The 54,521-nt window shown below is 68.1% G+C and carries 52 protein-coding genes (2 of these 52 running past the window's edge); 24 read left to right on the top strand and 28 right to left on the bottom strand.

The features are described from left to right. Window positions 1–1,163: the 5' portion of a gephyrin-like molybdotransferase Glp gene (gene glp, locus F0U60_RS52645; RefSeq protein WP_395812095.1), read on the bottom strand. It extends 79 nt beyond the left edge of the window; only the first 1,163 of its 1,242 coding nucleotides appear in the window; its start codon is at window positions 1,161–1,163; its stop codon lies off the left edge, out of view. Window positions 1,164–1,280: 117 nt separating this feature from the next. On the opposite strand from glp, the gene F0U60_RS52640 reads away from it, so the two are divergent. Together F0U60_RS52640 and F0U60_RS52635 are read left to right on the top strand one after the other, a co-directional pair. Next, window positions 1,281–1,925: a molybdenum cofactor guanylyltransferase gene (locus tag F0U60_RS52640; RefSeq protein ID WP_395812094.1), complete on the top strand. Its 645-nt coding sequence runs from the start codon at window positions 1,281–1,283 to the stop codon at window positions 1,923–1,925. Window positions 1,926–2,051: 126 nt separating this feature from the next. After that, window positions 2,052–2,834: an SDR family NAD(P)-dependent oxidoreductase gene (locus tag F0U60_RS52635; protein WP_395812093.1), complete on the top strand. Its 783-nt coding sequence runs from the start codon at window positions 2,052–2,054 to the stop codon at window positions 2,832–2,834. On the opposite strand, the gene F0U60_RS52630 is transcribed toward F0U60_RS52635, so the two are convergent. The 3 genes from F0U60_RS52630 to F0U60_RS52620 form a co-directional block, all read right to left on the bottom strand. Beyond that, window positions 2,831–3,889 (bottom strand): hypothetical protein, encoded by a 1,059-nt coding sequence (locus tag F0U60_RS52630; protein WP_395812092.1) that lies wholly within the window; start codon window positions 3,887–3,889, stop codon window positions 2,831–2,833. The two genes, F0U60_RS52635 and F0U60_RS52630, sit on opposite strands and share 4 nt — an antisense overlap. 39 nt (window positions 3,890–3,928) lie before the next feature. Next, on the bottom strand, window positions 3,929–5,035 hold the full coding sequence (locus F0U60_RS52625) for an esterase/lipase family protein (RefSeq protein ID WP_395812091.1): 1,107 nt from the start codon (window positions 5,033–5,035) through the stop codon (window positions 3,929–3,931). Window positions 5,036–5,511: 476 nt separating this feature from the next. Further along, window positions 5,512–6,414: a peptidoglycan-binding protein gene (locus tag F0U60_RS52620; protein ID WP_395812090.1), complete on the bottom strand. Its 903-nt coding sequence runs from the start codon at window positions 6,412–6,414 to the stop codon at window positions 5,512–5,514. Window positions 6,415–6,565: 151 nt separating this feature from the next. Here F0U60_RS52620 and F0U60_RS52615 point away from each other — a divergent pair, with 151 nt between their 5' ends. Together F0U60_RS52615 and F0U60_RS52610 are read left to right on the top strand one after the other, a co-directional pair. Next, window positions 6,566–7,084, top strand: coding sequence for a hypothetical protein (locus F0U60_RS52615; protein ID WP_395812089.1), 519 nt, complete (start codon window positions 6,566–6,568; stop codon window positions 7,082–7,084). Window positions 7,085–7,251: 167 nt separating this feature from the next. Next, on the top strand, window positions 7,252–8,574 hold the full coding sequence (locus F0U60_RS52610) for a hypothetical protein (RefSeq protein ID WP_395812088.1): 1,323 nt from the start codon (window positions 7,252–7,254) through the stop codon (window positions 8,572–8,574). Between the two features lie 6 nt (window positions 8,575–8,580). Here F0U60_RS52610 and F0U60_RS52605 read toward each other — a convergent pair whose 3' ends face one another. The 3 genes from F0U60_RS52605 to F0U60_RS52595 all read right to left on the bottom strand — a co-directional run bounded on the left by F0U60_RS52605 (window position 8,581) and on the right by F0U60_RS52595 (window position 12,269). Beyond that, on the bottom strand, window positions 8,581–9,429 hold the full coding sequence (locus F0U60_RS52605; RefSeq protein WP_395812087.1) for an ankyrin repeat domain-containing protein: 849 nt from the start codon (window positions 9,427–9,429) through the stop codon (window positions 8,581–8,583). 217 nt (window positions 9,430–9,646) lie between these two features. Continuing rightward, window positions 9,647–10,309 carry a hypothetical protein gene (locus F0U60_RS52600; RefSeq protein WP_395812086.1) on the bottom strand — a complete coding sequence of 221 codons (663 nt, stop codon included), beginning with the start codon at window positions 10,307–10,309 and terminating at the stop codon, window positions 9,647–9,649. A 115-nt stretch (window positions 10,310–10,424) separates the two neighbouring features. Next, window positions 10,425–12,269, bottom strand: coding sequence for a serine/threonine-protein kinase (locus F0U60_RS52595; protein ID WP_395812085.1), 1,845 nt, complete (start codon window positions 12,267–12,269; stop codon window positions 10,425–10,427). 221 nt (window positions 12,270–12,490) lie between these two features. Here F0U60_RS52595 and F0U60_RS52590 point away from each other — a divergent pair, with 221 nt between their 5' ends. Both F0U60_RS52590 and F0U60_RS52585 read left to right on the top strand, forming a co-directional pair. After that, window positions 12,491–13,276 (top strand): SDR family NAD(P)-dependent oxidoreductase, encoded by a 786-nt coding sequence (locus tag F0U60_RS52590; RefSeq protein WP_395812084.1) that lies wholly within the window; start codon window positions 12,491–12,493, stop codon window positions 13,274–13,276. 376 nt (window positions 13,277–13,652) lie between these two features. After that, window positions 13,653–14,375 (top strand): hypothetical protein, encoded by a 723-nt coding sequence (locus tag F0U60_RS52585; RefSeq protein WP_395812083.1) that lies wholly within the window; start codon window positions 13,653–13,655, stop codon window positions 14,373–14,375. A gap of 63 nt (window positions 14,376–14,438) precedes the next feature. Here F0U60_RS52585 and F0U60_RS52580 read toward each other — a convergent pair whose 3' ends face one another. The 3 genes from F0U60_RS52580 to F0U60_RS52570 form a co-directional block, all read right to left on the bottom strand. Next, a complete protein-coding gene (locus F0U60_RS52580; protein ID WP_395812082.1) occupies window positions 14,439–14,963 on the bottom strand; it encodes a cupin domain-containing protein in 525 nt (174 codons plus the stop codon). Window positions 14,964–15,099: 136 nt separating this feature from the next. Further along, window positions 15,100–15,639: a hypothetical protein gene (locus F0U60_RS52575; RefSeq protein WP_395812081.1), complete on the bottom strand. Its 540-nt coding sequence runs from the start codon at window positions 15,637–15,639 to the stop codon at window positions 15,100–15,102. Window positions 15,640–15,741: 102 nt separating this feature from the next. Continuing rightward, window positions 15,742–17,349, bottom strand: coding sequence for an FAD-binding oxidoreductase (locus F0U60_RS52570; RefSeq protein ID WP_395812080.1), 1,608 nt, complete (start codon window positions 17,347–17,349; stop codon window positions 15,742–15,744). Window positions 17,350–17,736: 387 nt separating this feature from the next. Here F0U60_RS52570 and F0U60_RS52565 point away from each other — a divergent pair, with 387 nt between their 5' ends. The 3 genes from F0U60_RS52565 to F0U60_RS52555 are packed head-to-tail and all read left to right on the top strand — an operon-like array spanning window position 17,737 to window position 20,566. After that, a complete protein-coding gene (locus F0U60_RS52565) occupies window positions 17,737–19,560 on the top strand; it encodes a Tox-REase-5 domain-containing protein (protein ID WP_395812079.1) in 1,824 nt (607 codons plus the stop codon). Window positions 19,561–19,572: 12 nt separating this feature from the next. Further along, complete coding sequence (locus F0U60_RS52560; RefSeq protein ID WP_395812078.1) at window positions 19,573–20,307, top strand: immunity 52 family protein; 735 nt, start codon at window positions 19,573–19,575, stop codon at window positions 20,305–20,307. A 52-nt stretch (window positions 20,308–20,359) separates the two neighbouring features. Beyond that, window positions 20,360–20,566, top strand: coding sequence for a ribonuclease E inhibitor RraB (locus F0U60_RS52555; RefSeq protein WP_395812077.1), 207 nt, complete (start codon window positions 20,360–20,362; stop codon window positions 20,564–20,566). A gap of 25 nt (window positions 20,567–20,591) precedes the next feature. On the opposite strand, the gene nrfD is transcribed toward F0U60_RS52555, so the two are convergent. From nrfD to F0U60_RS52535, 4 genes are all read right to left on the bottom strand, one after another. Continuing rightward, window positions 20,592–21,797, bottom strand: coding sequence for an NrfD/PsrC family molybdoenzyme membrane anchor subunit (nrfD, locus tag F0U60_RS52550; RefSeq protein ID WP_395812076.1), 1,206 nt, complete (start codon window positions 21,795–21,797; stop codon window positions 20,592–20,594). Continuing rightward, window positions 21,790–22,590, bottom strand: coding sequence for a 4Fe-4S dicluster domain-containing protein (locus F0U60_RS52545; protein WP_395812075.1), 801 nt, complete (start codon window positions 22,588–22,590; stop codon window positions 21,790–21,792). The genes nrfD and F0U60_RS52545 overlap by 8 nt, the downstream gene beginning before the upstream one ends. Window positions 22,591–22,596: 6 nt before the next feature. Continuing rightward, window positions 22,597–25,863: a formate dehydrogenase gene (gene fdh, locus F0U60_RS52540; RefSeq protein WP_395812074.1), complete on the bottom strand. Its 3,267-nt coding sequence runs from the start codon at window positions 25,861–25,863 to the stop codon at window positions 22,597–22,599. A gap of 454 nt (window positions 25,864–26,317) precedes the next feature. After that, the gene (locus F0U60_RS52535) at window positions 26,318–26,698 is read right to left on the bottom strand and encodes a hypothetical protein (RefSeq protein WP_395812073.1); all 381 of its coding nucleotides are present in this window, start codon (window positions 26,696–26,698) and stop codon (window positions 26,318–26,320) included. A 355-nt stretch (window positions 26,699–27,053) separates the two neighbouring features. On the opposite strand from F0U60_RS52535, the gene F0U60_RS52530 reads away from it, so the two are divergent. After that, a complete protein-coding gene (locus tag F0U60_RS52530; protein ID WP_395812072.1) occupies window positions 27,054–27,995 on the top strand; it encodes a type VI immunity family protein in 942 nt (313 codons plus the stop codon). A 147-nt stretch (window positions 27,996–28,142) separates the two neighbouring features. On the opposite strand, the gene F0U60_RS52525 is transcribed toward F0U60_RS52530, so the two are convergent. Further along, a complete protein-coding gene (locus F0U60_RS52525) occupies window positions 28,143–28,337 on the bottom strand; it encodes a hypothetical protein (protein ID WP_395812071.1) in 195 nt (64 codons plus the stop codon). A gap of 170 nt (window positions 28,338–28,507) precedes the next feature. Here F0U60_RS52525 and F0U60_RS52520 point away from each other — a divergent pair, with 170 nt between their 5' ends. Next, a complete protein-coding gene (locus F0U60_RS52520) occupies window positions 28,508–28,735 on the top strand; it encodes an AbrB/MazE/SpoVT family DNA-binding domain-containing protein (protein WP_395812070.1) in 228 nt (75 codons plus the stop codon). Beyond that, a complete protein-coding gene (locus tag F0U60_RS52515; protein ID WP_395812069.1) occupies window positions 28,732–29,145 on the top strand; it encodes a type II toxin-antitoxin system death-on-curing family toxin in 414 nt (137 codons plus the stop codon). Before F0U60_RS52520 ends, F0U60_RS52515 begins: the two co-directional genes overlap by 4 nt. A gap of 84 nt (window positions 29,146–29,229) precedes the next feature. On the opposite strand, the gene F0U60_RS52510 is transcribed toward F0U60_RS52515, so the two are convergent. From F0U60_RS52510 to F0U60_RS52495, 4 genes are all read right to left on the bottom strand, one after another. Next, window positions 29,230–29,757 carry a hypothetical protein gene (locus F0U60_RS52510; RefSeq protein ID WP_395812068.1) on the bottom strand — a complete coding sequence of 176 codons (528 nt, stop codon included), beginning with the start codon at window positions 29,755–29,757 and terminating at the stop codon, window positions 29,230–29,232. 50 nt (window positions 29,758–29,807) lie between these two features. Beyond that, the gene (locus tag F0U60_RS52505; protein ID WP_395812067.1) at window positions 29,808–30,794 is read right to left on the bottom strand and encodes a HEAT repeat domain-containing protein; all 987 of its coding nucleotides are present in this window, start codon (window positions 30,792–30,794) and stop codon (window positions 29,808–29,810) included. A gap of 14 nt (window positions 30,795–30,808) precedes the next feature. Next, the gene (locus F0U60_RS52500) at window positions 30,809–31,939 is read right to left on the bottom strand and encodes a hypothetical protein (protein WP_395812066.1); all 1,131 of its coding nucleotides are present in this window, start codon (window positions 31,937–31,939) and stop codon (window positions 30,809–30,811) included. A 246-nt stretch (window positions 31,940–32,185) separates the two neighbouring features. Beyond that, complete coding sequence (locus F0U60_RS52495; RefSeq protein WP_395812065.1) at window positions 32,186–33,619, bottom strand: phytoene desaturase family protein; 1,434 nt, start codon at window positions 33,617–33,619, stop codon at window positions 32,186–32,188. A gap of 245 nt (window positions 33,620–33,864) precedes the next feature. Here F0U60_RS52495 and F0U60_RS52490 point away from each other — a divergent pair, with 245 nt between their 5' ends. Continuing rightward, window positions 33,865–34,848: an SDR family NAD(P)-dependent oxidoreductase gene (locus tag F0U60_RS52490; protein WP_395812064.1), complete on the top strand. Its 984-nt coding sequence runs from the start codon at window positions 33,865–33,867 to the stop codon at window positions 34,846–34,848. An 83-nt stretch (window positions 34,849–34,931) separates the two neighbouring features. Further along, window positions 34,932–35,519, top strand: a complete 588-nt coding sequence (locus F0U60_RS52485) for a Uma2 family endonuclease (RefSeq protein ID WP_395812063.1) — start codon at window positions 34,932–34,934, stop codon at window positions 35,517–35,519. 16 nt (window positions 35,520–35,535) lie between these two features. On the opposite strand, the gene F0U60_RS52480 is transcribed toward F0U60_RS52485, so the two are convergent. From F0U60_RS52480 to F0U60_RS52470, 3 genes are all read right to left on the bottom strand, one after another. Then, on the bottom strand, window positions 35,536–35,904 hold the full coding sequence (locus tag F0U60_RS52480; protein WP_395812062.1) for a hypothetical protein: 369 nt from the start codon (window positions 35,902–35,904) through the stop codon (window positions 35,536–35,538). Between the two features lie 385 nt (window positions 35,905–36,289). Continuing rightward, on the bottom strand, window positions 36,290–37,141 hold the full coding sequence (fghA, locus tag F0U60_RS52475; RefSeq protein WP_395812061.1) for an S-formylglutathione hydrolase: 852 nt from the start codon (window positions 37,139–37,141) through the stop codon (window positions 36,290–36,292). A 13-nt stretch (window positions 37,142–37,154) separates the two neighbouring features. Then, the gene (locus tag F0U60_RS52470; protein ID WP_395812060.1) at window positions 37,155–38,273 is read right to left on the bottom strand and encodes an S-(hydroxymethyl)glutathione dehydrogenase/class III alcohol dehydrogenase; all 1,119 of its coding nucleotides are present in this window, start codon (window positions 38,271–38,273) and stop codon (window positions 37,155–37,157) included. A gap of 126 nt (window positions 38,274–38,399) precedes the next feature. Here F0U60_RS52470 and F0U60_RS52465 point away from each other — a divergent pair, with 126 nt between their 5' ends. Together F0U60_RS52465 and F0U60_RS52460 are read left to right on the top strand one after the other, a co-directional pair. Then, window positions 38,400–39,293, top strand: coding sequence for a LysR substrate-binding domain-containing protein (locus F0U60_RS52465; RefSeq protein WP_203409920.1), 894 nt, complete (start codon window positions 38,400–38,402; stop codon window positions 39,291–39,293). A gap of 129 nt (window positions 39,294–39,422) precedes the next feature. Then, complete coding sequence (locus F0U60_RS52460) at window positions 39,423–40,244, top strand: SDR family NAD(P)-dependent oxidoreductase (protein WP_395812059.1); 822 nt, start codon at window positions 39,423–39,425, stop codon at window positions 40,242–40,244. A 47-nt stretch (window positions 40,245–40,291) separates the two neighbouring features. Here the strand turns inward: F0U60_RS52460 and F0U60_RS52455 are convergent, their stop codons facing one another. The 3 genes from F0U60_RS52455 to F0U60_RS52445 all read right to left on the bottom strand — a co-directional run bounded on the left by F0U60_RS52455 (window position 40,292) and on the right by F0U60_RS52445 (window position 41,528). After that, on the bottom strand, window positions 40,292–40,771 hold the full coding sequence (locus F0U60_RS52455) for a hypothetical protein (RefSeq protein WP_395812058.1): 480 nt from the start codon (window positions 40,769–40,771) through the stop codon (window positions 40,292–40,294). A 73-nt stretch (window positions 40,772–40,844) separates the two neighbouring features. Continuing rightward, window positions 40,845–41,180 carry an SPW repeat protein gene (locus F0U60_RS52450; RefSeq protein WP_395812057.1) on the bottom strand — a complete coding sequence of 112 codons (336 nt, stop codon included), beginning with the start codon at window positions 41,178–41,180 and terminating at the stop codon, window positions 40,845–40,847. A 36-nt stretch (window positions 41,181–41,216) separates the two neighbouring features. Beyond that, a complete protein-coding gene (locus tag F0U60_RS52445) occupies window positions 41,217–41,528 on the bottom strand; it encodes a hypothetical protein (RefSeq protein ID WP_395812056.1) in 312 nt (103 codons plus the stop codon). Between the two features lie 416 nt (window positions 41,529–41,944). Here F0U60_RS52445 and F0U60_RS52440 point away from each other — a divergent pair, with 416 nt between their 5' ends. The 8 genes from F0U60_RS52440 (at window position 41,945) to F0U60_RS52405 (ending at window position 52,045) form a co-directional block, all read left to right on the top strand. After that, on the top strand, window positions 41,945–42,346 hold the full coding sequence (locus F0U60_RS52440) for a hypothetical protein (RefSeq protein WP_395812055.1): 402 nt from the start codon (window positions 41,945–41,947) through the stop codon (window positions 42,344–42,346). A 132-nt stretch (window positions 42,347–42,478) separates the two neighbouring features. Next, window positions 42,479–43,795: a TolC family protein gene (locus F0U60_RS52435; RefSeq protein WP_395812054.1), complete on the top strand. Its 1,317-nt coding sequence runs from the start codon at window positions 42,479–42,481 to the stop codon at window positions 43,793–43,795. Next, entirely contained in the window at window positions 43,792–45,618 is a 1,827-nt protein-coding gene (locus F0U60_RS52430) for an efflux RND transporter periplasmic adaptor subunit (protein WP_395812053.1), read from the top strand. Before F0U60_RS52435 ends, F0U60_RS52430 begins: the two co-directional genes overlap by 4 nt. 58 nt (window positions 45,619–45,676) lie before the next feature. Then, the gene (locus F0U60_RS52425) at window positions 45,677–48,850 is read left to right on the top strand and encodes an efflux RND transporter permease subunit (protein ID WP_395825852.1); all 3,174 of its coding nucleotides are present in this window, start codon (window positions 45,677–45,679) and stop codon (window positions 48,848–48,850) included. Window positions 48,851–49,113: 263 nt separating this feature from the next. After that, complete coding sequence (gene gor / locus F0U60_RS52420; protein ID WP_395812052.1) at window positions 49,114–50,520, top strand: glutathione-disulfide reductase; 1,407 nt, start codon at window positions 49,114–49,116, stop codon at window positions 50,518–50,520. A gap of 486 nt (window positions 50,521–51,006) precedes the next feature. Then, window positions 51,007–51,204, top strand: coding sequence for a hypothetical protein (locus F0U60_RS52415; RefSeq protein WP_395812051.1), 198 nt, complete (start codon window positions 51,007–51,009; stop codon window positions 51,202–51,204). Window positions 51,205–51,275: 71 nt separating this feature from the next. Beyond that, window positions 51,276–51,587, top strand: coding sequence for a PadR family transcriptional regulator (locus F0U60_RS52410; protein WP_395812050.1), 312 nt, complete (start codon window positions 51,276–51,278; stop codon window positions 51,585–51,587). Beyond that, window positions 51,587–52,045, top strand: coding sequence for a hypothetical protein (locus tag F0U60_RS52405; RefSeq protein WP_395812049.1), 459 nt, complete (start codon window positions 51,587–51,589; stop codon window positions 52,043–52,045). The genes F0U60_RS52410 and F0U60_RS52405 overlap by 1 nt, the downstream gene beginning before the upstream one ends. Here the strand turns inward: F0U60_RS52405 and F0U60_RS52400 are convergent. The 3 genes in view from F0U60_RS52400 to F0U60_RS52390 are tightly spaced (at most 9 nt apart) and all read right to left on the bottom strand, a layout consistent with a single transcriptional unit that may run on beyond the window. Next, complete coding sequence (locus F0U60_RS52400; protein ID WP_395812048.1) at window positions 52,042–52,977, bottom strand: proline dehydrogenase family protein; 936 nt, start codon at window positions 52,975–52,977, stop codon at window positions 52,042–52,044. The genes F0U60_RS52405 and F0U60_RS52400 overlap by 4 nt on opposite strands. Window positions 52,978–52,986: 9 nt before the next feature. After that, window positions 52,987–53,847 carry an alpha/beta fold hydrolase gene (locus F0U60_RS52395; protein WP_395812047.1) on the bottom strand — a complete coding sequence of 287 codons (861 nt, stop codon included), beginning with the start codon at window positions 53,845–53,847 and terminating at the stop codon, window positions 52,987–52,989. After that, a protein-coding gene (locus F0U60_RS52390) for a lysophospholipid acyltransferase family protein (protein WP_395812046.1) crosses the window boundary here: on the bottom strand, window positions 53,840–54,521 show its 3' portion. Its footprint extends 17 nt past the window's final position; the window shows 682 of its 699 coding nt (coding positions 18–699); its start codon lies off the right edge, out of view — the gene reads right to left on this strand; its stop codon occupies window positions 53,840–53,842. The genes F0U60_RS52395 and F0U60_RS52390 overlap by 8 nt, the downstream gene beginning before the upstream one ends.

Raw genomic sequence — 54,521 nt, 5'->3', positions numbered from 1 at the left:
CCCGGGGGCAGGACGGCATAGCCCTCAGCATCGACGTTCTGCAGGTGCTGCCCGAAGTCCTGGGTGCGGATGCGAGCCCACACCTGGCCGTCCTCGCGCGTCTCCAGCGTGCCGCTGACGAGGTAGGTGAAGCCGGCCTGCTTGTGGCGCCCGTCATCGAGGCGAACGCGGACGCGCTGGCGCTCCTCGGCGACACCCTGGTGGCGCAAGAGGAGCGGGCGGGCGAACTGGTCAAAGGCCACCGTGGCGGCGCCGGGGGTGCCAGGGAGCACGACGACTGCGGTGGTACCGAGCCTCGCCACGGCCACGGGCTTGCCGGGCTTGAGGGCCACGCCATCCACGAGGAACGAGGCCCCCAGCTCGGAGAGCATGCGCTTCACGAAGTCCTTCTCTCCCACGGAGGCGCCGCCGGTAGTGATGAGCATGTCGGCCTCGCCCGTCAGGCGCTGCAGGGTGGAGCGCAGCGCCTCGGCATCATCCCGGGAGCGCTCCAGTGCCACGACGTGGGCTCCGGCCTCGCGAGCCAGGGCGGCGACGAGGACGAGGTTGCTCTCGTACACCTGATGGGGGAGGGCGGGAGTGCCGGGGGAGACGAGCTCGTCACCCGTGGCGAGCACGGCGACGCGTGGTGGCGGGCGCACGAGGACGTGGGTATCGCCCATGGAGGCGAGCACGCCGAGCACGGAGGCCTCGAGCCGCTGTCCGGCGCGGAGCAGGGGCGTGCCAGCGAGCAGATCCTCCCCGGTGGGGCGGATGTCCTTGCCCGGCGGGACGCTGATGCAGATGTCGACGAGCCCTGCCTCCGGAACGACGGTGGCCTCCTGGCGCACGATGGCGTTGGCGCCCTCGGGGAGCGGCGCGCCGGTGAAGATGCGCGAGGCCTCGCCGGGCTGGAGGACGCGCGAGGGCAGGTGACCGGCGTAGATGGTGTCCACGACGCGAAGGCGGGCAGGGCGGTCGCGGTTGACGTCGGAGGTGTCCTCGGCGCGGACGGCATACCCATCCATGGCGGAGACAGGGCAGCCAGGGAGGGAACGAGCGGCAGTGACATCCTGGGCGAGGAAGTGGCCGAGGGCCTCCAGGAGGGGCATGCGCACGGGAGGCGCGGGGCGGAGCGCGTCGAGGGCTGTCTTCCGAGCGGTGGCGAGCGGTGCGAGGGACATGGTGGAGGCGTCGTCCACCGGGCTTTAGCGCAAGAGCGCGCCGGGAGGTGGGCGGAGAGAAGGTAGCCTTCTCTAGCGGACGGAGCACGGGAGTGCCGAGGAGCAAGGAGGCACGGCGTGAGCGATAAGGAACGAAAGGGGCCGGAGTTCCCGGAGGTGACGCTGGCGGTCATCGCGGGAGGGAAGGGCGAGCGGCTGGGCGGGGTGACGAAGGGCCTGCTGGAGGTGGAGGGCCGGTCGGTGCTGGAGCGGGTGCTGCAACTGGCGGGACTGTTCGGAGACGTGCTGCTGGTGGTGAACGACGGGGCGCCCTACGCGCGCTTCTCCCTGCGGACGGTGGAGGACGTGGTGCGGGGCAGGGGAGCACCGGGAGGAGTCCACGCGGCGTTGGTGGGGGCGAGGACGGAGTGGGTGTTGGCGGTGGCGTGCGACATGCCATTCATCGCGGAGAGCGCGGTGCGGGTGCTGCTGAGCGCGCGAGGGCCCGAGGTGGACGCGGTGTGCTTCACGGTGGGAGGCCGAGTGGAGCCGCTGCTGGCCCTCTATCGGAGAACCTTGGCGGACCCCTGGGGCGAGGCGCTGAGAGTGGAGGAACCCTCTCTGCGTGTCTTGCTGTCACGCTGCCGGGCGAAGCTGCTCCCAGAGGAGGCACTGAGAGCGGTGGACGAGAACCTCCATTCGGTGGTCAGCGTCAACACGCCTGAGGACCTGTCACGCCACGGTGCCACCCTCCCCTCTCCCTCTGGGAGAGGGACGGGGTGAGGGTAATTCCATACATGTGATTTGTGACGCACCGCCCCATGAAACCCCGGCGCCCCCTCTTTCACGTGGTCATATATTTCCAGGCCAGGAAGGCCAGAAAGTCGGGTAACGTACGTTTCAGCCGCTATGAGTCGACTGAAGGACAAGGTGGCCCTCGTGACGGGGGCTGCATCGGGTATCGGCCGTGCCACGGCGCTGCTGTTCGGCCGTGAGGGCGCGCGCGTCGTGGTGACGGACATTGCTCCTTCGGGCGAGCAGGTGGCGCAGGAGATTCGCGCCGCGGGTGGGCAGGCCTTTTCCTGCGTGCACGACGTGACGGACGAGGTGACCTGGCAGAAGGTCATGACGCGCACGCTCGACTTGTATGGCCGGCTGGACGTGCTGGTGAACAACGCGGGCATCGCGATTTCGCGCTCGGTGGCGGAGATGTCGATGGCCGAGTGGCGCGAGCAGATGGCGGTGAACCTGGACGCCACCTTCCTGGGCACGAAGTACGCGGTGCGCACCATGCGGCTGGGCAAGCGCGGGGGCTCCATCATCAACGTGGCCTCGGTGTCGGGGCTCGTGGGCAGTCCCGGCACGGCGGCGTACTCGGCCAGCAAAGGCGGGGTGCGCATGCTGAGCAAGGCGGTGGCGGTGGAGTGCGCGCCGGACGGCATCCGCGTCAACTCGGTGTTCCCCGGTGGGGTGCGCACGCCCATCTGGCAGAACGCGGACTGGTGGGACGGCTTCGTCTCGCAGGTAGGCAACGAGGAGGAGGCCTGGAAGAAGCTGGAGGCCGCCTCGCCGCTGGGCCGCATGGGCGAGCCCGAGGACATCGCCGAGTCCATTCTCTACCTGGCCTCGGACGCCTCGCGCTACGTGACGGGCGCGGAGCTCGTCGTGGACGGGGGCTACACCGCGCGCTAGTTGCGGCCCCACTGCCGGGGGCGGGTGAAGCGGAAGAAGCCGCTCTGCTCCTCCTGGGCGATGGTCTCCGCCTCGTCGGCGAAGTAGCGCGAGCGCAGCTCCGTCAGCCGTGCCTCCAGCTCAGGCCCCGAGTGCTGCTGGGCGAGCAGCTCGCGCTCGGACATGTACTGCGAGCCCACCTCCCAGCGCACATCGCGTCGCCGGTCGAGGTCCTCCCAGCGCCGCAGGGCCTCCTCGTCCAGGCCCATCTCCTTGCGGATGGAGCGCAGGCTCGCGGCGCGCTGGTCGGGCGTCATGGCCCTGAGGTCCTGCTGCACGGAGCCCAGGTCCAGGAAGCGGTTCATCAGCTCCTGCTGGTGCGTCTGCACGTGGGCTTGGGCGCCCTCGCCGTACGTCTTGTCGAGGCTCTGCTTGTACTGCGCCAGGCGCTCTTGGACGTTCGCGTTGGGGAGCGCGTCGATGGCCTTGAGCGAGTCCGCCACGGCCTGGTTGCGCAGCTCGGCGATCCAGATCTTCTCCGCCACGTCCTTGCCGAAGAGCTGGTTGCGCTCCTGCCAGATGGCGGCCCGGCGCTCGTCGTTCGTCTTGTCGCGCAGCTCGGCGTGGTGCTCCTTCATCCACTTCTCGTAGCCCACGCGCTGGCGCAGGCGCAGGGCCAGCTCGTCATACAGCTCGGGGAAGGCCTGCTGGAGCAGGGCGAGCAGGTCCGCCTCCCAGCCGGTGGGGTTGAGCTGCTGGAAGTGACGCATGAGCTGCTCGAGCATCCGCATCTGCGTATGTGGGTCGCGGATGCGGGCCCCGTAGCGCGAGCGCAGGTAGGAGACCAGGTCTCCCGTGGGAGGTTGTTCCACGCCGTCCGCGCCGGGTTGCGAGGGGTGGAGCGCCGCGGCGGGCCCCCGGCTCCTGGCTGTCGGGGCCAGGGAGCCGGGGGCCGCCGCGCGCGGGGCCCCTTCCGGAGACGCTCCTTGGGGGAGGCGCGTCTTGAAGACGAGCAGGGCCGATCCGGCCAGGACGAGCACGAATGCCAGCAGCAGGGGCGCCTTGCTTCGTTTCATGGGTGACTTCATCTCCGGAAGGGGGCGGGAGAGCGTGCGTCAGTCGTGAGAGGCGATGTAGTGGATGATGGAGGCGTAGAACTCCGGTTCGTCGAAGGTGTCAGGGCCCAGGCCCACCACGTCCATGTGGTCCTGGTTGATGACGCTCGAGGTGGAGGTCATCTGCGCGGAGGTGCTGGGCGTGTTGATGTCGCCCATATAGGGGACGGTGGTGTCGGTGGTGACGGAGTCGAAGCCGAAGGTGGACTCGGAGTACTTCAGCCGGTAGCCCATCTGCTGCGAGTTGATGCCCACCAGGCCATCGTCATCCCCCTCGTTGGCGTAGCCGTCGCCCTTGCCCGCGGCGCCGTCGTTGTCACAGTCATCCACGCAGTAGCCGTCGCCGTCAATGTCGTAGAAGAGCTCGCTCACCAGATAGAGCGCGGGGTTCACATTTATGCCGTTCTGCGCGGTGATGAGCGACACGTAGCGGGAGGCGTAGCGCGCGTCGATGGGGTTGTTGATGTTGAAGTTCTTGGCGCCCGTCGTCACGCCATCGGTGCTGCTGTAGTCGTTGTAGACGAGCTGCTTGGCGCCGGCGTAGCCGTCATTGCCCGGCCCGTAGACGACGTCGCCGTAGAACTCGGCCAGGGCGGCGATGACGCTGGTGACGCCGGGCTTCAGGTCGAGGATGTACTTGGCCACGGGCGAGCCGCGGTGGGGCGAGGACACGCTCACGAGCACCGCCACCACGGTGTAGCCCTTGCGCGTGTAGAGCACCTTGGCCGCCTTGCGCGCGTCCAGACCGCCCTGCGAGTGGCCGATGAGATTCACCCGCGTGGCGCCCGTGCTGGCCATGTAGCCCTCGATGTCGTTGGCCAGATCCAAGCCACGCACCTCGGAGCTCTGGAAGGGCTGCACCTGGCCCACGAAGGTCTTCTGGCCGCTGTCGATGTCCTCGTTGCAGGGCGTCTCGAAGAGGCTGCAGGTGTCACCGACGAACATGCCGTAGTCGTCGCCCCAGTAGTCGTTGCCGAAGAGATTGTCGAAGCCGCCCATGCCGTGGGCGAACACCACGGGGTAGGTCGTCTTCGCGGCGCCAGCCCGAGCCTCGGTGCCGAGCCCGAGCGCGCACAGCGCCAGCAAGAGGGTGTGCAGCTTCTTCATGGGGACTCCTTGGGGTGTCCCTGCCGGAGGGCTCCGATCAGGGCGGTGGGAGAGGGGCGTGCTGTGGGGGGCTCTTCCAGAACGGCCCGTCAGGGGGGGCGCCCGAGGTCGGGGGGCTTTCCCTGACATCGGAGCACCAGAGCAATCCCCGCGCCAGACCCACTGCGTCATCCTCCCTGGGACGACGCGTTGCGTTACATGGGAAAGTGGAGCATTGATGCTCCAGTCAATCGCAGACCCTGATGACTCGGGAGGGCTCTCGGGGGCTAAGAACCCCGGAATATCAACGGCTTAGAAGACAAATGCATCAACTGTCCTAAAAGAAGACAGAAAGTGGACTCATTCAGGACAGTCGCGAGGCGGGTGGGGAGAAGGGGCCCGGAGAGGGCGAAAAAAAGCCCCCGCCGACCTCGAGAAGAGGGAGCGGGGGCGGGCTGCCGGGGGGGTGAAGGTGTGGCTACGGAAGCGCTACGGAATCAGGGCCGGAACTCCCAGTGCCAGGGCTCGGAGGGGACGGTGCGGACGAAGCCGAAGCGGCTCGCGTTGGCGGCCAGCCAGCGGTAGGTGGAGGAGCCGGTGCCGCCCACGTTGATGTCCACGGCGATGCCGCCCTGGTGGTTGGAATAACCGGGCTTGGCAGCGAGGTTGCCGGTGCCGTTGAGGTAGGCTTGGTAGAGGGCGCGCTGCTGCTCCATGGAGCGGAAGCCGCTGTTGACGGTGAGGTTGATGCCGGCGGCGCGGGCCGCGGCGTGCATGCGGTTGAAGGCGGCCGCCGCGTCGGAGCGCATCTCCTTGCCGTTGGGGATGGGAGAGAGGGTGATTTGACGGGGTACGCCGTTCACGTAGCCGGTGACGACGCGGCCGCCACCCGAGGGGGTGGAGGGCGTCTGCACCTTGATGCCGAGCTTGTCCCACGTCTTGGGGCCCACCACGCCGTCAGCGGTGAGGCCGCGGGACTTCTGGAAGGCCTTCACGGCGGCGAGCGTCTTCGGGCCGAAGTCGCCGTCGGCGGTGCCGGCGTTGAAGCCGAGCGCGTTGAGCCGATTCTGGAGGGCGCGGACGGGCTCGCCCCGGGCACCCTGGCGCAGGGTGGGGCCGGAGCCCCCGGAGGAGGCGGTGGCCGAGTTGAGGGCGCTCCACGTCTTGGGGCCCACGATGCCGTCAGAGGCGAGGCCGCGGGACTTCTGGAAGGCCTTCACGGCGGCGAGCGTCTTCGGGCCGAAGGCGCCATCGGCGGCGCCAGGGTCAAAGCCCGCGGCTTTCAGCTTCTTCTGGAGGGTGACCACGGAGGCGCCGCGCGAATCCAACCGGAGGGTGGGTGGAGCGGAACTGGCCGCAATGCGGGGGGCGAGGGCGGCGGAGCGGGAGATGGCGACCATGGGGGGTGGCTCGCTTTCCGGGGTGGGGGGTCCGCTTTCATTTTCGTAAGTGACGGGAAGAAGTTTCTTCACATCGCTTCGAAAGTGCATTGCGGCGGGGGGCTGGTACGCTGAGGGCTCGCGGTTCCGGGAGGGGAACGTGGCGATCAGGATGAGACTCGACACGATGGCGGGGGAGACGTTCCTCCGGATGGAGGGGCCGGTGCCGGAGGACGGGCCGCGGCTGGCATTGGTGACGCGTGGGGAGGAGCTCGCGCGGCTGCTGGAGGGGGCGATGGCGTGCTCCTTCTCGCACGAGGTGCCGGAGCGCCCCGAGGAGGGCGAGGTGGTGGAGCGCTTCCTGCGCGACTGCTCGGAGTACAGCGACGTGCATGGGCTGCCGGACTCGCTGCGCCAGGAAATGGAGGAGCACTTCAGCCAGCTGTTGGACGCGCTGTGGAAGCTGGACTGGCTGGTGTTCGGCAATGCGCGGGAGACGACGCTGGTACCGGGGGATGATCCGGTGCGCGGTCGGGCGGTGATGCTGTGCCTGGCGCGCTATGACAGCCCGTCGGTGGAGATGGACGCGAGGCTGCGCCGGTACCTGGAGACCTTCAAGGAGGCGGTGGTCCGCATCAAGGGAGGCCGCTCGAACCAGAGCGAGGGCGGCGCCGGCGGACTGTTGCACTGACACGCCCGCTCCCGTCGTGAAGAGGGTCGGCAGGGTGGGTCCCCTCCTCAGGAGTGAACCCTGGCCGCGGCCCCTGTCCACTGGTGATGACTCGCGCGGGTGCGGAAGCCTCCCAGGAAGGGCGTGGATGAAGAGACTCCTGCCGCTTTCACAGGAGGAGTCTTCTCATGCGTGCAATGCTCGCGGCCCGTGCGCTCCTGGTGGCGGTTGTCCTCACCTCGTGTGATGAGGATCCCAGGTCTCCCCCGGAGCCCGAGCCCACTCCCGAGCCAGCTCCCCCGTCCTGGCACGCGAACGTGGGGCCGCTCGTGCAACAGAAGTGCAGTGGCTGCCATGTCGAGGGGGGCATCGGGCACTTCGCGCTGAAGACGTATGCGCAGGCCTACGCGCAGCGGGACGCCATCAAGGCCGCCGTGCAGTCGCGTCACATGCCGCCCTGGCCTCCGTCGAACGACTGCGCGCGCTACCTGGATGATCGCTCGCTGAGCGACGAGCAGGTGGCGCTCATCTCCCGCTGGGTGGACGAGGGCGCCATCGAGGGAAACCCGGCCGATGCGCCTGCGGTTCCGCCAGCGCCGATCGGTGGCATCTCGCGCGTGGATCAGACGCTGAAGATGCCCACCCAGTACACCCCGCAGCAGCGCCCGGACGACTACCGCTGCTTCCTGCTCGACTGGCCCTACACGGACACGCAGTACGTGACGGGCTTCCGCGCGAACCCGGGCAACATGGGCATTGTCCACCACGTCATCGCGTTCCTCGCCGAGCCCCACCAGGTGGCCGAGGCCCAGGCGCTCGACGATCGAGAGCCAGGGCCGGGCTACACCTGCTTCGGAGGACCGGGCCTGAACGGTGGACAGGCCGCGTGGCTCGGCTCCTGGGCTCCAGGTGGCCCGGGCCAGGACTACCCCGCGGGCACGGGCCTGCGCGTCGCGGCGGGCTCCAAGGTCATCCTCCAGGTGCACTACAACACCCACCCGTCGCTCCACGGGCAGACGGGGCCAGATCTCACCTCGGTTTCCTTCAAGGTGGACGCCTCCGTGGACAAGGTGGCCTTCGTGCAGCCGTGGACCAACCCGGACTGGGTCAACCAGAAGCTCATGAACATCCCCGCGGGCCAGGCGGATGTCGTGCACTCCTGGGCGTATGAGCCGACGAGCATCGCCGACCAACTCACGGGAGGCCTCTTCCAGAAGGACAAGCCCCTCACCGTGCACTCCGTCGCGCTGCACATGCACACGCTGGGGACGAGCACCCGGCTGGACATCCAACGCGGCTCCGGCGAGCGCGAGTGCCTGCTCGACATTCCCCGCTGGGACTTCCACTGGCAGGCGAGCTACCTGCTCGAGCAGTCGCGCGTGGTCAACCCGGGGGACTCCATCCGGCTCGAGTGCCACTGGAACAACAGCGCTCCCGGGGCGACGGAGGTCAACTGGGGCGAGGGCACGGGGGACGAGATGTGCCTCGGCCTCTTCTACATGACGCAGTAGCGGGGCTCAGTTCTTCCGGCCGCCGCCCGGATTCCACGGCCATTGCAGCACCCGGGTGAGCGGCTGTTCCTCGGCGCGACGCGCGAGCAGTTGGGTGATGTGGGGCCTGCCGTGGGCACGCGACAGGGACAGCGCGGTGGCCTTGCGCGCGTTCTCGCGCAGCGGGTCCGCTCCGGCCAGCAGCAGGAGGCGGACGCTGTCCTCGTCGCCGTGGTGGGCTGCCAGCATCAACGGCGTCGTACCGCCCGTGGTGGGTGCATCCACCTGGGAGCCGGCGTCGAGCAGCAGCTGCACCAGCAGCGCGTGACGGCGGTCTGCCGCGTGGTGCAGTGGGCGCCAGCCGGAGTCATCGCGGCCCTCGAAGGGGAGGAAGCCGGAGCTGCGCGCCTTCACGTCCGCTCCGCGGCGCAGCAGCTCCTCGGCCAGCGCGGTGTGGCCTCCGAGGATGGCGCAGGTGAGGGGGGTCCTGCCGTCCGTTCCGCTGAACTCGAGCGCCGCGTTGGCCTCGTCCAGCAACCACTCCACGAGCTCGACACGGCCCGTGCCCGCGGCATATCGCAGGGCCTCGCCGCGCTCGTCCGGGCTCGCCCGCGGCACGAGGACGCGGGTGACATCCAGGTGTCCCCGCTCGGCGGCGAGCATCAGCGCGGTGGCTCCTCGCGAGTCTCTCGCCGACGCCTCCGCGCCGTGCGCCAGCAGCAGTTGGACGAGTTTCACGTGTCCCTGCCGGGCGGCCCACAGAAGGGGCGTCATGCCATGCACATCCTCTCGGCCGAGCGCCTTCGGCTCCGTGTTCAGCAGGGCCTCCACCCGGGAGGTGTCTCCACGTCGGACGGCATCAATGAGGTGGGGCATGAAGGACTCCGTTCATGCAAAAAAGGGCGAAGGCGTCGCCACGAGCGAACGCCGCCTCCGACGGTCGCCGGTGCGCGGCGTCAGTCCCGTGGTCCATCGCTTGGACCTGGCTGCCGCATGTTCGGGAGTTCCAGGTTCAAGTCAATGCGATGGAATTTTCCGCGTGCTTCTCGTGGCTCGCGTGACGTGCGAGCCCGGAAGCAGTCACAGACGCTGCCTACGGGGTTTCCCGAAGGTGCTTCGCGTAGAGCGCCTCGAGCGATTGGAAGTAGCCGCGCTCTTCCCACATGGAGGCGGCGAGCCGCTCGGACAGCGAGGCCACTTCCTGCTCCTCGCCTTGCTGGGGCGTGCGGGGCGCGCCGCTCCAGTTCTCCAGGGCCTTGGAGAGCTCGTCGAGGAGCAGCTTGCTGCCGGCGAAGAGGCGGCGCAGGGCCTGGTTCACCGGGCGCGCGTCCAACTCCTTGCAGGCGGCGTCAATGGCGGAGTGCACGCGGCGCGGGGCGTCCTCGGTGGCCAGCGTGCGCGCATCAAGGTCTCCCCGGTCCAGCGCGTGCTGCAGCAGGTAGCCGTGGTGCAGGGAGATGGAGGCCATGTCCACGCAGTCCTTCACCCAGAGGGCCGTGGCCAGCCGCCTGTAGCCCTTGCGCCAGGTGAGCCGGAGCGAGACGAGCGCGGCCTTGCCGACGAACTGTTGGAGGCGGCTGCCCTCGCGCGGGTGGAGCCCGGCGAGCACGGTCACCGTGCGATCCGGCGGAGAGAAGGAGCGCTCGCGCAGGATGGTGCGCACCATCCCTTCGCGCACGCGGCGCAGCGCGTACTCGTCCAGGAAGGGAACGGGGATGAGAGGGGTGAGGCCGGAAGCCACGGCGTAGAACGCCACGCGCTGCACCGAAGGAGGAGGGACGGCGGACGCGGAAGATGCTGATTCCTGGGAGGACATAGCTGGCGGCGGGGAGTTAGCACGGCCGGGCCCGCGCCGTCTCTTGCCTGGGCCCTCAGCCTGGACGTTCCGGGTTGTTCAGTGCACGGCACACGGCAAGGTATTGCTTGTGCAACTCCACGGAGAGCGGGTCCAGGATGAGGGCCCGCTCATAGGCCTCGAGCGCGTGGCCGAGCAGTCCGGCTTGTTGGTGCGCCTGGGCGGTGGCGAGGTGCACGCGCAGCGGCCCCTGGGTGTGTGGGCGCCGGGTGAGGAAGTCGCGCCGCAGCTCCTCCAGCTGGGTGATGGTGAGCCCCGCGGCTAGGCAGCGCGCCACGCCCTGGAAGTTCCCCCGCTCGGCATCATAGACGGCCCGGTGCCGTGGGTGGCCGAGCGTCTCCGAGGCCTTGCGCATGCGCGCGAGCACCGTGTCCACCTTGGCGCGCAGGTGGGCGGCGATGGGGCGCTCGCGCAGCCGCTCCAGCGCGTGGCAGGCTCGGCGCGCGCGCAGCCGCAGCTCCTCGCAGCCCGTGTCCGGCGGTAGCGCGAGGAAGGCGTAGAGGTCCTCCGTGCCGCGCTCTCGGTACGGGGCGAGCACCTGCTCCACCTCTGCTTCCGCGGCCGCATCCATGGGCGGGCGCAGGGTGTCGAGCGGCTGCCCCAACATCAGGTGCGCCACCGCGGCCTTGAAGGAGATGGACGGCTCCACGAACTGCACGCCGAAGCCTGGAGACATGCTCCAGGCGAGTGCCTCCTCGGGCTTCACGTGCCGCACCACCTCGCACTCGCACGTCAGCTCTCCGTCGGGGTGCTCCAGGGCCACCGTCACCCGGGAGAGCAGCGGCGGCAGGGGCAGGTCGGTGCTCAGGAAGAGGCCCCCGCGCGTCAGGTCCGTGCACGTGAGCTGCTCGGTGGTGGCCCCGGGGCCCGCCGTCACGAGCACGGGAATCGCGAGCGCCGAGCGGATGACGCAGGGCCTGCCGGAAGGTGGCGTCAGGGCCTGGCCGGACGGGGCGCGCACCTCGTCGAGCGCCACCTGGAGCGCGCCGCGCATCGTCGACGCGCTCTGGTAGCGGTCCTCGGGCTCCTTGGCGAGCGCTCGGAGGATGACATGGGAGACGGCGAGCGGCACGGCGGGGCAGAGCTCGCAGGGCGGAGTCGGTGGTTTCGTCTGGTGGGCGAGCAGCAGCGCGGTGAAGTTCTTCTCCACGAAGGGCAGCCGCCCCGTGACGAGCTGGTAGGCAATGACGCCCAGGGCGTAGAGGTCGGCGCGTCCGTCCACCCGCTCTCCACGCGACTGCTCCGGCGCCATGTAGTCGGCCGAGCCGAGGACGGCGCCCTCTCCGGTGTCGCTCCCGCGCTCCTCCTCGGCGTCGAGCAGCTTGGCGATGCCGAAGTCGAGCACCTTGACGAAGGCGGGGCCATCGCCGCGCTGCAAGAGGATGAGGTTCTCGGGTTTGAGGTCGCGGTGGACGATGCCTCGCGCGTGCGTGGCCTCAAGCGCGTCACACACTTGAGCGAGCAGGGCGACGGCGATCTCCGCGCGCACGGGCCCGCGGGCGAGCAGCGCGGAGAGGGGCTCGCCCTCCAAGTACTCCATGACGAGGTAGGGCCGGGGCGGCGCGGGGTTGATGTCGATGATGTTGACGATGTTCTCGTGGCCGATGAGGTTGACGGCGCGCGCCTCCATATGAAAGCGGCGCAGCACCTGCGGCGAGGACGCCAACCGGCGGTGGAGCACCTTGATGGCCACGCGGCTGCCGATGTCCACGTGCTCGCCGAGGTACACCGCGCCCATGCCGCCCTGACCCAGCCGGCGGGTGAGCCGGAAGCTGCCAATGCACGTCCCCAGCAGCGGGTCCCCTCCGGGCTCGCGGCTCTTCACGGAGGGCTCGACGGTCTCTCGCAGGGAGGCGGACATGTCTGGGCTTGCTTCGTTGGGCATGGGTCGGATGACGAACGAGGCGGAGTTGAATGATCCCACGAAATGTCCCCTCGGGAACACCTCCCAGTCGATTGGCGCGACGCAGTGAAGTCTTCCTCCGCTGGGAGTCAGGGTCTGCCGTGACCTGACACCTCCAGAGAGGGAATGGGCGGGAGCGAGGGCCTGTTCGCCGCGCCACTCACACTCAGGGGCACTCCATGGAGAAGCGATTCGCAGGAAAGGTGGCGTTGGTGACGGGGGGCAGCTCAGGCATTGGCCTGGCGGCGGCCCGGGAGCTGGGGCGAGCGGGCGCCAAGGTGGCGCTGGTGGGACGGACGCGGGAGCGCGGCGAGGCGGCGGCGCGGGCGCTGCGGGAGGAGGGGATGGAGGTGCTCTACGTGCAGGCGGACATGGCGCGCTCGGAGGACGTGCGGCGGATGGTGGAGGAGGTGGTGGGGCGGTGGGATCGGCTGGATCTGGCGGTGAACAACGCTGCACTGGGGGACATGATGCTGGTGCCCCTGACGGAGCTGCCCGAGGAGGAGTTCGACCGGGTGCTGGCGGTGGACCTCAAGGGCGTGTGGCTGTGCATGAAGTACGAGATTCCGGCCATGCTGCGAACGGGGGGTGGGGCAATCGTCAACGTGTCATCCATCAATGGGCTGACGGGGACGCCCATGGGGGCGGCATACGTGACGGCGAAGCACGGCCTGCACGGGTTGAGCAAGACCGCGGCCATGGAGTTCGCGCGGCAGGGACTCCGAGTGAACGTGGTGTGTCCCGGTGCGCACCGCACGCCGATGCTGGAAGGCATCCTCGAGAAGCTCTCACCCGGAGCGCCGGAGAAGGCGGAGACGCAGTTCTACGTGCCGCGGATTCCGATGGGGCGTGTGGGCAGGTCGGAGGAGTGCGGCAAGGCCATCGCGTGGCTGCTGTCGGAGGATGCCTCGTATGTGAACGGCTGTGTGATGACGGTGGATGGTGGGATGATGGCGGGGCTGTGATTCTTTCTTTTGTCTGTCATTGACGCCTCGCGTGACCTGGGTGGTTCGCTCCCGCCCCACCTGGGTCTCCTGAGACCGCGCTCTCCTCGGGGAGACCGGCGCGATGCACATGCAAAATTATGCGCGAACCATATCATTTGCATTTGCGTCGCTTATTCATATTCAATTCCCCGAGGGGCCCTCTGGGGTCGGGTGCGCTCGGCTTCGACGCTTGCCATCCAGAACCGACCCCATTGGAAAATTCGCTCTAAATGCGTGGAGATCCAACGCGGCCCCATCGTTGCAACAGAGAGGTGTGGGAGTGGAAGTCGTGAACCACACCTCTTTCGTCGGGTCCCCGGAGGGGAGACCTGAAACGCTCGAGCGGGAGATCACCATGAAGGCAGTGCTGCAACACATCAGCGTCCGTCAGTCCCGTTTCGCCGAGCACCCCTGCTTCGGAGCGCTGCGGCAGGATCAGCCGCTGGAGCAGGTGCTGGCTTTTGCCCCCAAGCTGGCCTTCTGGGTGATGAGCTTCCAGGACGTGCTGCGCCTCAACGCGCAGCGGGTACAGGACCCGGAGCTCAACTTGCTCATGCTCCGACATCGCTCGGAGGAGCGTGGGCATGACGACTGGTTCTTCGAGGACCTCGCCGCGCTGCAGGGGCGTCCCCTCACCCTGACCGACATGTGGAGCCGTGGGCACGAGGGCACCCGCGACGCCAGCTTCGCGCTCATCTCCGAGGTGCTCCGCCCGATGGATGACCGGCTGCGCGTGGTGTTCGTGCTGGCGCTGGAGTCCACCAGCCACGCCTTCTTCAGCCGCACCTCCTCGCTTCCCCAGAAGCTGAGCTCCGGCAAGCGGCTCAAGTACTTCTCCAGCCACCACATGGAGGCCGAGGAGCAGCACGAGGTCTTCGAGGAGCAGATGGAGGCGATGCTGCTCGGCATGGAGCTCACCCCGGAGCTGCGCGCCGAGGCCATCGCACTGGTGGACCGCGTCTACGAGGCGTTCCACGCCATGTTCGACGGGATGAACGGCGAGTCGCAGCCGGTGGTGGCGGGGCCCGAGCTGACGGCCGCTCTTCCCGAGCAGGCCCTCCTCTCCAGGGCGTCCTGAACGACAACGGGGATGGCTCGAGAGAGCCATCCCCGCCGCTTCCGTCGAGTGGGTCCTACGGGACTACTCGACGACGTTGTAGAACGACTTGATGACTTCCTTGCCCTTCACCTCCCAGATGACCACCTGGCCCTGGCGGATGAAGTAGCTGTCGCCTTCCTTGAAGGTGTGGCTCTGGCCGGACTCGTCGGTGATGGTGACCTTGCCCTCGAGGATGGTGGCGTGCTCCGAGAAGGGGAACGTCACGCGGATCTTCCCCTTGGTGGCCTTGAAGATGCCCGCCGTCACGCCGCCATTGTTGTAATCGATGCGGCCGTAGAGCCTCGGGTTGCCCTCCAGCACCTGGCCCCCCATCGCCTCCGGCGGCCCCAGCCAGACGAACTTCGAGTCGTCCACCTTCTCCCGAGTGGAGTAGACGATCATCTTCTTGGGACGGGGGGCGCTCTCTCCACCCTCGAGCGCCGCGGCGCGCGTACCCAAACCGTCCGACTCACCCTGAATCTGCTCCCCGCCGCACGCGGTCAGGAAGGCCGCGAGGACTGCGGCGCCGAGACTCATCAGACGGTGGGGGCGAACGGAGCGAGCCATGTTCCCTCTCGGTTTCAGTGATGACGCATATTTAAGCTCATCTTAGATTCGATGTCCAGAGGGATTAGAAAGAATTCGTAAAAGTGGATCCGGCCGGAGCGCCCGGCCGGACCTGGGCGAGGGGGTCTTTGAAGACTCACCACTTCAGGTTGTAGGTGCAGGAACGGGCACCCTTGGCGCGGCAAGCCGTGCCCTCGTGCTCAATGCGGAGCACGAAGGAGCCCTTGGGCTGGAAGCGGTCGTAGAGGGCTTCCATGATGCCCTGGTCGAACTCGCAGGGGTACGGGTTGTCGGCCACCATGCGGGCGTTGCGACCTTCCCCGGCCTGGAAGCGGTAGCTGCCGATGTCCCCGCTGCCCCGGTGGTTCATCCGGTAGGCCTGGTCGAGGGAGAGCAGGGCGGACTCGAACGAGTTGATGGCGGGGGGGAAGACGGCGCTCTTGGGGACGGCGCGGCCGATGGCGCGGGTGGTGTGCGGCCCGACTTGCTTGAGGATGTCCTCGAAGCTGTTGATGACTTTCTGGAGGGGGTACCACTGCTCGGGCTGGAGCGACTCGATGCCGTGGGTGGCGAGGATGCGCTGGGCCTTGAGCTTGAGGAACTCCATGGCGCTGACCACGGCCTGGACGCTTCGTCCGTACACCTCGACAGAAGTGCCTTGCGTACTGCGAGTCATAAAAGCTCCTTTCAGACCTCGGGGGCGGTCATTCTCATACTCAAGCACGCGGCCTGATCTGCCCTCAAGACACCTACCGTCGCCAGCCACGGAGAGTCTTCATCAAGGACCCACGAGGACACCCGGGTTGAGGATGCCCCGGGGGTCGAGTGCTTGCTTCACGGCCTTCAAGGCGAGCGCGAAGGGCTCAGGGCGCTCACGGTCGTACCAAGGGCGGTGCAGCCGTCCCACGGCGTGGTGGTGCGTGATGGTGCCGCCGTGTGCGCTCACGGCGTCGCGGGCGGCGTGCACGAGCGCCATCCACTGCTCCCACTCGCCGCCGCGCCGGGCCGGGCCGATGAACGTGTAATAGGGCGCGGGCCCGTCCGGATAGACGTGGGTGAAGCGGCAGCTCACGAGCCCGCCGCCGCAGATGCGGGCCAAGGCACCGCGCACGGACTCGAGGATGGCGCCGTGGAGGGCGTCGAAGCGGTCCCACGTGCAGGCGGTCTCGAAGGTGTCGGCGATGACTCCGAGGCTCACCATGACGTTCTGCAGGTAGGGGGCCTCGATGAAGGCCGAGCGCCAGCTCTCTGCTGCGCCACCGGGACGGGCGTGGGCTCCGGGTTCATCGGAGCGGTAGCGGGCTCCCTCGCGGCACTCGCCACCGTGGGAGGCGGTGAGGGCGAGCGCGCGCTCCATCTTCGCCTGCTGGGGATGATCGGCGGACTCGAAGGCGAGCACGAGCACGCTGGAGCCATCGCCCGTGACGCCGTTGAGGAAGGACTCCTGTTCGTCGAGCAGACGACAGTTGGAGGGGTGGAGGCCGGACTGGGAGAGCTCTCGGACGGCGCGCACGCCGGTGGCGAAGTTGGGGAAGTGGACGCTGGCGCTGGCGCGGAAGCGGGGGCGGGCCTGGACGCGCACCCAGGCCTCGGTGATGACGCCGAGCGTGCCCTCGGAGCCGAGCACGAGCCGATCCGGAGCGGGGCCCGCGCCCGAGGCGGGCAGGCGGCGCGTCTCGTAGAGGCCACGCGGGGTGAGCATGCGGGTGGACTGCACCAGGTCGTCGATGTGCGTGTAGAGCGTGGCGAAGTGACCACCGGCGCGCGTGGCGATCCACCCGCCGAGCGTGGAGAACTCGAAGGACTGGGGGAAGTGGCGCAGTGTGAGGCCCTGCGCGGCGAGCTGGGCCTCGAGCACGGGCCCGGTGGCGCCGGCCTGGATGCGAGCGGCGCGGGAGACGGGGTCCACCTCGACGACGCGGTCCATGCGGCGCATGTCGAGCGACACGGCGCCGTGGAAGCCTTGACCGATAGCGGCCTCGACACCCCGGACGACGCTGGTGCCTCCCCCGAAGGGGATGAGGGCCACGTGGTGATTCGCACACCACTCCATCACGGCTCGCACGTCGTCCTCGGTGCGGGGGCGGGCGACGAAGTCAGGCGCGGGAGAGAAGTCCCCGTGAAAGCCGCGCACGAGGTCTCCGTAACCCTTGCCGTAGGTATGCGCGGCGCGGTCGCTGTCCTCGGCTGAGCAGAGCTCCGCTAGGGATTCGGGCGGAGCGATGCGGGGAGGAGGGAGACGAGGGCTCGCGGCGGGCTCGCGGGGCTCCAGGGGGGGGCTCCCGAGGAGCGGGGACACCTGCTCGGCGAGGGCCCGCCGTGCCTCGGTGTCCGGGAACTTGTCCGCGTAACCCCAGCCCCAGATGCTCGTCGCGCGAGTGCTCATGTCGCGCGAGCGTAGTGGCTCGGCCGAGGCGCAGGAATCCAGGGGGCCGGAGGTGAGATGGGTGGTGAACGCAGCGGCTCAGGACACGGGGACCGCGCTTGCTTCATTCAGGCCCCGGAAGGGACTTCCATCGACGTGCCTGGCGTCTCGCGCAGCACGAGTATGTCCTGGCCATGGAACTCGCCCTTGGCTCCGTGTGGAACGAGACGCTGGAGGCCTTCAAGGACATGGCCAGCCCCGAGGCGGTACGGGCCACCCTCGTGTCCGCCGTGGCCATGTACATGATGCTGTAGGCGATGCCCAGGGGCGAGGGTCCCCCCCCCTGTAGGGTTGGATGTCCCGCATCCTATCCTTCAGGGCTGTTCTACCTGGGGGGAGGCCAGCGCCATGTCGAATGAGTACCGGAGTCCCGGGGCGGGGGAGGGCGGCGGTACGCAGCTCGAAGCTCGGCGGAGCTCGCGGGGAAGGCCGTGGCGGCCGTCACGCGTGGTGGTGCTGTTGTTCCTCGGGCTGCAGGCGGCGTGCGCGACGGGCTATCCCATGGGGGGAATGCTGGCTGGTGGCGCTCGCCATCGGTGGCGCGTGCAGCGTGAGAGTCCCAGGCCGCGGGAGATGGCGGGCCAGGCCCAGGCGGCGTCCGCAACGACGACCGGGGAGGCCGTTGCGGGCCTGGAGGGCATTGAAGCGCAAGCCGAGGAACGCGAGGCCGGTGTGCCAGTGGCGGTGGGCACGGGCCATGGTGTCGGGGCGGCAGAGCGGGCCCGGCAACGTGCGCAGCGCGTGAGCGAGGGGGACGACGAGGAGGTACTGGAGGGGAAGGGCGTTGGGTGGCCGGATGGAGTGGGCGACGGACGGCCCTTCGAAGTGCCCATGACGCTCGACTACTTCCAGGGCTTCCTCGCGCAGGCCGGTGTCCCCAGTACGGCGTTGCCGAAGGATGGGCGGACGCTGTCGCCTCAGCAGGCGATGGAGCTGGTGCCGCATCTGCTCTCCACGCCGTTGACACTGGGCAACTTCGGGCTGCGCCGTATGGCGGCACACCTGCTCTTGGAGGTGGCCGCGAATGGCGAGGTGGTGACGCGGGACGAGTTCCACGCGCGCATGCGCCGCTTCTCGCGGCTGCTGGTGCTGCGGCCGGACGGATACCTGGTGAGGGCCACGACGGGAGTAGCGGTCCAGAAGGCCGGTCAGGTCGTGCTCGCCGAGGATGGTGCGCTCCGGGCCGGCCGCTTCGAGGTGGGCCCGTTCTACGCCATCGAGGGCGAGCGCCTCTTCCCTGTGGACCAGAGGCTCGAGGTTCCAAAAGGAGCGCGCCCGGCGGGCCTCTATACGCCCGACGACAACCCGGCGCTTGCGGTGGCCGAGGGGGCGGTGCTCGCTGTGGTGGACATGGTGGAAGGCATCTACCGGCTGGTCTTCTACACGGGCGAGACACTGGAGGGGCTGGCGCAGCTGCCGGGCGCGGTGAGGCAGCTCTACGAGAGCTCGCCGCGACTGTGGGAGGAGTTCCGCCACAAGCCCTACGCCGAGAAGGTGCGCACCGTGTCGCGGCTAGCCACAGGCGCGGTGCTGACGGTGGGCACGGCCGGTGCTGGAACTGCGAAGGTGGCGGCCTGGGGCGGTAGGCTCGGGAGCCTCACGGTGCCCCTGCTGTCGCTCATGGGCGATGGGCTCCTGACGGTGCGGTTGGTCGCGGTGCCCGTGGGGAGCGTTGTCACCGCGGCGGCGCCAGCGCTGAGTGCCACCTACGTTCTGCACATGGCCAATACCGGCGCCCAGGGCGCAGGAGGCGGTGGTGGGTGGCCACCGGTTGGCGGGCCCGGGCAGTGGGTGGAGGACAACTCCAGCATGTCCGAGCAGGCGAGGGACTACCAAGCCCAGATCTCGGGGGCACCCAAGCGATGGGCGTACAGGGTGTGCCGGGATGGGGACTGCGTGAATTACGACGGGTACGATCCGAAGACGGGCACGCTGCTCGAGGCCAAGGCACGTGGGTACCAGAAGTGGTTCGACGAGGACCTCAACCCTAGATTCAAATACGAAGGTCTGGACAGCATGATCGAACAAGCTGAACGGCAGCTTCGGGTTGCAGACGGGGTGCCGATCCTTTGGCACGTCGCGGAGCCGCGGATGGTGGCGGTGCTTCGGAAGTATTTCGACGCTAACGGCTTCCAGGCCATTGAGGTCGTTTACACTCAGCCCGTGAAGTGAGGGCCACCACGCATGAGCGAGACGTACGGAATAAAAGCCTACTGGGCGCACAGGCCGGAGTCCGCCGAGCAGTGCGCGCGCCGGGCGGAGATGTTTTTCCGCCTCCTTGCGGAGTGCCATCCCGACTTCGCCCCTTGGTACGAGAAGAGCAGTTCAGCACGGAAGGCGCTGCAGCTCGGCTTTGAGCCCACACTCGAGACGTTCCTGAAATTCTTCGGGCGGGAGAAGTATCAGAGCGGGAATGATGGCTTCAGGTTCGGGACATGGACGGGTCGCGAGGCAGAAGACCACGGGGCAATGGTCATGCTCAGGTGCGGCTCGAAGGGAGAGGTGGCGCCGAACAGCCTCTGGATCTTCTTCCCCAAGGAGGCCCTGGGTGAGGAGCGCGTGCTCACGGCCCCGGTTGTCTCAGGAGCCATGCGGGCCATCGCGGTGGCCTGGGAGCCGGAATGGGCGGTCGCGACGGCGGACGGTCTGTGGGACGAGCTCTCCGGGGGCAGTCAGCTTGGCTGCTTCGTTGGGTGGATGACGTACTTCTCACGGGAACGGGGCGAGGTGCCAACGCTGTCGTCGCCGGTGCGCGTTGAGCCCGTGGGCGACAAGGGCACGCTCGTCACGCTCACCCCCGAGCGACTTACCCCAAGCAATCCAGAGCACGTGGCGCTCGCTTGGCGAACGCAGCGGGCGCTTGAGGAGCGGGGGCTGTTCCGGTTGATGGTGCCGTCGGCTTCCAGGCGGAAGGCGTGAGGCGGCACGCAGCCCCGGAAGAAACAGCTGGCCGTAGGAGGGGCCCAACGCAGTGGCCGCACAACTGGCCGCGCAAGGCTATGAGGTCACGAGCCGCAAAAGCGCCGATGAGAAGAATTGGTTGGTGCTCGCCGAGCACGATGTGAGTCCAGCAGGACAGGCGTTCGGCTCCGCGCGTGAGGCCCTGGAGCGTCTGGCGCGGGAGCACTCCGGGCAGTACGACGGATACGAGATCGAAGTCTCCTCCAGCTCGGGGTGAAGGCCCCTCGCCGCCGCCGAGCGCATCAGGTCGCGGGCGCCTCCAGGTCTGGTGGCCCGACTGGTGCCACGTTCCGCTCGGACGGGTTCGGGGCCTCGCTCAGCACGGGCAGCGGGAACTTCAGCGGCTTCCCATCCGAGGCGAGTGTATTCCCCGTCACCTCCGCCGCGCCCATTCCCTGGCGTTGCGGCTGGAACGTGGCCTGCGGATCGCTCGCGGACGCCTTGCCCGCGCGGAACACGGCGAAGCGCGTCAGCAGCGCACCCGCCGAGCCGAGCAGTGCCGCCGTCACCTTCATCCACCTGCGTCGTCCCGGCCACACGCCCAGCACGAGCGACGCCGCGGTGCACGCCTTGGACGCCTTCCACAATTGCCCCGAGCGCTCGTGCTTCAGCGGCCGTTCGAGCACCTCCAGCCGAGAGACATCGTGGTGCACCGCGACGCCCGCGAGCAGCTCGCCCACCTTACCCACCGTGCTGAACAAGCGGAGCACCTTCTCCTCACCGCGCGAGTGTGGCAGCAGCTCCAGGAGGCTTCCCGCGCCCGCCATCGCCGAGGACATGAACAGCAGGGGCAGCGTCTTGCGCGTGGCCTGCCACACCGGCACCGCCGTGTTGGCGATGAGCACCGCCGTGTATCCGGAGAGCGGAAGGCCGAGCAGCCCCGCGGTGATGGCCGCCCCTTCACCTGCGCGCCCCAGCCAGCCGCGCCGGCCCGCGAACAACAGGGACGCGGTGTTCATCGCTCCCGAGCCCACCAGCACCCACGAGCCCACGCTCATGGGCGACGTGGGCCGGAACACCCGCAGCATGTTCAGGAAGCGCTCGGGCCTGCCCAGGTCATAGATGAGCAGCCCCGAGCTGACCACATCGCCCACCGTGCCCACCCACCGGCACTTGCGCCCGAGGGACTCCAGGTGCTTGCCGCCGGCCACGTCCGCCGCCGCGCCCAGCACGCTCGCCGCGCCCGCGACACCGCCCACGTAGAAGTAGAGCGGGATGGTCCAGATCCACACGGGCTCCTTGAGCACCGGCTGTCCGTAGTAGCTCGGGGACTCCGCGGGCACTCCCGACTTCGAGGGCCGCGTTCGCAACGGCTCGCGCGAGGGGTTGGCTTCGTCAATGCCTTTCACCCGCTGCTGGGCGCCCTCGCCGGAGAGCTCGCCCAACCGTGAGTCGATGTTGCGCCCGTCCTGGCGCTTCTCCAGATCCTCGGGCCGGATATCACCCACGGGTCACCTCTCGTCCGAAGAGCACCGCTCCGAGCGCCACCACGGCCATGCCCAGCGCGCCCCAGCCCATGGAGGCCCAGGACTCCCTCCCCTTCATCGTGGGCACCACGGGGTCGGGCGGCAGGTTGTAGACCTCGGGTTTGTCCACGAGCAGGAAGAACGCGTTGAGTCCGCCGGTGCCCGGCTGGCTCTCCGCATCCGCACCGTACAGGTACGCCTGCTCCAATCCCTTCTCATGGAGCTGGGCCACGCGGCGATGCGCCCGCTCGCGCAGTTCGTCCACGTCTCCGAACTGGATGGAGGAGGTGGGGCACGCCTTGGCGCAGGCGGGGGTCATGTCCTCGCCCAGCCGGTCGTAGCAGAGCGTGCACTTCCACGCGCGCCCGTCATCCTCGCGCCTGTCGATGACGCCGAAGGGGCACGCCGTGACGCAGTAGCCGCAGCCGTTGCACACGTCCGGCTGGACATAGACGGTGTCGAACTCGGTGCGGATGATGGCGCCGGTGGGGCATGCCTCCAGGCACCCGGCCCGCTGGCAGTGCTTGCACACGTCCGAGCTCATCAACCACGAGAAGTCCAGGACACCCGTCGTCTGGGTGGGCAGCGGCACTGGCCGCTCCACGAAGGCCACGTGCCGCCAGGTGGACGCCCCGAGGTGCCCCGTGTTGTCGTACGACATGCCGGTGAGCCGGAAGCCGTCATCCGGGAGCTGGTTCCACTGCTTGCAGGCCACCTCGCACGCCTTGCAGCCGATGCAGATCGTGGTGTCCGTGAAGAAGCCCTTCTGTCCCATGGGGCGCTACTCCTTCTTCTCCTGCTCGGGTTGGTCCGTCGGCGGACCGACGCCCTCCATGTCCCTGGGGACCTCCACCACGCCCGGTGGTAGCGGCCAGGGCTCCCAGCCCATGGCGGCGCGCCGGCCCCGGCTGCGCCTGCCCGGGAGGATGTTGCAGGTGAGCGCCTTGGACTCCTGGATGGAGACGTTCGGGTCCGACGAGAACTCAATCAGGTCGTTGGCGCTCTCGCCCTTCGTTCGCCCCGTGTAGCCCCAGTGGTAGGGCAGGCCCACCTGGTGCACTCGTTTCCCGTCGAGCTGCAGCGGGCGGATGCGCTCCGTCACCAACACCCGGGCCTCCACTTCCCCTCGCGCCGTGGACACCGTGCACCAGCCGCCGTTCTCCAGTCCGGCCTCCTCGGCCAGCTCCGGGGACACCTCGACGAACATCTCCGGCTGCAGCTCGCTCAGCCACGACAGCCAGCGCGACATGCCGCCCGCGGTGTGGTGCTCGGTGAGCCGGTACGTGGTGAGCACGTGCGGGTAGCGCGGGTCCCCCCACGCGCGGTGATAGGGATTGTCCTTGCGTCGGTACTCGTAGCGCGCCGGGTTGCACTGCTGCGCGTAGAGGAAGTTGCGCACGGGCGACTCCAGCGGCTCGTAGTGCGTGGGCAGCGGCCCGTCCACCATGCCGCTCGGCGCATACAGCCAGCCCTTCCCGTCCGCCTGCATGATGAACGGATCATCTCCGGAGATGACGTCCAACCCCTGGTCACCCTTGTCGGCGCGGTACGAGGGCTCGCGGTCCTTGATGAAGTCGGGCACGTCCAGGCCCGTCCACTCGCCCTTCTGCGCGTCCCACCAGACGTACTTCTTGCGCTCGCTCCAGGGGCGGCCTTCGATATCCGCCGAGGCCCGGTTGTAGAGGAGCCGTCGATTGGCCGGCCACGCCCAGCCCCACTCGGGCGCGACCCACGTCTGCTCGCGACCCGGCTTCCTGCGCGCCGGCTGGTTCACCCCGTCCGCGTAGCAGCCCGAATAAATCCAACAGCCGCACGCGGTGGAGCCATCGTCCTTCAGCTCCGTGAAGCCGCTCACCGGTCTGCCATCCGCCACGGTGTATCCGCTGATCTCCTTCAACACGGCCTCGGCGTCGGGCTCCTCGCGAGGGCCCTTCGTCGGGTAGTCCCAGGTGAGGGCCTGGAGGGGGCGATCCTTCTCCTCCTTCGAGTCCGCGTAGAGCGCCTTCAGCCGGCGCCCCAGGTCGAAGATGAAGTGCAGGTCACTGCGCGCCTCGCCGGGCGACTCCACGGCCTTATGGTGCCACTGCAGCAGGCGCTGGGTGTTGGTGAAGGTGCCGTCCTTCTCCGTGTGCGCGGCGCAGGGGAAGAAGAAGACCTCGGTCTGGATGTCCTTGGGGTGGACGTCTCCACGCACCACTTCTGGAGCAGTGCGCCAGAACTCGGCCGTCTCGGTGAGGGTGAGGTCGCTCACCACCAGCCAGTCGAGCTTCTGCAAGGCCTTGCGCTGCAGGGCCCCGTTCATCGAGCCCACCACGGGGTTCTCGCCCAGGACGAAGTAGCCCTTCACCTTGCCGTCGGCCATGTCGGCCACGGTCGTCATGTGCGAGTGGTCGCCCGTGAGCTTGGGTATCCAGTGGAAGCCCCAGTCGTTCTTCTTCGTCGCGGCGTCGCCGTAGTAGGCCTTGAGCAGCGAGACGATGTACTTGGGGAACTCGCTCCACCAGCCGCTGGCTGACTCGTTGTTGTGCACGTACTGCTCGAAGCGCTGCGCGTCCGGCGCGTGCGGCATGGGGATGTAGCCGGGCAGCAGGTTGTAGAGCGTGGGGATGTCGCTGGAGCCCTGGATGGAGGCGTGGCCGCGCAGGGCCATGATGCCGCCACCGGGCCGGCCGATGTTGCCGAGCAGCAATTGGATGATGGCGGCGGTGCGGATGTACTGCACGCCGACAGAGTGCTGCGTCCAGCCCACCGCGTAGCAGAAGGCGCTGGTGCGCTCGCGCCCCGAGTTGTCGCAGAGCGTCTTCGCTACCTTGAGGAAGAGCTCCTCGGGCACGCCGCAGATGCGCGAGACGACGGCCGGCGTGTAGCGCGCGTAGTGGCGCTTGAGCACCTGAAAGACGCAGCGCGGGTGCTGGAGCGTCTTGTCCCGGGGCACCTCGGTGATGTGCTTGCCGCGAATCTTCCCCTCGCCACCAGCGCCCGGCGCGGCGAAGATTTCCTTGTGGCCCGCGGCGGGTACCGCGCCGTCGATGTTCTCGTACTGCCAAGAGTGCGGGCTGTACTTGCCTGTGTCTGGGTCGTAGCCGCTGAAGAGGCCGTCGAGCTCCTCGGTGTCCTGGAATTCCTCGCGGAGGATGGCGGGCGCGTTGGTGTAGTGGACGACGTAGTCGTGGAAGTAGCGCTCGTTCTCCAGGATGTAGTGGACGATGCCGCCCAGGAACGCGATGTCCGAGCCCGGGCGGATGGGCACATGGACGTCGGCCATGGCGCTGGTGCGCGTGAAGCGCGGGTCCACGTGGATGAGGGTGGCGCCGCGCTCACGGGCCTCCATCACCCACTGGAAGCCCACGGGGTGACACTCGGCCATGTTGCTGCCCATGATGACGATGCAATCCGCGTTCGCCAGGTCCTGCTGGAACGTGGTGGCACCGCCGCGACCGAACGAGATGCCCAGACCGGGCACCGTGGACGAGTGTCATATTCGAGCCTGGTTCTCCACCTGGACGATGCCGAGCCCGGCGGTGAAGAGCTTCTTGATGAGGAAGTTCTCCTCGTTGTCGAGCGTGGCGCCGCCCAGGTGTGCGATGCCAAGGGTTCGGTTGAGCGTCTTGCCCTGAGAGTCCTTTGCCTCCCAGGTGGCGTCGCGCGTCTTTTTCACGCGCTCGGCGACCATGTCCATGGCCTTGTGCAGGGGGATGCGCTCCCACTGCATGGCACCGGGACGGCGGTAGAGGACGGTGTCGAGGCGGTGGCTGCCGGTGACGAGCTGAAAGGTGGCGGCGCCTTTGGGGCAGAGCCGGCCACGGGAGATGGGGGAGTCCTCATCGCCCTCGATGTCGAGGATCTTCTCGTCCTTCACATAGACGCGTTGACCACAACCGACGGCGCAATAGGGGCAGATGGACTGGACGACCTTGTCAGCCTGGAGGGTGCGCGGCTCGAGGTGGCGGCTGCGCTCGCTCATGGCCGTCTCCCCGAGGGCGGTGGAGTCCTTCTCCTGGAACTGACGGATGAAGGGCCAGCGAGAGAGCAGGTCGAAGAGTCCCAATGCATGCCTCCGGGAGGACGAGGTTCTGAGGGCAAATTGGGGATGGGCGAGACAGGAAGCGAGGGGGCGCGGAGCCGTACCGTGGAACCAGCACCCATAAGCAACCGAGCAGTCGACCGTCCCCACTTTCCCTCTCCCTCTGGGAGAGGGACGGGGTGAGGGTAGAGGGGTACTCGGGTTGTCGTGGGGATGACCTGGAGTGATGGATGGCGGGATCCGCGTGCCAGGGCGGCGCGCGGCTCCCCGTGTTCCGCTCAGGCCCGTCTCATTCCACGGACTTGACGGGAGAACCTTCGGCTCCGCGTAATTCCGGACACTGACCTCGTGACACGACCAGGGGTGTTCGGTGTCCTCTCAGCGGTCTGCATGGCTCCTTCTCGCTGTCCTGGCCGCCGCGCCGCTCTGCCTGTCCTGCGCTACCGCCCCTCATGCGCCGCGCAGCTCGCTCTCAGGCTCACGGTCCCAGTTCAACCAGTCGTGTGGTGCCGCCTGTGCCGCCCCCGTCAATGCAAGCACCGGGGAGTTCCTCGCTCCGGCGGCGACTCGCGCCGGTCAGGTCCTCGACAAGGCCATCCAGGTCGCCGAGGCCGCCCAGGGTCTCAACACCCTTGAGAGGGCCCTGTCCGGCGCGGAGTTGGATCTCGTCGAGGAGACTCTCAAGGCTTGCGCGGCGCAGGCCCACGCTGACGTCAACGAGGCCTACCAGCAGCGGGAGGGAGGCTCGAGGTTCGAGAACGGCAAGTTTCCAAACGATGCCGAGTGCTTGAAAACAGTCGGGTTCGATGAAGCGGGGGAAAAGGTCTCCCTCGCCCAGGAGCTTGGCCGACTCAAGCACGCCTTGGCCTTTGCCTGCCTCAAGGCGCGTCTACCACCCATCCTGACTTCGTGGTGCACGGGACGAGGAATGCCACCGATGTGCAGTGCGTCTACGAACTCAAGTTTCCCTGTCTCTCCGCCCACAAGCTGGAACCGCTCAAGTCCCCGGGAGTAGAGGCACAACTGAAGGCGTATCAGAATCTCTCACGGCGATGTCCCGCGGCCATCATCTCTCCCACAGGGCTTTTTCAACTCGGCGTTCCCTGATGACTTCCCCCTTCCCCCGCATCCGTCACCGTGGACGTCCCCCTGGCCGCGTCAAGCTCTGGAGTGGCGAAGAGCCCCGCTTTCCGCGGCAGTTGCTCGCACGAGATGTGGTCCGCTTCGCTTTCTACCTACCCTACGACCACCCGGACATCGCCTCTGGGGTGAGCCATGCCGTCGAGAGCTACATGCGTGCGGTCGGGCAGGGTTCCAAGACCATCAACTATGCCTTCACCAACGACGATGAGGGCGATGCTCTGCACGAAGAGCGCTGGAGCTATATCCGTCGTCTTCTTCTGCCCGATCGGCCTTTCCGCTTTATCGAGGAGCTCAGCGAGCCCACTGCCAACCGCTTGGAAAAGAGGGGCTATGCCACTCAGCTCATCTTCAACGGAGGCATCTCCAGCAGCAACGGCTACGAGCTTTGCTACCGGGCCCGCCTTCCCTGGCGCACGCCCTCACCGGACTCCGTGAGTCTCCTCACCGCGACACTCCCCACCGAGTACCTGGAGGTGCACGGTGCTGCGAGGGTGCGCGAGCTCGCCCTGGAAATGGCGTCTCAGCTTCGTTTCGCCTCCGGCCACGCGGGGCTCGCTCTCCACCTCTACCGGTCCCTGCGTCGCTCGGACGTGGCCTTCCGCGCCGAGCTCCTGCGCTACCCGGGGATCGATCTGCGCACGGCCTGGCTCGGCGCTCACCGGATGGGCTTGCGAGTCGATGGTGTCCACTGGCTCAACTTCCTCGGGCAGCCCGTGCTGGGCCAGCTCGGTGGAGCCGCTGCCCTTCGCTCTCGTCTCCATGCTCCCGAAACCATCGTGCACGAGCTCGCGGGCGATCGCGTCGTCGTCTCCCTTGGCGAGGGGCCTGAAGCGGGAGACCTGTCCGCCGGGAAGACCCTTCCCGCGTACAGCGAGCTCGCACGGGTGCTGGAGCCTTGGCTCGAGCCTCCGCGGTTGTGGGAGCGCATCTGGCTCGGCGAGCCTGTGCTTCACTCGAGCCTGTGCTTCACCGAGGACGAGGCTCGGCGCTGGTGGATGCGATTCCTCGATTGATGCGCCTCGCGGGTGGGGGTCAGGCCTGCGCGCCCTCGTACGTGATGCGCAGTGGGCTTGCCCCAGTTACGTGGACAGTAGGGTTAAGATGCCGACTTATGAGGTGTGTCCACAAAACCGGGGCAGGCTCAATTCCTCGATTGATGCTCAGGCCTGTGCTCCCTCGTACGAGATGCGCAGTCCCCGGTGGGTCATCGTGACGAGCGGACGGCCGAACCACCCACAGTACTTGCAGACGCCGTTCGGTCCGGACGCGGTGACCCGCACCGGCAGGTCCGCCGCACACACGGGGCAGCCCTCGGGAATCATGTAATCGCGTGGCGTTGTCTGAACGTCGGTCATTGTTTCTAGGTAATGCAGGCACCGCGCTCCGCAACGTCGCGCGACGACGCTTTCCGTCAATGTTCGCTGGCCAGGGCCCGGTTGCCTGCTCGGGCTCTTTCGCGAGCGCGGCGTTCCGGGGACCCGATCGTTAGAATCTCGTTATAACGTCCCCGTATGGAGCGGATGCCATGACGAAGACGCTGACGGCCATCGGAGACAGCCTGGCGCTCATCATCGACAAGCCTCTGTTGGAGCAACTGAGCATCGACAAGGACACGCCGCTGGAAGTCCAGACGGATGGGCAGTCGCTCATCATTCGTCCGGTGCGCGCGGAGGACCGGCGCGCGCGCATCCGCGCCGCCACCGAGAAGATGATGGACGCTCATGACGAGACCCTGAGGAAGCTCGCGAAATGACTCCAGACTTCCTCACGGTGGAAGACGTGCTGAGCATCCACCCGCTGCAACTCGCGCATTATGGCGGCGGCCAGGGAGTGAGGGAGCCCGGGCTGCTGGAGTCCGCACTGGCCCAACCCCAGGCCTCGTTCGGTGGCCAATACGTACACCAGGACCTGTGGGAGATGGCGGCGGCGTACCTCTTCCACGTCGTCAGCAACCATCCGTTCGTCGATGGCAACAAGCGGGTGGGCTTGCTCTCGGCGCTCGTGTTCCTGGAGCTCAACGGCATCTCCCTCACGCGGGGCTCCGAGGAGCTGTACGCGCTCACCATGGCCGTGGCCGCGGGGCAGAGGACGAAGGCCGAGGTGACGGCGGCCCTGCGGCGCATCGCCGGCGTGGATGCACCAGGCCCCCTGGCGCCCATGTGAGCGCGTCCACCTCTCGGTAAACCGGCGAGGGAACGGCGCCCGGTGGAGCCGCTCCCCGGCTGGTGCCGGCCCGACTCGCTCTGCTCAGTCGAGGTAACCGAGCGTCTCGCTGCGGTCCACGTACTCGCCCTTGGTGGTGTAGTTCGCGTACCAGGACGTGTCATTGGAGCCGTTCAGGTCGTACTGGATGTGGCTGTGGGGACCGGTGACGTTGCCGGTGCCGCCCTCGTCACCGACCTGGCAGCGGTCGCACGTGCGGTCGTACGAGTTGGCCGTCTTGTTGAAGTGCCAGATACGGAAGGTGTACCCGTTCGCCCAGATGTGCTTCACCTCGTTCTGGTTGCCGCTGCCGTTCCCGTAGCAGACGTTGGTGCTGGTGCGGATGGTCACGTTCCACGAGACCGAGCCCACCACGCCCGTCTGGACGCCCCAGTAGTTGCAACCGGAGCCGCTGGCGACGTCGATCGCGCCGTGGAACGAGCCGCTCGAGTAGTACGTGAGGGCCGTCACCGTGCCGGGGTGTGGCGAGCGGACCTCGTGCGCGGTCACCGCCGTGGGGAGGAGCGCCAGGGACGCCAGCGCCGCCAGGGACATCTTCATCGTCTTCCGCATCGTCGTTCCTCTCGAGCCGGTTCACGGCTCGCGTGGGGGGGATTGCTGCTCTACGGAGCCTGCTGCAGCCGCTGCTTCTCCCTCAGGATCAGGCTCCACTCCTGAAGGCCCATGCCGAGAACCCGGATCCACGTGTCGACCTCGGGCGCCAGGCGGGGGTCGATGTCGCGCAGCCGCCGCAGCTCGGGCACCGCGCTGGAGAAGCCGAGCTGCGCGATGCTCCGCAGGAGCGCCTTGCGCACCCCGGGGTCCCTCTCGTCGCGGTACATGCCCAGCAGGGAGTCTCGGGCGCTGGCCATCTGCTCCGCGCCCACCCCGCCCAGCGCGGTGGCCGCCGCCTCGCGGACCCGGGCATCGTCGCTGCGCAGCAACGAGTGGATCCTGCTGGCCGAATCGGCGCTGATTTTATGGGTGTCGATGTTGCCGAGAATCCTCGCCGTCACCTGGGGGTCCGTGGAGGCCACCGCGGCCGACACCGCGGTGTCCGAGGCCGGGCCGTGGTAGCCCGAATAGACCTGCTGGATGTCCTCGACGATGTTCGCCGCGGCCTCCTGGCGCACCTCGGGCGAGGCGTCCCGCACCAGGCGCTCGTACATGTCCCCCGTCTTCTCGAGGGCGCTGGTGCGCCGCATCGCGCGCACGGTGGCGGCACGGAGGGCCGGGTCGGGCTCCTCCAGGGCCCTCCGGACCACGGCCTGCATGGCGCTGGGGTCCGCTTCGCGCTCGGTGCGCGCGACCAGGGCGGCCGCCAGGTGCTCGGCCATGAGGGGGTCTCTCTCCCGCTCGAACGCCGCCTGGAGCTCGCCGCCGGGCAGGTTGACGGCGGACTCGCGCAGCAGGGTCCGCATGTATTTCTTGTAGGCCTCCGACTTCGAGTGGAGCCCTCGGCGGATGGAATCCATCAGGCCCTCCACCGAGCAGGTCTCTGCTTGAAGGGCGGGCGCCGGGCCCGAGGATGCCGCCCGTGCGGCCGTGGGCAGGAGGGGGCAGAGCGTGAGCGCCAGCAGGAGGGGGCGGAAGGAAGGGCGGCGTGTCATGGCGGCTCCCGTGCTCAGTCGTGGCGGTCGAGGCAGTGGAAGGGATCCTGCTCGGGCAGGCTGTTCCACAGCCGCACCCAGTCCTGCGTGCCGCTCGCGTAGAGCTGCTCGAAGGCCTGGTAGAGCGGCTGGAAGCGCGGGTCGGCGAGGGCCATGTTCGCCATGACCGGGAGCGCGTCCCTGCCGGCCACGCGAGCGGAGAAGCGGAAGAGGGCCCAGCGCACGCACACGGACGGGTCGGTCTCGAAGGTCTTCGCGAACAGCGCCAGCACCTTCTCCTTCTCCGGGGAGAGGGAGAGCAGATGCGCCGCCACATCCCGGCCCGCCTCGTTGCCCTCGGAGGTGAGGATCCGGGCGTAGCGCTCGGTGCTCTGGGCATCGAGGATGGGCGCGGCGTGCATGGGCATCATCTGCCCCAGGTAGCGGATCTGCTCGTCGGGGGACTCGACGCCGATGGTGAGCAGCTTGTCCAGGTAGGGCGCGGGGTCGCCGTTGCGCCGGGCATCGTGCTTCATGACCCGTCCGATGGTGCGGGCCGCGGCCCAGCCCGCCTCGCCGGAGGTCGGTTCGCTCGCGAAGGTCGCGAGCCGGTCGAGCGCGGCCGGAGCGAGCTTCTTCTGCGTGTCCAGGGCCGACAGGATTCCCGCGCGCCGCTCCGGGGCGATGCGGGCGTCCATGCCCATGTCCAGGAGCTTCGCCGAGACCTGGGGGAGGTGGACGGCCTCGGAGTCCCTCACGGCTGTCAGGAACACCCCGAACGATTTGCCCTCGGCGCCGAGGGCCCAGTCCACCACCTGGAGGGCCCGGCCCGCGTCGTTGCCGATGAGCTCCGTGAGGCGCTCCTTCAAGTAGTTGCGCACGAGTGGATCCCTCGCGCTCAGCAGGGGGGCGGCCCACTCGCGGAAGTTGTCGAGCGTCACCTCCTCGTTGAAGCGCTCCAGGTCCCTCCAGCAGGTCGTCGCGTCGAATTGCGCGCCCCGGGCCTCTCCGCCTGCGGCTTCGGGTCCGGTCTGGCCGGGGGGGCCCTTCAGGCGGGAGGCGCCCTGTTTCGGGTCCTTGGGCGCGGCGGCCCGTCGTGCCTCCGCCGTGTCCGCCTCGTCACCACCTCCTCGGCGGAGCAGTGCCACGCCGACGAGCAGGGCCATGAGGCCAACCCCGGCAACGAGCATCGGCCCGCGTCGACGCGGAGGCGCGTCTGTTCGGGGGGAAGTGGAGCAAGGGGGGGCATCTGGGGTCATGGCGGCCGGACTGGTCGGGGGGTTCCTGCCCTAGGACCTCCCGATTTCGCCAATGGCTCATAAAAAGTGAATTTCGGGTGATTTCTTCAAAGCCCGACATCCCGCAGGGGATGTAAATCCTTGAAAATACGGAGGCCCCACATGAGTGGGAGCTCACCCCTTGCGCCACACCTCGCTGGCGAGCAGCGCGCGGGCGGCGAGGAACCCACACAGCCCGTGCACCCCAGGACCGGGAGGCGTCGAGGACGAGCACAGGTAGAGGCGCCGATCCGGCGTGGCATAGGGCACGAGCCGCGCCAGGGGCCGGGCGAACAACTGCATTCCCTCCAGCGAGCCGCCGGAGATGTCGCCGCCGATGAAGTTGGGGTTGTAGGCCTCGTACTGCGCGGGCGAGCGCGTGTGCCGGGCGAGGATGCGCGCGCGGAAGCCGGGGGCGAAGCGCTCCACCTGGGCCTCAATCCGCTCCGTCATGTCCTCGGTGGAGCCGTTGGGCACGTGGCAGTAGGCCCAGCCGGTGTGCTGGCCCGAGGGCGCGCGGCTGTCGTCGAACAGCGTGTGCTGGGCCAGGAGCACGTAGGGGTACTCGGGGGCCTCTCCGCGCGAGATGGCGGTCTCGCTGGCGGAGATTTCCTCCAACGTGCCGCCGAGGTGCACGGTGCCGGCGCGGGCACACGCCTGCGCGCGCCAGGGAATGGGGCCTGAGAGGGCCCAGTCCACCTTGAAGACGCCGGGCCCGTAGCGGAAGCGCCGGAGCTTCTCCACGTAGCGTGGCGGCAGCTTGTGGCCGGCGAGCTTCACGAGCTGCGCGGGCGTTACGTCGAGCAGCACGGCGCGTGAGCGCGGCAGCTCATCCACGTTGTGCACGCGGTGGTCGGTGACCACCTCACCGCCGAGCACGCGCAGGTAGCTGACGAGCGCATCCACGAGCTTCTGCGTGCCACCGCGAGGGAAGGGCCAGCCCACGGCGTGACCCGAGGCCATGAGGAGGATGCCAAAGGCGGAGGTGAAGGGGCGCTCGAGCGCGGAGAAGGAGTGCGCGGCGGAGCCGGCGAAGAGGGCGCGCGCCAGGGGCCCCTGGAAGGCGTTCTCGGCGAGCGAGCGTGCGGGACGCAGGGCGCGCAGGCCGAAGCGGGCGAGGCGCAGCGGACGACGGGGGACGCGCAAGGGGTCACCCAGTTGTGCCATGACGTCGTCAAAGGCACGCACCATGGGGCGCATCCACTTCACATAGGTGTCCGCGTCGGGGCCGAGCCCCTGGGCGGTGGCCTCGAGGCCGCGCTCAAGCACCGCGGCGGTGCCATTCTCCAGCGGGTGGGCGAGCGGGGCCTGGGGGTGCACCCACTCCAAGCCGTGGGCGTCGAGCGGGAGCTGGCGGAAGAAGGGCGAGGCCGCGGCGAGCGGGTGGATGGCGGAGCAGACATCGTGGACGAAGCCGGGGAGGGTGAGCTCGGCCGAACGGGCACCACCGCCGGGTGTCGGGGCTGCTTCCAGCACCCGCACCGAGCGTCCCGCGCGCGCCAGGGAGATGGCAGCGGCGAGCCCGTTGGGGCCCGCGCCCACCACGACCGCATCGAGCACCGAGCTCATGGCCCGCAGTCTCACCCGACCTGACGGGTTCGCGAGGAAATGGCCATCGCGTTGCGTTCAACAGTGGACGTCGGGAGTCGTCTGGCGCCATGGGACCCGGGCGGGCAGGCACGAGGCGCACGGGGCGGGGTGCGCGGAGGGGGCGGGAATTCCCATCCTCCCGGTTGGGATTGCGCGTGAACGCTGGGCACTCGAGGGAGCGGGCGATGGGCTCGCCTCCGGGGCCCGAGACACAGGGAGAGGACATGGCTCGCCAGGACCTGATGGGCAAGGTCGCCATCGTGACGGGGGCATCGAGCGGGGTGGGTTGGCAGTCGGCGGTGCGACTGGGCGAGGCGGGGGTGAAGCTGTGCGTCACCGCGCGCCGGGTGGAGGCGTTGGAGAAGCTGCGCCTCCAGTTGCTGGAGCGGGGCATCGAGTGCATCGCGGTACCCGGGGACGTGACGATCCAAGGGGACGTGGACCAGGTGGTGCGCGAGTGCCTGGCGCACTATGGCCGGGTGGACATCCTGGTGAACGACGCGGGAGTGCAGAGCTACGGGCTCTTCGACGAGCTGCCGTGGGAGCACATCACGCGCATCTTCGACATCAACTGCTTTGGCTTCATGCGCTTCGCGCGGGCGGTGCTGCCGCATTTCCGGGCGCGAGGCAGCGGGCACATCCTCAACATCCAGTCGATGCTGTCGAAGGGCTCGGCGCCCCTGTTGTCCGCGTACAGCGCGAGCAAGCACGCCACGCTGGGGTGGGCGAAGAGCCTGGAGTTGGAGTTGATGGGGACGGGCATCCAGGTGTCGAACGTGCTGGTGCCCTCGGTGGACAGCAACATGTTCGCGCACGCGCCGACGATGTTTGGCCTGGCGCCCAAGCCGGTGCCGCCCACGTATGACGTGGACGTGGTGGCGCGAGCGGTGGTGCGGTGCGCGATGCGCCCGGGGAGGACGATCGTTCCGGTGTTCCTCCAGGGCAAGCTGATGCTGTGGTTGAACGAACTCTTCCCGTGGGTGGGCAAGGCCATCATGGGACAGTGGGGCGCGCGGATGCAGATGCGCGAGGAGCCCGTCACAAGGCCCGAGGGCAATCTCTTCCACGCGATACCGCAGGGCGTGGGCCCTCACGGGCCGGTGCCGCCCACGCCGCTGTGGAAGCGCATCTCCGCGACAGCGGGGCTCGCCGCGCTCGTGGGCGGACTGGTGCTGAGCGTGGCCGGACTGGCGCGCGCGGCACGCTGAGCGGGGGCGGGCCCTACCTCTCCCGTCAGACCTTCCTGTAGAATGTAAGCGGTCAGGCAGGAAGGCCTGCGGGAGGAGTGGAGATGGGCAGGGGAAAGCGTCCAGCCACCTACGAGGACATCGAGGCGTTACCGCTGGGGTGGGTGGGGGAGATCATCGACGACGAGCTGTGGGCCTTTCCACGGCCGGCGAAGTGGCACGCGTGGGTGGCTTCGGCACTTGGGGGGATGTTGGGCAATGCCTTCAGCTATGGGCAAGGAGGCCCGGGTGGCTGGTGGATTCTGTACGAGCCGGAGCTGCACTTCGGCCGGCAGGTGCTGGTGCCCGATCTCGCGGGCTGGCGCCAGGAGCGTGCACCCGGACTGCTTGAGCGGGATGAGCCCTTCTTTGACCTGACGCCCGATTGGGTCTGCGAGGTGTTGTCGCCCTCTACGGCTGCATTGGATCGCGGGCGCAAGCTGTCCCTCTACTACCAGGAGGGGGTGAGCCATGCGTGGCTGGTGGACCCGCGAGTTCACACTCTGGAGATCTATCGTCGAGGAGAGCAGGGTTGGCAGCTATCAGCCCGTCATGGTGGCGCGGAGGTGGTTCGCGCCGAGCCATTCGATGCTGAGCCGCTCGACCTGGGGCGACTCTGGGCTCCACGGTCTACTCCAGCACCTGGGCCCTGATGCTTCGGAGGGCTGCTCATTCCTCCGATTCCAACTCTTCGATCGTGGGAAATCGGATGAAGACCCACTCACCGTCGGGCATGCGCGTGACGTTGTAGAGAGTCCCCGCTACCCCCAGGACGGTTTCATGGGGAACTGCCCACTGGGCCCGCAGCCAGGCAAGGGCCGCTTCCCGGCACGTGAAAGAGTGCTGGGGTTTCGGCCAGGCTTCTTCAGTGTCGAAGATCCTGGCGAACTCCCAGAAGTCTTTCATCCGGCCGATGTGCTGGATGAAGTGGAGCGCCTTGGCTGCGGTCTTGATGGTGCTCTCCGCATCCGGTTCGCTGGAGTGCTGCCCGGCCAGTACTTCGAGGGTGTTGCAGAGGTTTTCCAGCTTGGAATCCATGTCACTCCACGTACCCATGGATCCCACGGGCACAATTGCGCAGGTCGGGTTCGCTGTTCTACCTGGAAAGTGAGGTGCGGACTAGAATCTTCCGTGCATGTACCTCACCTCCTGCTCTTGGATATTCGGAATTTCCCTGCTGTTGCTCCTCTTGCTCCCGCGAGCCGTGCGGTCGGAACCCTTGGAACATGCACCTCGCCGTTACATCGTGCTCTCCGAGCTGCCCAATGATGGCGAGGCGGAAATCCGGATCGCCGCCGACGTTCCCGCCGTGGTTCGCTTCGAGTCCGAGATCGACGCCGGCCGCACTTCTCGCCTACCTGTCCGACAGTCGGACAAGTTGCGGAAGACTGAGCCCGGAGGGGGCTCCTGCTGTTGATTTGTTTCAGCCGAGCAATGCCTGCGCATGGTGGCGCAGGTGGTCGTCGATGAAGCTGGAGACGAAGTAGTAGCCGTGGTCGTAGCCGGGCTGTCGGCGCAGCGTCAGCGGATGTCCCGCGGCGGCGGCGGCGCGCTCCAGGGCCTCGGGCAGGAGCTGGCTGGCCAGGAAGTCATCGGCATCTCCCTGGTCCACCAGCAGCGGCAGCTTCTCCGTCGCTCCGGCGATCAGCGCGCAGGCGTCCCACTCGCGCCACGTGGCCCGGTCAGGCCCCAGGTAGCGGCTGAAGGCCTTCTCGCCCCACGGGCAGTTCATCGGGTTGCTGATGGGCGCGAACGCCGAGACCGACAGGTAGCGCCCCGGGTTGCGCAGCGCGCACACCAACGCTCCGTGCCCGCCCATCGAGTGCCCGCTGATGCCTCGTTTCCCGTTCACCGGGAAGGTCTTCTCCACCAGCGCGGGCAGCTCGTGCACCACGTAGTCGTGCATGCGGTAGTGCCGGGACCAGGGCTCTCGCGTGGCGTTGAGGTAGAAGCCCGCCCCGTGCCCGAAGTCCCAGGCGCCGTCCGGGTCTCCCGGCACGTCCTTGCCTCGCGGGCTGGTGTCGGGAATCACCAGGGCGATGCCCAGCTCGGCCGCGAGCCGCTGCGCCCCGGCCTTCTGCGAGAAGTTCTCGTCCGTGCAGCTCAGCCCGGAGAGCCAGTAGAGCGCCGGCACCTGCTCGCCACGCGCCGTCTTCGGCGGCAGGTAGATGGCGAACGTCATGTCACAGCCCAGCGTGCTGGACTTGTGGCGGTAGCGCTTGAGCCAGCCTCCGAAGCTCTTGTGGCTGGAGACGACCGTCAGGGTTTCACTCATCGCGGCCTCCGGCTCAGCGGTTGAACAGGAGCACCGAGCGGATGCTCTTGCCCTCGTGCATCAGGTCGAACGCCTTGTTCACCTCTTCCAGTCCCATCTTGTGGGTGATGAAGGTGTCCAGCTCGAACTCGCCGCGCATGTACCGGTCCACGTAGCCCGGCAGCTCGGTGCGCCCGCGCACGCCGCCGAACGCCGAGCCGCGCCACACCCGCCCCGTCACGAGCTGGAACGGCCGGGTGGCGATCTCCTCTCCCGCGCCCGCCACGCCGATGATGATGCTCTCGCCCCAGCCCTTGTGGCAGCACTCGAGCGCCGAGCGCATCACCTGCACGCTGCCGATGCACTCGAAGGAGTAGTCCACGCCGCCGTCCGTCAGCCCGACGATGACCTCCTGGATGGGCCGGTCGTAGTCCTTCGGGTTGATGCACTCGGTGGCCCCGAGCTGCCTGGCCACCTCGAACTTGGCCGGGTTGATGTCGATGCCGATGATGCGCGAGGCCTTCGCCATGACGGCGCCGATGATGACCGACAGGCCGATGCCTCCCAGGCCGAACACCGCCACCGTGCTCCCCGGCTTCACCTTGGCCGTGTTGAGCACCGCGCCCATGCCCGTCGTCACGCCGCAGCCCAGGAGGCACACCTTCTCCAGCGGCGCCTCCTTGGAGATCTTCGCCACGGCGATCTCCGGCAGCACCGTGTACTCGGAGAACGTGGAGGTGCCCATGTAGTGCAGGATGGGCTGGCCCTTCTTGGAGAAGCGCGACGTCCCATCCGGCATCAGTCCCTTGCCCTGCGTCGCCCGGATGGCCTGGCAGAGGTTCGTCCGGCCCGAGCGGCAGAACTTGCACTCGCGGCACTCGGGTGTGTACAGCGGGATGACGTGGTCACCCGGCTTCACCGAGGTGACGCCCTCGCCCACCTCCTCCACGATGGCGCCGCCCTCGTGTCCGAGGATGACCGGGAAGAGGCCCTCGGGATCCTTGCCAGAGAGCGTATAGGCATCCGTGTGGCAGACGCCCGTGGCGACCATGCGCAGCAGCACCTCGCCCTTCTTGGGCGGAGCGACGTCGATCTCCTCGATTTCGAGTGGACGGTTGGCGGCCCAGGCGACGGCGGCGCGGGACTTGATCATCTGAGGGACTCCTCGACAGGGGGTGAAGTGCCTCCGCTAGCTAATCCATGGGGGCGGGTGGATCTTCATCGGTCCGGGAAAAGATTGTTGCTGTCCAGGGATAATCCCGCGACAGATGCACTTCGCATGAACCGGTGGGAAGGAATCGACGAGTTCGTCGCCGTGGCCGAGACGAGCAGCTTCTCGCGTGCGGCCGAGCGCCTGGGAGTGTCCTCCTCGCACGTGAGCCGGCAGATCAGCCGGCTGGAGGACAGGCTTCAGGCGCGGCTCTTCTACCGCACCACCCGGCGCGTGTCTCTGACGGAGGCGGGGCACACCTTCCTGGCCCATTGTCAGCGGTTGGCCGAGGAGCGGGACGAGGCCTTCCTCGCGGTCAGTGACCTGCAGGGCACACCCAAGGGGCTGCTGCGCATGACGTCGGCGGTGACGTACGGCGAGCGCTTCATCGTGCCGCTGGTCAACGCCTTCATGGCGCGCCATCCCGGGCTGCGTGTGGACATCCACCTCACCAACCAGACGGTGGACCTGGTGCAGGAGGGGTTCGATCTGGCGATCCGGCTCGGGCGGCTGACGGACTCGACGCTGGTGGCGACGCGCCTGGCGCCGCGGTCCATGTACCTGTGCGCCGCGCCGGAGTACCTGGAGCGGTATGGCACGCCACACAGCCTCTCGGAGCTGGAGCGCCACCCGTGTCTGATTGGCACCACGGATGCCTGGGTGTTCCAGGACGAGCAGGGCCACGAGCATGTCTTCCGGGCTCGCGGGCCGTGGCGCTGCAACAGTGGCGCGGCGGTGCTCGATGCGGCGCTGCGGGGCTTCGGTCTCTGCCAGCTCCCGGACTACTACGTGCGCGAGCACCTGCGCTCGGGTCGGCTCATCTCCCTGCTCGAGGCCAACCAGCCGCCGAACACCGCTGTCTGGGCGCTCTATCCCCAGAAGCGGCACCTCTCGCCCAAGGTGCGCCTGCTGGTGGAGCACCTGAAACGCGAGCTGCCGCTGCTTCCCGAGTACCGGGCCTGACGGCTACCCGGAGCAGCAGACGGCCGATCGACCCTCTCCGTGTCAAAGGGGGTTCACGGGTTGTCCGCCCCTGGCGCTGGCCCAACCTTGAACCCGTTTTCGTGAACCCTTCGAGACGGAGAGACGGAAATGATCCAGGCTGACACCAAGCTATCGGCTCGTCCCCTAGCGGTCGTGACGGGCGCTTCTAGCGGCATTGGCTATGAGCTCGCCAAGCAGTTCGCGCGCAATGGCTTCGACCTTTTGGTCTGCGCGGAGGACCCCGGAATTGTGGAGGCCGCACAGGCCTTCGAGGTCCTAGGTGCCAGGGTGGAGAGCGTGCAGGCGGACCTCTCCCTCTATGACGGCGTCGAGAAGCTCTACGCGCGGATTCAGGCGCTGGGCCGTCCCGTGGATGCCATCGCCATCAACGCGGGCGTGGGCGTGGGCGGTGACTTCGCCCGTGAGACGTCGCTCGAGGCCGAGCTCAACCTCATCAACCTCAACGTCACGTCCGCCGTGCACCTCTCCAAGCGCGTGCTGAAGGACATGGTCGTGCGCGGCGAGGGCCGCATCCTGTTCACCTCGTCCATCGCGGCCACCATGCCCGGGCCCTTCGAGGCCGTGTACGCCGCCTCCAAGGCCTTCCTGCTCTCGTTCTCCGAGGCCATCCGCAACGAGCTCAAGGACACCGGCATCACGGTCACGGCGCTCATGCCGGGCCCCACCGAGACCAACTTCTTCCACCGCGCGGGCATGGACGACACCAAGGCGGGGCAGAAGGACGAGCAGGACAGCGCGGAGCTCGTCGCGCGTCAGGGCTTCGAGGCCTTGATGGCGGGCGAGGACAAGGTCGTCGCCGGTTCGTTCAAGAACAAGGCGATGGCCACCGCGGCCAAGGTGATGCCCGACAAGGTCTCGGCTGAGCAGCACCGCAAGCTCTCGGAGCCGGGTTCGGGCCGTCACCACTGAGCGCCTCGTCCGAGCGGACCCACCCGCCCGTGGGTCCGCTCATCCGCTCACTGGAACGTGTCGACGACGGTGAAGGGGACGCTCCTGGGCAGGTTGATGGAGCTGGGAGTGGTGCCCGCCTCGGCGTAGACACCTCCCGGGGCCGAGGAGCCGAGCACGAGGCATACGGGCAAGGTCTGCCCATCCGGCGTGCGCGCCTGGGTGTAGTGGGCCTGGACCTTGCCCGTGTCCATCCACAGCACGCCGTCGACGAGCGTGCCCGCGGGCAGGGTGCCCACGGCTGTCTCCAGGCGGCTCGTCACCTGGCCCTGACGGTAGACGCCGTAGTCCTGGGGACCCCCAGGCAGCTCGGCTTCGAGGAGCATGGAGCCCTTCTGGCCCGCCTCCACGCCCAGCTTCTTCATGAGCTCGACGGTCTGGGGCGTGCAGGTCTGCTTGGGAGTGGCGGTCTGCTCCTTACCAAGGATGGCGCACGCGGTCAGCGCGAGGGCACTCACGCCAAGACAGAGCTTCTGGTGGAGCCTCATGGGGCTGTTTTACTCCCCCGAGGTGTTCCGGTGCCGGTGTCCTGCGTGCAGCCGTCGGACAACGGACGAAGCGTTAGGCCTCGGTGAGCGGCCTCCGATGGGGCGTCCACGTCCGGTGATCCCAGACGAGCGACAGCACGCCGACGAGCACGCCCACGATGATGGCATTGAGGGTGGGGACTCGGTAGCCGCCATAGCCCAGCGCGAAGGGCGAGAGGATGAGCCACACGGCGAGCAGGGTGTTGGCGTAGCGCAGCTTGGGGACAGCGATGGCCGCGAGGGCCAACAGGATGACGCCCAACCCTACGCACAGATCATTGAGCTGGGCCTCCTGCAGACGGTAGTCGAGCACGAAAGGCGACGACACCAACCAGAAGCCCAGGATGACGTTCAACCAGCGAGCCCACATGCGCCGCTCCTCCAGACACTTGCACCGTTGACGGTTTCAAAGTGGGGAGGCCGGGCTGCCCCTGCCAACCTGGAGCGAGTGACCCGTGCCAAGCCCGTCCGCCTGCCACCGTGAGAGCGCGGCCTCGGTGAACAACCCGAAGACGAGCCCCTGCAGCACGAGCAGCCGTCGCTCGGTGGGAGTCCAGGTGCGAGGCGAGTGCGTGACCCCAAGGAGGGGAAAGGAGAGCCGCTCGAAGAGCCACACCCCACCTCCCAACAAGGGCCCACGAAGCAAGGCCGTGGGCGGAAGCGCGGGCCGGAGCCACGCATACAGCACGCCGAGCGAGGGACCATAGAGCCAGCGCATGAGGAGCCCCCAACGCAAGGCGTCATGGGAGCTGAGTCGCACGCCGAGCCACCGCCTGGCCCCTCGCCTAGCGATCTCCCTGACGGAGTAGGGCGGCAGATGACCGAGCCAAGCGTTTCGGAGTGGCTCCCACCCGGTAAGGGCGAGTGTGCCGAGTACCCCCGCGCCCAGCCCACGCAGCACACGCCTGCCGACTCCGGTTTTCATGCCCTCCTCCCGAAGCGCTTCATGGCGCTCCGAGGAAGGTAGGGCACTTCCGGGAAGCCTTCGCGCCTGCCTCCTCTCCCTCTGGGGTGAGGGCCCAGCCGCTCACCAGACAAACAACTCCTGCTCATGCAAAGCCCGAGACATACGGGCACAAGGCAATTGCGTCCGCTATCTCTTTGCGGCCTACTAGGCGGTAACGAAGGATGGCAATGGGGCTGCGCGTACTCGCATTGGTGGCATTTCTCGGGCTGCACTCGGGCATGGGTGCGCTGACGGGATTGCTGCACCTGTGCCAGGACGAGGTGCGGCTGCGAGCCTCGTGCTGCTGTGGCCACGGCAAGAAGGCCGGACAGCCCGCGCCCCAGGAGCTTGGACAGGCGGCGGAGCTGCGCTGCTGCGACGCGCCCGTGGTGCAACCCGAGCAGTCCACCGCGCTCGCGATGTTCGAGAGCCGCTGGGAGCTGCCCGCGAAGGCGCTGCTTCCGGTCCGGCCCGTGCTGTCGCCGCCGCCCGAGCCGGAGTCGCTGCCCGAGGCCTGGGTTCGCACCCAGAGCCACCATCGCTCCACGGCGCCGCCGATCTACATCCAGCACTGCACGTACCTGATTTGAGCCGGGAGCCCGAGCGCTGAAGCGCGGAGGGACGGGCGCACGTGTGCCCGCCGTCCGTCATTCGCCCGTTGGCCCCGGTGTGCGTTCGCGCTCCGGGAGCGGGTCCTCGTCTCACTTTCGGAGTTCGAGCAGATGTTTCACGGAAAGAAGAACCGGTGGCCCCGAGTGGGTGCCACCGCGGTGACGCTTGGCGCGCTGTGGCTCGCCGGTGCCGCCCAGGCCCAGGCTTCCGATGAGCCCTTCGCGGGCGCGCGGGTGCTGGAGCGGGCGGAGCTCGTGCGGCAGGTGCTGGAGCGCAACCCGGGATTGGAGGCGGCGCGAGCGGCGTGGCGGGCGGCGCAGGCGCGGCCGGAGCAGAGCACTGCGTTCGAGGACCCGATGCTGCGCTACGAGATGGCGCCGCTGTCGCTCTTCTCGCGCGAGACGAGCTTCGGCCAGTCCATCGAGCTGAGCCAGCGGCTGCCCTTCCCGGGCAAGCGGGCGCTGGCGGGCGAGGTGGCCAGGGCCGAGGCGGAGGCGATGCGCGGGGACTTCGAGGCGGCGCGGCTGCGGCTCGCGCTGATGGCCTCGATGCTCTACGACGACCTGTACGTGGTGCACCGCGGGCTGGTGGTGAACGCGCACCATGAAGAGGTGCTGCGCGAGATGCGGCGCGGGGCCGAGGCGCAATACGTCGCGGGCCGGGCCTCGCAGCAGGATCCCCTGCAGGCGGAGGTGGAGCTGGGGATGCTGGAGCGCGAGCGGCTGATGCTCGAGTCCCAGCGCGAGGTCCTCCAGGCGCAGCTCAACGGGCTGCTGCACCGGGCGCCGCACCTGCCCCTGCCGCCGCCTCCCGAGAAGCTCACGGTGCCCACGGAGACACCGCCTCCAGCCGAGTCCCTCGCGGAAGAGGCGCTGAAGCAGCGCCCGGAGCTGGCGAGCCAGCGCGCGCGGGTGGGCGGAGGAGACGCGTCGGTGAAGCTGGCTCGGCGCGAGTCCTTCCCGGACGTCATGGTGATGGGCTCGTACAGCACGATGTGGATGGAGACGCCACACCGGTTCATGGCGGGCGTCGCGGTGGAGCTGCCCCTCTTCCAGGGGAAGCGGCGGGCGATGGTGGACGAGGCGCGGGGGATGCTCCAGCGGATGAAGAGCGAGGAGGAGCAGCTCGCGGACGACATCCGGGTGGAGGTGGCGCAGGCGAGGGCGCGCCTGGTGGAGGCGCAGAAGGCGGTGGCGCTGTACCGGGACCGGGTGGTGCCGGCGGCGAACGATCAGGTGGCGGCGGCGCGAGCGGGCTTCGAGTCCGGGCGCAACGGCTTCCAGGTCTTGTTGGACGCGGAGAAGAACCAGCGTGGCGTGGAGCTGCGCTTCGAGGAGGCCTTGGCGGACGTGCAGCGTCGCCAGGCCGAGCTGCAACGCGCGCTCGGGCGGGTGCCCGGGCTGCCCGAGGAGGGGAGTGTTCCATGAGCACGCACACGTCATCGTATCGCAGCTGGCTGGGGCCTCTTCTCTGGAGCGTGGGGCTCGTGGTGGTAGCGCTCGTCTTCCGAGGGCCGCTGGTGGACTGGTTCACCGGGGCGCGGGTGAAGGACGCTCCGGCGCGCGAGGCTCCGGCCGCCACCGCGCACGAGGCACACGGGGCGCAAGGGCACGAGCAGGCCCAAGGGCCCACGGGACCGGCACTGCCAACGGGTCCGCTGCCGGGCGTGTCCGTTGAGTACGCGCGAGCGGCCTTCGAGGCCACGGAGCGGATGCGCTTGCTGCTGGCGAACGACTCGCTGGAGGGGCTCGACACGCGGGCGCGCGAGGTGGCCGCGGCGCTGCGGGCGGTGGCCGCGGAGCTGAAGGGCGCCGAGGGGACGAAGGGGGTGGAGTCGGGCGCGGAGGCGGCCGAGCGGCTCGCGGAGACGAAGAACCTGGACGAGGCGCGGGCGCGGTTTGGCGAGGTGACGCGGGTGCTGGTGGGCCTGGCGGAGGCGGACGCGCGGCTGCGTGAGGGCTGGCACGTCTTCCAGTGCCCGATGGAGAAGGGCTTCAACAAGTGGGTGCAGCGCAACCAGGCGATGGAGAACCCGTACATGGGCCGGCGGATGCTGGCGTGTGGCGTGGAGTCCGAGTGGAAGGTGGCAGCGAAGCCGAAGGCGCCCGCGCCGGCCCCGGGAGAGATTGCCCACTACACGTGCCCGATGCACCCCTCGGTGAAGCAGGCGGGACCGGGGCAGTGCCCGATCTGCGGCATGGACCTGACACCGGTGACGCGTGAGGAGCTGGAGAGCGGGACGGTGCTGATCGACTCCATTCGTCGGCAGCGGATTGGCGTGAAGACGGCGCCAGTGAAGGTGGGTCCGATGGACCTGTCGGTGACGGCGCTCGGGCGGGTGACGTACGACGAGACGGCGCTGGTGGACGTGACGCTGAAGCTGGACGGCTACATCCACGAGCTGCACGTGGACGCGACGGGGCAGCCGGTGAAGAAGGGCCAGGCGCTGTTCACGCTCTACAGCCCGGAGCTGTACGCGGCGCAGCAGGAGTACCTGCTGGCGTTGAAGAGCCAGTCGGCGGCGAAGGACTCGGGGGCACCGGAGCGGATGGACTCGCTGGTGCACGCGTCACGCAAGCGACTGGAGCTGTGGGGACTGACGGGGGCGCAGCTCGACGCCATCGCGAAGAAGGGGGCGCCCATCGAGAACCTGCCCTTCCTGGCTCCGGCGAGCGGCTACGTGTTGGAGAAGAGCGTGGTGGCGGGAGCGGCGGTGCGAGCGGGAGACCGGCTGTACCGGATTGCGCCGTTGGACAAGGTATGGGTGGAGGCGGACGTCTACGAGTCGGATCTGCCAAGGGTGAAGGTGGGGCAGGAGGTGATGGTGACGCTGCCGTACCTGCCGGGTCGGACGTTCAAGGGACGGGTCGGGTACATCTACCCGGCGCTCCAGGCGAGCACGCGCACGGGCCGCATCCGGGTGGAGCTGAAGAACCCGGAACTGGAGCTGAAACCGGACATGTACGCGGAGGTGCAGCTGAAGCAGGAGGGGGGCTCACGGCTGCAGGTGCCGGAATCAGCGGTGCTGTACACGGGGCCAAGGCGCCTGGTGTTCGTGGACCTGGGAGAAGGACGACTGGCCCCACGCGAGGTGAAGCTAGGCGTGCATGCGGGCGAGTCGTACGAGGTCTTGGAGGGATTGAAGGAGGGGGAGGTGGTGGTGACGAGTGGGAACTTCCTGGTGGCGGCGGAGAGCCGGATCCGCTCGGCAGCGGACCACTGGTCAGGAGGCGATCATGAGTCCCACTGAGGACAAAACCCCTCTCCCTCCGGGAGAGGGACGGGGTGAGGGTATCGAGAACCCCGGGTTGCTCCAGAAGCTCATCGCGGGGAGCGCGAAGAACCCATTCTTCACGCTGCTGTTGGTCGGGGGCCTGGCGCTCTGGTCCGTGCTCGCGATGCGAGACACGAGGCTCGACGCGATCCCCGACCTCTCGGACGTACAGGTCATCGTCTTCACGGAGTGGGCGGGGCGGAGCCCGGACCTGATGGAGGACCAGGTGACGTATCCCATCTCCTCGGCGCTGCTGGCGGCGCCGAAGGTGAGGTACGTCCGAGGGCAGTCGATGTTCGGGATGTCGTTCGTGTACGTCATCTTCGAGGACGGCACGGACATGTACTGGGCGCGGAGCCGGGTGCTCGAGTACCTGGATACGGCGAAGTCGAAGCTGCCGGAGGGGGTGATGCCCTCTTTGGGGCCGGACGCGACGGGAGTGGGCTGGGTCTTCCAGTACGCGCTGGTGGACGAGACGGGGAAGACGGACCTGCAGGAGCTGCGGAGCATCCAGGACTGGAACATCCGCTACGCGCTGGAGAGCGTGCCCGGGGTGGCGGAGGTGGCGAGCCTGGGCGGCTACGTCAAACAGTACCAGGTGGACGCGGACCCGAACCGGCTGCGGGCCTACGGGGTGACGCTGGGCGAGGTGGCGCAAGCCATCCGCGAGTCGAACGAGGACGTGGGCGGACGGGTGCTGGAGATAGCCGGCCACGAGCACATGATCCGCGGACGCGGCTACATCCAGAGCACGAAGGACATCGAGAGCATCCCGCTGAAGGTCGAGTCCAACGGCACACCGGTGCGGGTGAAGGACGTGGCGCAGGTGTCGCTGGGCCCGGAGCCGAGGCGAGGACTCGCGGAGCTGGACGGCAAGGGCGAGACGGTGGGCGGCATCGTGGTGATGCGCTACGGGCAGAACGCGCTGGACGTCATCGACGCGGTGAAGGCGCGGCTCGCGGAGGTGCAGCGCAGCCTGCCGGAGGGCGTGGAGGTGGTGGTGACGTATGACCGCTCGGGGCTCATCCGGGACGCGATCGCCACGCTGACGGACACGCTGGTGGAGGAGATGGTGGTGGTGAGCCTCATCATCTTCCTCTTCCTGCTGCACGCGAGGAGCGCGCTGGTGCCCATCATCACGCTGCCGGTGGCGGTGGTGCTGTCGTTCCTGCCGATGCTCTGGCAGGGCCTGACGGCGAACATCATGTCGCTGGGCGGAATCGCGGTGGCGATTGGCGAGCTGGCGGACGCCTCCATCATCCTGGTGGAGAACGTGCACAAGAAGCTGGAGGAGTGGGAGGATGCGGGGAAGCCGGGGACGCGGCTGAACGTCATCATCCACGCGATGCAGGAGGTGGGGCCGAGCGTCTTCTTCTCGCTGCTGGTGATGACGGTGGCGTTCATCCCGGTCTTCACGCTGGAGGCGACAGAGGGCCGGATGTTCAAGCCGCTGGCGTTCACGAAGACGTACAGCATGGCGTTCGCGTCGGTGCTGGCGGTGACGCTGACGCCGGCGCTGGCGGCGCTGTTCATCCGGGGGAAGGTGATTCGGGAGGAGGCGAACCCGGTGAACCGCTGGCTGGTGCAGGGGTACGCGCCGGTGGTGCGCTGGGTGGTGAAGCACCGCAAGGCGGTGGTGCTGGGCTCCGTGGTGGTGATGGCCTTCACGGTGCCGGCGTTCCTGCGGCTGGGGAACGAGTTCATGCCCCCGCTGAACGAGGGCGCCATCCTCTACATGCCGAGCGCGCCGCCGGGCATGTCAGTGACGGAGGCGGCGAAGGTGCTCCAGTCGATGGACGCGGAGCTGAAGAAGATCCCCGAGGTGGAGCGCGTCTTCGGGAAGATGGGGAGGGCGGAGACTCCGACGGACCCCGCGCCGATTGGCATGGCGGAGACGGTGGTGATGCTCAAGCCGAAGGACCAGTGGCGTCCAGGGCTGACGTGGGAGGGCCTGCTGCGGGAGATGGACGAGAAGGTCCAGTACCCAGGCATGCCGAACATCTGGTGGATGCCCATCCAGACGCGCACGGAGATGTTGGCCACGGGCATCCGCAGTCCGCTGGGCATCCAGGTGTTCGGAGACGACCTGGAGACCATCGAGAAGGCAGCGGTGGACATCGAGAAGGTGATGGCGGGTGTGCCGGGGACTCGGAGCGCGTTCGCGGACCGCTCGACGGGTGGCTTCTACGTGGACGTGAAGGTGAAGCGCGAGGAGGCGGCGCGGCTGGGGTTGCGGGTGCGGGACGTGAACGAGGTGGTGATGGGGGCGATTGGCGGCGAGGACGTGACGCAGACGGTGGAGGGCCGCGAGCGCTACCCGGTGAGCGTGCGGTACGCGCGCGAGCTGCGTGACACGCCGGAGCTGCTGCGCGAGGTGTTGGTGCCCACGCCGGGAGGCGCGCAGGTGCCGCTGGGGCAGGTGGCGGACATCCGCTTCGTGAATGGCCCGCCGATGATTCGCAGCGAGGACGGCAAGCTGGTGGGCTACGTCTTCGTGGACCCGGGAGACGTGCCCATCGCCGACTACGTGCAGACAGCGAGGGCGGTGGTGGAGAAGGAGGTGCGGCTGCCGGACGGCGTGCGTGTCGAGTGGAGCGGGCAGTTCCAGTACTTCGAGCGGGCGAAGGAGAAGCTGAAGGTGGTGGTGCCGCTGACGCTGCTGGTGGTGCTGGTGCTGCTCTACCTGAACACGAAGTCCTGGACGGAGACGGGCATCGTGTTGCTGGCGGTTCCCTTCAGCCTGATTGGAGCCATCTGGCTCCTGTACCTGCTCGACTACAACCTGAGCGTGGCGGTGTGGGTGGGGCTGATCGCGCTGGCGGGACTGGACGCGGAGACAGGGGTGGTGATGCTGCTGTACCTGACCCTGGCGCACCAGAAGGCGGAGCAGGCGGGGCGGCTGAGAAGCTTCGCGGACCTGCGAGAGGCAATCGTCGAGGGAGCGGCGCGGCGGATTCGCCCGAAGCTGATGACGGTGCTGACGACGCTGCTGGGGCTGGCGCCGGTGATGTGGAGCACGGGGACGGGGGCGGACGTGATGAAGCGAATCACGGCGCCGATGGTGGGCGGTGTGCTGACGTCCTTCCTGCTGGAGCTGACGGTGTATCCAGCCCTGTTCGCGCTGTGGAAGGCGAGGAAGCTGCCACCGGATGAACCCGGACAAGAGGTACAGGTGCCACCGGAGTCCCCGAAGGTCCTGACCGCGTAACCCTCCACCCATCCATCCCTCCCTCTCCCTCTGGGAGAGGGTCGGGGTGAGGGTATTGCCCAAGGCTGTTCTCGTTGCCTGGTGCTCCAGGAGGCCAGACGGAACGTTGGCTTCTCGCCAGAGGCCCGGGGCGCACCGTGTCAACCCATTCATGTGGGGCGCATCTCGGGACCACGCTGCCCATCTTCACGGACTGGAAGACGGTGACGGATACCCTCACCCCGTCCCTCTCCCAGCGGGAGAGGGGAAATAGGAGACACGCGATGCCCCAGTACGACTTTGACTTGTTCACCCTTGGCGCGGGCTCGGGCGGTGTGGCGGCGAGCCGCCGGGCGGGCTCTTATGGTGCTCGGGTCGCCATCTGTGAGGACAGTCGCATCGGTGGCACCTGCGTCCACCGCGGCTGTGTGCCCAAGAAGCTGCTCGTCTATGGCGCGCACTTCCGCCATGACTTCGAGGACGCCGCCGGTTACGGCTGGGCACTCTCCGAGCCCGGCTTCGACTGGAAGCAGCTCCAGGCGGCCAAGGACAAGGAGGTGGAGCGGCTCGACGGCGTGTACCGGCGCTTGCTTCGCGACTCAGGCGTCCAGCTCCTCGAGGGCCGTGGCCGCGTTGTCGACGCGCACACGGTGGAGGTCAACGGCCAGCGCTATACGGCCGAGCGCATCCTGGTAGCCACGGGCTCGCGTCCCTTCTTCCCCGAGGTGCCGGGCATCGAGCACGCCATCTCCTCGGACGGGGCACTTACCCTGCCGGAGTTGCCGCGCCGCCTCGCCATCGTGGGGGGGGGCTACATCGGGGTGGAGTTCGCGGGCATCTTCAACGCGCTGGGCGCGAAGGTGATGATGCTCATCCGCGGCGACACGGTGCTGCGCGGCTTCGATGACGACATCCGCTCGTTCCTCACGCAGGAGCTGCGCAAGAAGGGCATCGACCTGCGGCCGGAGACCTTCATCCGCGACATGGAGAAGCGCCCAGATGGCACGCTGAGCCTGCTCACGCGCATGGGGGACACGCTCGAGGTGGACGCCGTGCTGTACGCGACGGGGCGAGTGCCCAACACGAAGGGGATTGGCCTGGAGGAGGTGGGCGTGCGCCTGGACGAGCGCGGAGCCGTGCAGGTGGACGAGTGGTCTCGCACCAGCGTGGAGAGCATCTACGCGGTGGGAGACGTGACGGACCGCATCAACCTCACGCCGGTGGCGATCGCCGAGGGGCGCGCCCTGGCCGAGACGCTCTTCCACGACAACCCCACGAAGATGGACCACACGGGGGTGGCCTCGGCGGTGTTCAGCCAGCCGCCAGTAGGGACCGTCGGGTGCACCGAGCGCGAGGCGCGCGAGCGTTACGGCAAGGTGGACGTCTACGTCTCCAACTTCCGGCCCATGAAGCACACGCTGAGCGGGCGGGACGAGCGCACGATGATGAAGGTCATCGTCGAGCGCGACTCTGACCGAGTGCTGGGCTTCCACATGGTGGGCGCGGACGCTCCGGAAATCATCCAGGGCCTGTCGGTGGCGCTGAAGTGCGGCGTCACGAAGAAGCTGCTCGATACGACGGTGGGCATCCACCCGACAGCGGCCGAGGAGTTCGTGACGATGCGAGACAAGCGCCCGGACCCGGTCGAGGACGCGGCGCGAGAGCTCGGCCACGACGCCTTCCAGCGCTGAGCCCCTAGGCCTCCAACCTCATCCGTACCCCACCAGGTACGAGAGGTCCTCCACCTGGCGAGGCATGTGGGTATCCACCTTACGGCAGGGGCACCCGTCCGCGTGGAAGCCGAAGACGCTCACCCTTTTCATCTGGAGGTCCAAGGCCAGGAAGAAAAGGACAACGCGGAAGTTGAAATTCAGAGGCGTGGAGGCTGGAATACGTCCTGCGCGTGCAACGGGGCGGGGGGGCCACCATGAGGTTGGGAGGACAAGCTCCCCATCCCGGGAGCGCGGCAAGCCTTGCCCAGGGAACGCGAGGCCTCGTCAGTGTGTCTGTGCTTCAGGCGTCCCTGGTGGCTCCGCTTACAGGGTGTGGCTGTTCCAGTTCCGTCGAGCGCTTCCGGGGGGTCGTTCATGACGCACAGCCATGACGGAGCATTGCAATCCTCGACTATTGAGGATACTCTCTCGAACACTGATTCCGTGGTCCAGGAAGGGGGGGATATGATCGATCTCACATCGACGTACCTCCTGATGGAGGTGCCTCGGTTGGATGAGGGCTGTGAGGATGGTCTCTCGCTGTCCCGTCGCTCCGTGCTCACCGAGAAGCTCCTGCCCGCGACTCGGGCGCCCCTTCCGCGCAAGCGGCTCCGGCGTGCTGTCCCGCAGGAACTCGAAGCTGTTGAAGCTCTGCCTGTCTGACTCTTTCGCGCCCCTCCGCAACCTCAAGGTTCTAGGTTGCTGCCTCTTGGTTTCAGGATAGTCTGACGTTCATGGACACACCGGTATCCGCGCGGACCGCCATCTTGATGTCGCTGATCGGCGGCAGGGGATTCGGTTTGGAAATCATCGAGCGGGTCCGGGAGAGGACGCACGGGAAGATCAGCCTGAACGAGGGCTCCGTGTATCCGGCGCTCAAGGCGCTGGAGCGGGAGGGGTTGCTGCGCAGCTTTGATGGTGAGCCCATGCCCGAGCGGGGCGGGCGGCCACGGCGTTATTACGAGCTGACGGGGGAAGGGCGCAAGGTGGCGAGGGAACAGCGCACGGCATTGCTCAACCTGCTGCAGCCCGTGGAGGCACTCTGATGAATGTCCAGCACCCGCTCGAGCCAGCTCAGATGTTCCCGTTATTGAGCGCGTTCGGGATAGAGGGAGACGTCGAGGACGGGCTCACGGACTCTCGTCGCCAGGTGCTCACCGCGGACTTCAAGCGGGGCCATGGGGCGCGGGAAATTCACGGGCCGCGGCCCCAGGCCGCTCTCCCGGTGCGGGAGGAGTCCTCTCAGGTGGGGCTCTCCCCCGTGGCCCCGGAGTCCCGGGTGGTGCGGCGCGTGGGGTGGTTCCTCGATGTCGTGGGCCGGTGGGTCGACCCGCGCATCGCCAACGAGGAGCTGGGTGATGCGCTGGAGCGCATTCATAAGGTAGCGGGAGCTCGGGCGCCTGCCTGGGTGCTCTATGCCATGGCGGCCGTGTCCGCCTTCCGGGTCCTCACCCATGCGGTGCAGGAGTCCCTTCGCCGGATGACGGGGGGAGGGCCGGGCTAACCCTTCACCAGGTTCTTCATCACGAACCAGACGTTCGCGGGGCGCTCGGCGAGCCGGCGCATGAAGTACGGGTACCAGTGCCTGCCATACGGCACGTAGACGCGCACGGGGTGGCCCTCGGCGGCCAGTCGCTCCTGGAGATCGCGGCGGATGCCATAGAGCATCTGGAACTCGAATGCGCCGCGCGGCAGCCCCTTCTTCCGGGCATACGCCAGCGTTTCCTGAATCATCCGCTCATCGTGCGTGGCGATGCCGTGGTACAGCCCGCTGTCGAGCAGGATGCGCATGACGCGCAGGAAGTTCTCATCCACCTCCCGCTTCTCCTGGTACGCCACGTCGGCCCCTTCCAGGTAGGCGCCTTTGCACAGACGGATGCGGATGCGCTCGGCGCACAGGGCGCGCGCGTCCGCCTCGGTGCGATAGAGGTAGCTCTGGAGCACCGCGCCCACGTGCGGCTCGCCGAACTCTCGGTGGAGCGCGCGCACCACGTCCAGGGTTGTCTGGGTCACCGCGCTGTGCTCCATGTCCACGCGCACGAAGGAGCCGCGCCGCTTCGCGTCGGCCACCACCTCGCGCGCGTTGGCCAGGGCGAGCTCCCGGTCGAAGAGCAGCCCGCACTGCGTGAGCTTCAGGGACACGTTTCCGCGCACACCCACCTGGTCGATGCGCGCCAGCAACCGCTGGTACTCGCGCACCTCGTCGCGTGTCTCGGCCTCGTTGCGCACCGCCTCGTTGAGGTGATCAAAGGAGACCGTCAGCCCACGCGCGTTCAATTCCTTCACCGCGGGCACGGCTTCCTCCAGCGTCTCGCCAGCGATGAAGCGGCGGGAGATGCGCCGCAGGGCGGGGACGCCGGTGGCGACATCCTTCAAGCCCTCCTGACGCGAGAGGAACAGCAGGGCGGAGCGGGACAGTTGGGTGGCCTGGTCCATGGTGTTTTTCTAAGAGTCGTGCCGGGTGAGGAAGTCGCCGACGAAGGCGTTGAAGGCGTCGGTGTGGCTCATGTACGGCAGGTGGCTGGCCTCGCGGATGACTTCCAAGCGCGAGCCAGGGATACGCGCGGCCACATCCCGCGCATACGAGAGGGGCACCAGCAAATCCCTGGCGCCGTGGATGATGAGCGTGGGGACGCGCAGGCGCTCGAGGTCATCCAAGTAGTCCGCGGCCAGGATGTCCTGCAGCCGCCGCAGCAATTCCAGGGGCGAGAGCCGGCGCGCCTCGCGGACGATTTCTGCCCGGCCCTCGGGAGGCAGGTGCCGCCCTCCCAGCACCCGCGCCACGGTGGGGGCGAAGATGTATGCGAAGGGTTTGGGCATGCGCACCAGCGTGGACAGGGCGAGGGCCCAGCGCCGGACCCGTTGCACGCTGGCCACGGGAGAGACGAGCACCAGGGCCTTCACCCGCTCGGGGTGCGTCAGCGCGAAGACAATGGAGAGGAGGCTGCCAAAGGACGAGCCCACCAGGGCAAAGCGCTCGGGCAGCCGCGCCTCCGGGTGCTCCAGCGAGGCCATGTTCCACTGCAAGGGCGTGTGCGTTAAGGGCGTCTGCAGCGTGGGGGTCCATAGAAGGAACCGGTGCTGGTCCGCCAAAGGACGCATGGGCGCGAACGAGCGGCCGGAGGCTCCCAGCCCTGGCAGACACAGCACGGTACGCGACTCGTCCTGACGTCCCCCTGGGAAGGTGAAGAGTCGCACCGGCGCGCCGCGCACCAGGTGCTGCTCACACGTCAGCTCATACCCCTGCTGGATTTCCTCGGGCTCGGGGACGAGTCGCGGCACGGCGGGAAGGATGGCTTCACGCATGACAGGCTCGCACGAGAAGGTGCCTTACGGTGGTGGCGATACGGTCTCGGAAGTGTTTCAGTCGGGACTCGGGTGCATCCGAGGGCGGCGGGGTGAGCGCGGGACCGATGACGAAGGTCATCTTCACGGGCAGGGGCAGCGGGCCCAGGCCGATGCCCAGCGGTACTCGGTATTTCTCTCCGGGTGCGAGTGGCACACACCACCGCTCGTCATTTGGGCAGAGAAAGGTGTCATCCACGCCAAAGCCAGCGAAGGGAACGATGGGCACCCGCGCCTGGGCGGCGAGCCGCGCGAAGCCAAGCGTCCCCTCCCACCGCAGCGTGTAGTGATGCCGGGGCTTCTTGAATGTCTCCCAGGCCCCACCCGGGTAGCAGACAACGAGGTGTCCCTGCCTCAACGAGGCCAGCGCTTTCTCTCGAGTGCCCTCAACACCGCCCAACCAGGGCAAAACGGTTCTCACCAGGGGGATTTTGAAGAACCCCCGCTCGGCCAGGCCCAACGGGTAGCGACCTGTAGCTTGATGTATCAAATGAAAGAAGGCAGGCGTTTCATAGCCCCACAGGCCATGGTTGCCCACGAGCAGCACGGGACCTTGCTCAGGCAGGTGCTCGGCGCCGAGCAGGCGGGCCCGGTGATAGAGGGCAGAGAGGGCGGCGCCCGTCTCGGCGAACCGG

The organism is Archangium minus (assembly GCF_044360475.1).
Taxonomy (GTDB): domain Bacteria; phylum Myxococcota; class Myxococcia; order Myxococcales; family Myxococcaceae; genus Archangium; species Archangium minus.
The sequence above is the reverse complement of the archived record's forward strand: the minus strand, read 5'-3'. Positions and strand labels throughout refer to the sequence as shown.

What these genes read in the sequence shown, in the direction of transcription:
- gor (WP_395812052.1), top strand. Translation starts at nt 49,114, where the DNA reads ATGCCCCAGTACGACTTTGACTTGTTCACCCTTGGCGCGGGCTCGGGC.
- F0U60_RS52515 (WP_395812069.1), top strand. Translation starts at nt 28,732, where the DNA reads ATGACTCCAGACTTCCTCACGGTGGAAGACGTGCTGAGCATCCACCCG.
- F0U60_RS52495 (WP_395812065.1), bottom strand. Translation starts at nt 33,619, where the DNA reads ATGAGCTCGGTGCTCGATGCGGTCGTGGTGGGCGCGGGCCCCAACGGG.
- F0U60_RS52525 (WP_395812071.1), bottom strand. Translation starts at nt 28,337, where the DNA reads ATGACCGACGTTCAGACAACGCCACGCGATTACATGATTCCCGAGGGC.
- F0U60_RS52595 (WP_395812085.1), bottom strand. Translation starts at nt 12,269, where the DNA reads ATGTCCGCCTCCCTGCGAGAGACCGTCGAGCCCTCCGTGAAGAGCCGC.
- F0U60_RS52405 (WP_395812049.1), top strand. Translation starts at nt 51,587, where the DNA reads ATGAATGTCCAGCACCCGCTCGAGCCAGCTCAGATGTTCCCGTTATTG.
- F0U60_RS52610 (WP_395812088.1), top strand. Translation starts at nt 7,252, where the DNA reads ATGCGTGCAATGCTCGCGGCCCGTGCGCTCCTGGTGGCGGTTGTCCTC.
- F0U60_RS52620 (WP_395812090.1), bottom strand. Translation starts at nt 6,414, where the DNA reads ATGGTCGCCATCTCCCGCTCCGCCGCCCTCGCCCCCCGCATTGCGGCC.
- F0U60_RS52400 (WP_395812048.1), bottom strand. Translation starts at nt 52,977, where the DNA reads ATGGACCAGGCCACCCAACTGTCCCGCTCCGCCCTGCTGTTCCTCTCG.
- F0U60_RS52480 (WP_395812062.1), bottom strand. Translation starts at nt 35,904, where the DNA reads ATGGATTCCAAGCTGGAAAACCTCTGCAACACCCTCGAAGTACTGGCC.
- F0U60_RS52445 (WP_395812056.1), bottom strand. Translation starts at nt 41,528, where the DNA reads ATGCGCTGGCTCTATGGTCCCTCGCTCGGCGTGCTGTATGCGTGGCTC.
- F0U60_RS52490 (WP_395812064.1), top strand. Translation starts at nt 33,865, where the DNA reads ATGGCTCGCCAGGACCTGATGGGCAAGGTCGCCATCGTGACGGGGGCA.
- F0U60_RS52575 (WP_395812081.1), bottom strand. Translation starts at nt 15,639, where the DNA reads ATGACTCGCAGTACGCAAGGCACTTCTGTCGAGGTGTACGGACGAAGC.
- F0U60_RS52450 (WP_395812057.1), bottom strand. Translation starts at nt 41,180, where the DNA reads ATGTGGGCTCGCTGGTTGAACGTCATCCTGGGCTTCTGGTTGGTGTCG.
- F0U60_RS52625 (WP_395812091.1), bottom strand. Translation starts at nt 5,035, where the DNA reads ATGAAGAAGCTGCACACCCTCTTGCTGGCGCTGTGCGCGCTCGGGCTC.
- F0U60_RS52520 (WP_395812070.1), top strand. Translation starts at nt 28,508, where the DNA reads ATGACGAAGACGCTGACGGCCATCGGAGACAGCCTGGCGCTCATCATC.
- F0U60_RS52585 (WP_395812083.1), top strand. Translation starts at nt 13,653, where the DNA reads ATGAAGGCAGTGCTGCAACACATCAGCGTCCGTCAGTCCCGTTTCGCC.
- F0U60_RS52560 (WP_395812078.1), top strand. Translation starts at nt 19,573, where the DNA reads ATGAGCGAGACGTACGGAATAAAAGCCTACTGGGCGCACAGGCCGGAG.
- F0U60_RS52460 (WP_395812059.1), top strand. Translation starts at nt 39,423, where the DNA reads ATGATCCAGGCTGACACCAAGCTATCGGCTCGTCCCCTAGCGGTCGTG.
- F0U60_RS52580 (WP_395812082.1), bottom strand. Translation starts at nt 14,963, where the DNA reads ATGGCTCGCTCCGTTCGCCCCCACCGTCTGATGAGTCTCGGCGCCGCA.
- F0U60_RS52590 (WP_395812084.1), top strand. Translation starts at nt 12,491, where the DNA reads ATGGAGAAGCGATTCGCAGGAAAGGTGGCGTTGGTGACGGGGGGCAGC.
- F0U60_RS52615 (WP_395812089.1), top strand. Translation starts at nt 6,566, where the DNA reads ATGAGACTCGACACGATGGCGGGGGAGACGTTCCTCCGGATGGAGGGG.
- F0U60_RS52605 (WP_395812087.1), bottom strand. Translation starts at nt 9,429, where the DNA reads ATGCCCCACCTCATTGATGCCGTCCGACGTGGAGACACCTCCCGGGTG.
- F0U60_RS52410 (WP_395812050.1), top strand. Translation starts at nt 51,276, where the DNA reads ATGGACACACCGGTATCCGCGCGGACCGCCATCTTGATGTCGCTGATC.
- fghA (WP_395812061.1), bottom strand. Translation starts at nt 37,141, where the DNA reads ATGAGTGAAACCCTGACGGTCGTCTCCAGCCACAAGAGCTTCGGAGGC.
- F0U60_RS52510 (WP_395812068.1), bottom strand. Translation starts at nt 29,757, where the DNA reads ATGCGGAAGACGATGAAGATGTCCCTGGCGGCGCTGGCGTCCCTGGCG.
- F0U60_RS52465 (WP_203409920.1), top strand. Translation starts at nt 38,400, where the DNA reads ATGAACCGGTGGGAAGGAATCGACGAGTTCGTCGCCGTGGCCGAGACG.
- F0U60_RS52440 (WP_395812055.1), top strand. Translation starts at nt 41,945, where the DNA reads ATGGGGCTGCGCGTACTCGCATTGGTGGCATTTCTCGGGCTGCACTCG.
- F0U60_RS52505 (WP_395812067.1), bottom strand. Translation starts at nt 30,794, where the DNA reads ATGACACGCCGCCCTTCCTTCCGCCCCCTCCTGCTGGCGCTCACGCTC.
- F0U60_RS52455 (WP_395812058.1), bottom strand. Translation starts at nt 40,771, where the DNA reads ATGAGGCTCCACCAGAAGCTCTGTCTTGGCGTGAGTGCCCTCGCGCTG.
- F0U60_RS52435 (WP_395812054.1), top strand. Translation starts at nt 42,479, where the DNA reads ATGTTTCACGGAAAGAAGAACCGGTGGCCCCGAGTGGGTGCCACCGCG.
- F0U60_RS52565 (WP_395812079.1), top strand. Translation starts at nt 17,737, where the DNA reads ATGTCGAATGAGTACCGGAGTCCCGGGGCGGGGGAGGGCGGCGGTACG.
- F0U60_RS52545 (WP_395812075.1), bottom strand. Translation starts at nt 22,590, where the DNA reads ATGGGACAGAAGGGCTTCTTCACGGACACCACGATCTGCATCGGCTGC.
- F0U60_RS52415 (WP_395812051.1), top strand. Translation starts at nt 51,007, where the DNA reads ATGATCGATCTCACATCGACGTACCTCCTGATGGAGGTGCCTCGGTTG.
- F0U60_RS52570 (WP_395812080.1), bottom strand. Translation starts at nt 17,349, where the DNA reads ATGAGCACTCGCGCGACGAGCATCTGGGGCTGGGGTTACGCGGACAAG.
- F0U60_RS52395 (WP_395812047.1), bottom strand. Translation starts at nt 53,847, where the DNA reads ATGCGTGAAGCCATCCTTCCCGCCGTGCCGCGACTCGTCCCCGAGCCC.
- F0U60_RS52430 (WP_395812053.1), top strand. Translation starts at nt 43,792, where the DNA reads ATGAGCACGCACACGTCATCGTATCGCAGCTGGCTGGGGCCTCTTCTC.
- F0U60_RS52630 (WP_395812092.1), bottom strand. Translation starts at nt 3,889, where the DNA reads ATGAAACGAAGCAAGGCGCCCCTGCTGCTGGCATTCGTGCTCGTCCTG.
- F0U60_RS52500 (WP_395812066.1), bottom strand. Translation starts at nt 31,939, where the DNA reads ATGGCCCTGCTCGTCGGCGTGGCACTGCTCCGCCGAGGAGGTGGTGAC.
- F0U60_RS52470 (WP_395812060.1), bottom strand. Translation starts at nt 38,273, where the DNA reads ATGATCAAGTCCCGCGCCGCCGTCGCCTGGGCCGCCAACCGTCCACTC.
- F0U60_RS52635 (WP_395812093.1), top strand. Translation starts at nt 2,052, where the DNA reads ATGAGTCGACTGAAGGACAAGGTGGCCCTCGTGACGGGGGCTGCATCG.
- F0U60_RS52485 (WP_395812063.1), top strand. Translation starts at nt 34,932, where the DNA reads ATGGGCAGGGGAAAGCGTCCAGCCACCTACGAGGACATCGAGGCGTTA.